General features: G+C 68.9%; 47 protein-coding genes, 2 pseudogenes and 1 riboswitch (2 of these 50 cut by a window edge). Of the genes and pseudogenes, 33 read left to right on the plus strand and 16 right to left on the minus strand.

The window, feature by feature from the left end:
• A protein-coding gene (locus SH922_RS30515) for a ferrochelatase (RefSeq protein ID WP_393061474.1) crosses the window boundary here: on the plus strand, positions 1 to 550 show its 3' end. It extends 578 nt beyond the left edge of the window; 550 of the gene's 1,128 nt are visible here — the last part of the coding sequence; its start codon lies beyond the left edge, outside the window; the stop codon is at positions 548 to 550.
• A 35-nt stretch (positions 551 to 585) separates the two neighbouring features.
• Positions 586 to 1,404, plus strand: coding sequence for an inositol monophosphatase family protein (locus SH922_RS30520; protein ID WP_393061476.1), 819 nt, complete (start codon positions 586 to 588; stop codon positions 1,402 to 1,404).
• A gap of 128 nt (positions 1,405 to 1,532) precedes the next feature.
• Here the strand turns inward: SH922_RS30520 and SH922_RS30525 are convergent, their stop codons facing one another.
• Positions 1,533 to 1,706 (minus strand): hypothetical protein, encoded by a 174-nt coding sequence (locus tag SH922_RS30525; protein WP_187285335.1) that lies wholly within the window; start codon positions 1,704 to 1,706, stop codon positions 1,533 to 1,535.
• Positions 1,707 to 2,122: 416 nt separating this feature from the next.
• On the opposite strand from SH922_RS30525, the gene SH922_RS30530 reads away from it, so the two are divergent.
• The 4 genes from SH922_RS30530 (at position 2,123) to SH922_RS30545 (ending at position 5,704) form a co-directional block, all read left to right on the plus strand.
• Positions 2,123 to 2,776, plus strand: a complete 654-nt coding sequence (locus SH922_RS30530; protein ID WP_024490544.1) for a response regulator transcription factor — start codon at positions 2,123 to 2,125, stop codon at positions 2,774 to 2,776.
• Positions 2,777 to 2,781: 5 nt separating this feature from the next.
• Complete coding sequence (locus SH922_RS30535) at positions 2,782 to 4,014, plus strand: sensor histidine kinase (RefSeq protein WP_393061479.1); 1,233 nt, start codon at positions 2,782 to 2,784, stop codon at positions 4,012 to 4,014.
• 405 nt (positions 4,015 to 4,419) lie between these two features.
• A complete protein-coding gene (locus tag SH922_RS30540; RefSeq protein WP_003965732.1) occupies positions 4,420 to 4,716 on the plus strand; it encodes a DUF4193 domain-containing protein in 297 nt (98 codons plus the stop codon).
• Positions 4,717 to 4,729: 13 nt separating this feature from the next.
• On the plus strand, positions 4,730 to 5,704 hold the full coding sequence (locus SH922_RS30545; RefSeq protein ID WP_393061481.1) for a hypothetical protein: 975 nt from the start codon (positions 4,730 to 4,732) through the stop codon (positions 5,702 to 5,704).
• Between the two features lie 88 nt (positions 5,705 to 5,792).
• Here the strand turns inward: SH922_RS30545 and SH922_RS30550 are convergent, their stop codons facing one another.
• Positions 5,793 to 6,251, minus strand: coding sequence for a DUF3093 domain-containing protein (locus SH922_RS30550; RefSeq protein WP_393061483.1), 459 nt, complete (start codon positions 6,249 to 6,251; stop codon positions 5,793 to 5,795).
• A gap of 58 nt (positions 6,252 to 6,309) precedes the next feature.
• Here SH922_RS30550 and SH922_RS30555 point away from each other — a divergent pair, with 58 nt between their 5' ends.
• The 12 genes from SH922_RS30555 to SH922_RS30610 all read left to right on the plus strand — a co-directional run bounded on the left by SH922_RS30555 (position 6,310) and on the right by SH922_RS30610 (position 19,310).
• Positions 6,310 to 6,894 carry a PaaI family thioesterase gene (locus tag SH922_RS30555; RefSeq protein ID WP_393061485.1) on the plus strand — a complete coding sequence of 195 codons (585 nt, stop codon included), beginning with the start codon at positions 6,310 to 6,312 and terminating at the stop codon, positions 6,892 to 6,894.
• Complete coding sequence (gene dut, locus SH922_RS30560) at positions 6,894 to 7,427, plus strand: dUTP diphosphatase (protein WP_393061487.1); 534 nt, start codon at positions 6,894 to 6,896, stop codon at positions 7,425 to 7,427. Before SH922_RS30555 ends, dut begins: the two co-directional genes overlap by 1 nt.
• A 1-nt stretch (position 7,428) precedes the next feature.
• Positions 7,429 to 8,193, plus strand: coding sequence for a DUF3710 domain-containing protein (locus tag SH922_RS30565; protein WP_393061489.1), 765 nt, complete (start codon positions 7,429 to 7,431; stop codon positions 8,191 to 8,193).
• 326 nt (positions 8,194 to 8,519) lie between these two features.
• Positions 8,520 to 8,609: a K(+)-transporting ATPase subunit F gene (gene kdpF, locus SH922_RS30570; protein ID WP_037777601.1), complete on the plus strand. Its 90-nt coding sequence runs from the start codon at positions 8,520 to 8,522 to the stop codon at positions 8,607 to 8,609.
• A gap of 7 nt (positions 8,610 to 8,616) precedes the next feature.
• Positions 8,617 to 10,281, plus strand: a complete 1,665-nt coding sequence (kdpA, locus tag SH922_RS30575; RefSeq protein ID WP_393061491.1) for a potassium-transporting ATPase subunit KdpA — start codon at positions 8,617 to 8,619, stop codon at positions 10,279 to 10,281.
• A gap of 26 nt (positions 10,282 to 10,307) precedes the next feature.
• The gene (kdpB, locus tag SH922_RS30580) at positions 10,308 to 12,404 is read left to right on the plus strand and encodes a potassium-transporting ATPase subunit KdpB (RefSeq protein WP_393063737.1); all 2,097 of its coding nucleotides are present in this window, start codon (positions 10,308 to 10,310) and stop codon (positions 12,402 to 12,404) included.
• A 6-nt stretch (positions 12,405 to 12,410) separates the two neighbouring features.
• Positions 12,411 to 13,088, plus strand: a complete 678-nt coding sequence (locus SH922_RS30585; RefSeq protein ID WP_393061493.1) for a potassium-transporting ATPase subunit C — start codon at positions 12,411 to 12,413, stop codon at positions 13,086 to 13,088.
• 156 nt (positions 13,089 to 13,244) lie between these two features.
• Positions 13,245 to 13,328, plus strand: a riboswitch (ZMP/ZTP riboswitch).
• A 31-nt stretch (positions 13,329 to 13,359) separates the two neighbouring features.
• Entirely contained in the window at positions 13,360 to 14,511 is a 1,152-nt protein-coding gene (locus SH922_RS30590; protein ID WP_393061495.1) for a phosphoribosylaminoimidazolecarboxamide formyltransferase, read from the plus strand.
• Positions 14,512 to 14,719: 208 nt separating this feature from the next.
• Complete coding sequence (locus SH922_RS30595) at positions 14,720 to 17,263, plus strand: ATP-binding protein (RefSeq protein WP_393061497.1); 2,544 nt, start codon at positions 14,720 to 14,722, stop codon at positions 17,261 to 17,263.
• A 94-nt stretch (positions 17,264 to 17,357) separates the two neighbouring features.
• Positions 17,358 to 18,050: a response regulator gene (locus tag SH922_RS30600; RefSeq protein WP_385280006.1), complete on the plus strand. Its 693-nt coding sequence runs from the start codon at positions 17,358 to 17,360 to the stop codon at positions 18,048 to 18,050.
• Positions 18,051 to 18,134: 84 nt separating this feature from the next.
• Complete coding sequence (locus SH922_RS30605) at positions 18,135 to 18,551, plus strand: OB-fold nucleic acid binding domain-containing protein (RefSeq protein WP_326657379.1); 417 nt, start codon at positions 18,135 to 18,137, stop codon at positions 18,549 to 18,551.
• A 3-nt stretch (positions 18,552 to 18,554) separates the two neighbouring features.
• Positions 18,555 to 19,310: a DUF3159 domain-containing protein gene (locus tag SH922_RS30610; RefSeq protein ID WP_393061499.1), complete on the plus strand. Its 756-nt coding sequence runs from the start codon at positions 18,555 to 18,557 to the stop codon at positions 19,308 to 19,310.
• Positions 19,311 to 19,390: 80 nt separating this feature from the next.
• Here SH922_RS30610 and SH922_RS30615 read toward each other — a convergent pair whose 3' ends face one another.
• Both SH922_RS30615 and SH922_RS30620 read right to left on the minus strand, forming a co-directional pair.
• Positions 19,391 to 20,068, minus strand: a complete 678-nt coding sequence (locus SH922_RS30615; RefSeq protein ID WP_148021383.1) for a TrkA family potassium uptake protein — start codon at positions 20,066 to 20,068, stop codon at positions 19,391 to 19,393.
• Positions 20,068 to 20,736, minus strand: coding sequence for a TrkA family potassium uptake protein (locus tag SH922_RS30620; RefSeq protein ID WP_350995919.1), 669 nt, complete (start codon positions 20,734 to 20,736; stop codon positions 20,068 to 20,070). The genes SH922_RS30615 and SH922_RS30620 overlap by 1 nt, the downstream gene beginning before the upstream one ends.
• Positions 20,737 to 21,110: 374 nt before the next feature.
• Here SH922_RS30620 and SH922_RS30625 point away from each other — a divergent pair, with 374 nt between their 5' ends.
• The 4 genes from SH922_RS30625 to SH922_RS30640 all read left to right on the plus strand — a co-directional run bounded on the left by SH922_RS30625 (position 21,111) and on the right by SH922_RS30640 (position 25,763).
• Entirely contained in the window at positions 21,111 to 23,159 is a 2,049-nt protein-coding gene (locus tag SH922_RS30625; RefSeq protein ID WP_393061502.1) for an APC family permease, read from the plus strand.
• 139 nt (positions 23,160 to 23,298) lie between these two features.
• Positions 23,299 to 24,762 (plus strand): class I SAM-dependent RNA methyltransferase, encoded by a 1,464-nt coding sequence (locus tag SH922_RS30630; RefSeq protein ID WP_393061504.1) that lies wholly within the window; start codon positions 23,299 to 23,301, stop codon positions 24,760 to 24,762.
• Between the two features lie 426 nt (positions 24,763 to 25,188).
• Positions 25,189 to 25,383, plus strand: a complete 195-nt coding sequence (locus tag SH922_RS30635; protein ID WP_393061506.1) for a hypothetical protein — start codon at positions 25,189 to 25,191, stop codon at positions 25,381 to 25,383.
• Positions 25,380 to 25,763 (plus strand): type II toxin-antitoxin system death-on-curing family toxin, encoded by a 384-nt coding sequence (locus SH922_RS30640; RefSeq protein WP_393061508.1) that lies wholly within the window; start codon positions 25,380 to 25,382, stop codon positions 25,761 to 25,763. Before SH922_RS30635 ends, SH922_RS30640 begins: the two co-directional genes overlap by 4 nt.
• A 91-nt stretch (positions 25,764 to 25,854) precedes the next feature.
• On the opposite strand, the gene SH922_RS30645 is transcribed toward SH922_RS30640, so the two are convergent.
• From SH922_RS30645 to SH922_RS30665, 5 genes and pseudogenes are all read right to left on the minus strand, one after another.
• Positions 25,855 to 27,039 (minus strand): MFS transporter, encoded by a 1,185-nt coding sequence (locus SH922_RS30645; RefSeq protein ID WP_393061510.1) that lies wholly within the window; start codon positions 27,037 to 27,039, stop codon positions 25,855 to 25,857.
• A gap of 207 nt (positions 27,040 to 27,246) precedes the next feature.
• Positions 27,247 to 29,874, minus strand: coding sequence for a DUF6493 family protein (locus SH922_RS30650; RefSeq protein WP_393061512.1), 2,628 nt, complete (start codon positions 29,872 to 29,874; stop codon positions 27,247 to 27,249).
• A 179-nt stretch (positions 29,875 to 30,053) separates the two neighbouring features.
• Positions 30,054 to 30,557: pseudogene (locus SH922_RS30655) on the minus strand (SWIM zinc finger family protein); the annotation flags it as partial.
• A gap of 130 nt (positions 30,558 to 30,687) precedes the next feature.
• Positions 30,688 to 31,686, minus strand: a complete 999-nt coding sequence (locus SH922_RS30660; protein WP_393061514.1) for a polysaccharide deacetylase family protein — start codon at positions 31,684 to 31,686, stop codon at positions 30,688 to 30,690.
• Between the two features lie 90 nt (positions 31,687 to 31,776).
• On the minus strand, positions 31,777 to 32,811 hold the full coding sequence (locus SH922_RS30665; protein WP_393061516.1) for a glycoside hydrolase family 11 protein: 1,035 nt from the start codon (positions 32,809 to 32,811) through the stop codon (positions 31,777 to 31,779).
• Positions 32,812 to 33,619: 808 nt separating this feature from the next.
• Between SH922_RS30665 and SH922_RS30670 the strand changes: the two genes are divergently transcribed.
• Complete coding sequence (locus tag SH922_RS30670; RefSeq protein WP_393061518.1) at positions 33,620 to 33,793, plus strand: hypothetical protein; 174 nt, start codon at positions 33,620 to 33,622, stop codon at positions 33,791 to 33,793.
• 1,230 nt (positions 33,794 to 35,023) lie between these two features.
• Complete coding sequence (locus SH922_RS30675; protein WP_393061520.1) at positions 35,024 to 35,359, plus strand: MerR family transcriptional regulator; 336 nt, start codon at positions 35,024 to 35,026, stop codon at positions 35,357 to 35,359.
• A gap of 47 nt (positions 35,360 to 35,406) precedes the next feature.
• Here the strand turns inward: SH922_RS30675 and SH922_RS30680 are convergent.
• Positions 35,407 to 35,618 (minus strand): annotated as a pseudogene (locus tag SH922_RS30680) (AraC family transcriptional regulator); the annotation flags it as partial.
• Between the two features lie 416 nt (positions 35,619 to 36,034).
• Positions 36,035 to 36,784: a transposase family protein gene (locus SH922_RS30685; RefSeq protein WP_393061522.1), complete on the minus strand. Its 750-nt coding sequence runs from the start codon at positions 36,782 to 36,784 to the stop codon at positions 36,035 to 36,037.
• Positions 36,785 to 37,334: 550 nt separating this feature from the next.
• On the opposite strand from SH922_RS30685, the gene SH922_RS30690 reads away from it, so the two are divergent.
• The 4 genes from SH922_RS30690 to SH922_RS30705 all read left to right on the plus strand — a co-directional run bounded on the left by SH922_RS30690 (position 37,335) and on the right by SH922_RS30705 (position 40,367).
• Positions 37,335 to 37,538: a cold-shock protein gene (locus tag SH922_RS30690; RefSeq protein WP_393061524.1), complete on the plus strand. Its 204-nt coding sequence runs from the start codon at positions 37,335 to 37,337 to the stop codon at positions 37,536 to 37,538.
• 270 nt (positions 37,539 to 37,808) lie between these two features.
• Positions 37,809 to 38,741 (plus strand): alpha/beta fold hydrolase, encoded by a 933-nt coding sequence (locus tag SH922_RS30695; protein WP_393061526.1) that lies wholly within the window; start codon positions 37,809 to 37,811, stop codon positions 38,739 to 38,741.
• The gene (locus SH922_RS30700) at positions 38,741 to 40,012 is read left to right on the plus strand and encodes a PP2C family protein-serine/threonine phosphatase (protein WP_393061528.1); all 1,272 of its coding nucleotides are present in this window, start codon (positions 38,741 to 38,743) and stop codon (positions 40,010 to 40,012) included. The genes SH922_RS30695 and SH922_RS30700 overlap by 1 nt, the downstream gene beginning before the upstream one ends.
• 1 nt (position 40,013) lies before the next feature.
• Positions 40,014 to 40,367, plus strand: coding sequence for an STAS domain-containing protein (locus SH922_RS30705; RefSeq protein ID WP_393061530.1), 354 nt, complete (start codon positions 40,014 to 40,016; stop codon positions 40,365 to 40,367).
• 297 nt (positions 40,368 to 40,664) lie between these two features.
• Here SH922_RS30705 and lepB read toward each other — a convergent pair whose 3' ends face one another.
• Both lepB and SH922_RS30715 read right to left on the minus strand, forming a co-directional pair.
• Positions 40,665 to 41,303 (minus strand): signal peptidase I, encoded by a 639-nt coding sequence (gene lepB / locus SH922_RS30710; protein ID WP_393061532.1) that lies wholly within the window; start codon positions 41,301 to 41,303, stop codon positions 40,665 to 40,667.
• Between the two features lie 168 nt (positions 41,304 to 41,471).
• Positions 41,472 to 41,996, minus strand: a complete 525-nt coding sequence (locus tag SH922_RS30715; RefSeq protein WP_393061534.1) for a hypothetical protein — start codon at positions 41,994 to 41,996, stop codon at positions 41,472 to 41,474.
• 530 nt (positions 41,997 to 42,526) lie between these two features.
• Between SH922_RS30715 and SH922_RS30720 the strand changes: the two genes are divergently transcribed.
• The 5 genes from SH922_RS30720 (at position 42,527) to SH922_RS30740 (ending at position 53,773) form a co-directional block, all read left to right on the plus strand.
• Positions 42,527 to 51,151 carry a DNRLRE domain-containing protein gene (locus tag SH922_RS30720; protein WP_393061536.1) on the plus strand — a complete coding sequence of 2,875 codons (8,625 nt, stop codon included), beginning with the start codon at positions 42,527 to 42,529 and terminating at the stop codon, positions 51,149 to 51,151.
• A gap of 72 nt (positions 51,152 to 51,223) precedes the next feature.
• A complete protein-coding gene (locus SH922_RS30725) occupies positions 51,224 to 51,742 on the plus strand; it encodes a hypothetical protein (protein WP_393061538.1) in 519 nt (172 codons plus the stop codon).
• 234 nt (positions 51,743 to 51,976) lie between these two features.
• Positions 51,977 to 52,378: a hypothetical protein gene (locus SH922_RS30730; RefSeq protein ID WP_393061540.1), complete on the plus strand. Its 402-nt coding sequence runs from the start codon at positions 51,977 to 51,979 to the stop codon at positions 52,376 to 52,378.
• 130 nt (positions 52,379 to 52,508) lie between these two features.
• Positions 52,509 to 53,093, plus strand: coding sequence for an RNA polymerase sigma factor (locus SH922_RS30735; RefSeq protein WP_393063738.1), 585 nt, complete (start codon positions 52,509 to 52,511; stop codon positions 53,091 to 53,093).
• A complete protein-coding gene (locus SH922_RS30740; protein WP_393061542.1) occupies positions 53,090 to 53,773 on the plus strand; it encodes a hypothetical protein in 684 nt (227 codons plus the stop codon). The genes SH922_RS30735 and SH922_RS30740 overlap by 4 nt, the downstream gene beginning before the upstream one ends.
• A 146-nt stretch (positions 53,774 to 53,919) precedes the next feature.
• Here the strand turns inward: SH922_RS30740 and SH922_RS30745 are convergent, their stop codons facing one another.
• The 3 genes from SH922_RS30745 to SH922_RS30755 form a co-directional block, all read right to left on the minus strand.
• The gene (locus SH922_RS30745) at positions 53,920 to 55,221 is read right to left on the minus strand and encodes a BNR-4 repeat-containing protein (RefSeq protein ID WP_393061544.1); all 1,302 of its coding nucleotides are present in this window, start codon (positions 55,219 to 55,221) and stop codon (positions 53,920 to 53,922) included.
• A 220-nt stretch (positions 55,222 to 55,441) separates the two neighbouring features.
• A complete protein-coding gene (locus SH922_RS30750; RefSeq protein ID WP_393061546.1) occupies positions 55,442 to 56,749 on the minus strand; it encodes an ABC transporter substrate-binding protein in 1,308 nt (435 codons plus the stop codon).
• 101 nt (positions 56,750 to 56,850) lie between these two features.
• Positions 56,851 to 57,671: the 3' portion of a carbohydrate ABC transporter permease gene (locus SH922_RS30755; protein WP_393061548.1), read on the minus strand. Its footprint extends 100 nt past the window's final position; 821 of the gene's 921 nt are visible here — the last part of the coding sequence; the start codon falls outside the window, past its right edge; the stop codon is at positions 56,851 to 56,853.

The raw sequence follows: 57,671 nt of genomic DNA on the forward strand, positions 1-57,671 counted from the left end.
CCCCACGTCGGCGGCGGACACCTCCGGACCGGTGGAGGCACACGGCGACGGCGGTGCGTACGTCGCCGAGCACCTCGACGTCGCCCGGCTGATCGTGGCCGCCGTGGCTGAACGGACCGGCGTCGAGTACCCCTGGAAGCTCGTCTACCAGTCGCGCAGCGGCGCCCCGCACATCCCGTGGCTGGAACCCGACATCTGTGACCACCTGGAGTCGCTGCACGGTGACGGTGTCCCCGCCGTGGTGATGGCACCCATCGGGTTCGTCTCGGATCACATGGAGGTCCTCTACGACCTCGACACCGAGGCCACTGCGAAGGCGGCCGAGCTCGGACTCACGGTGCGCCGGTCCGCGACGGTGGGTGCCGACCCGCGCTTCGCCGCGGCGGTGCGCGACCTCGTGCTGGAGCGCGCCGCCACGGAGCAGGGCCTCGGCCGGGAGCGGTGCGCGCTCGGATCGCTCGGGGCGAGCCACGACCTCTGCCCGGTGGGCTGCTGCCCGGCCCGGGCGCTCAAGCCTGCCGCCGCGGGCGCCGACAGCCCCTACGCCTGACCCGCCCCGCACCTCCTCACCCCCTTGGGAGCGCCGTGACCGACCCCCTGCTGTCCGAACTGCTCGAACTCGCCCTGGACGTCGCCGGCCGCGCCGGCGCGCTGCTGCGCGACGGCCGCCCCGCCGACCTGGGCGTGGCCGCGACCAAGTCCAGCCCGGTGGACGTCGTCACCGAGATGGACATCGCCGCCGAGAAGCTGATCACCGGTTTCCTGGCCGAGCGCCGCCCGCACGACGGCTTCCTCGGCGAGGAGGGCGCCAGCTCCGAGGGCAGCAGCGGTATCCGCTGGGTGATCGATCCGCTCGACGGCACCGTGAACTATCTCTACGGCCTGCCCACGTGGGCCGTCTCCGTCGCCGCGGAGCGCGACGGTGAGCGGATCGTGGGCGTGGTGGAGGTCCCGATGCGCGGGGAGACCTACCACGCGGTCCTCGGCGGCGGTGCGCACGCAAAGGGCGGAGCGTACGGGGACGGCGCCCGGCTGCGCTGCCGGCCGGCCCCGCCGCTCGACCAGGCGCTCGTGTCGACCGGCTTCAACTACGTCGCCGACGTCCGCGCGCACCAGGCGGAGGTGGCGCGCATCCTGATCCCGAGGCTGCGGGACATCCGGCGCGGCGGTTCCGCGGCGATCGATCTCTGCGACGTCGCCGCCGGTCGCCTCGACGGCTACTACGAGCGCGGCCTTCACCCGTGGGACCTCGCCGCGGGCGACCTCATCGCCCGGGAGGCGGGCGCGCTCACCGGCGGCCGCCCCGGGCCGCCCGCCGACGGCGGGCTGACGGTGGCGGCTGCGCCGGGGGTCTTCGAACCCCTCCAGGCCCTGCTCGAGGAACTGGGAGCCTGGCACGACTGACCAGGGGCCGCCCCAGGTCCCGAGGCCTGCGAGAGCCGCTGAGCGGGCCGTGGGCTTCCCACCGGAGACCGGAACCGAGAAGGCCCCGCGGATGCCTGTGCGGCACCGCGGGGCCTTCTCGTGACGGCTCAGACGCTCGTGGCGCCGATGTGAACACCGTGCTCGGCAGCGAGGCGGTGCAGGTCGTCCAGCTCGCCCTGCTCGACGTCCGCAAGGAAGTCGTCGCCCGTCTCGCGGGCCTTCGTGAGGTCGGACTCGGTGGTCTGGATGCGTTGCAGCAGACCTGCGGTGAAAGCGTCCATGAAGCGCCCCCTCATCGTGGGTCGGTGGCACGGGGGTGTGCCCGGGTTTCCCTCCGCCGAAGCGGTAGGGCGGGTGATCACGCACTCTCCGGGGGACGGAGGGGCCTGTGGCACGCCACATACAAGACGTGATCGCGGGTGTGAATTCGTCCTCCCCTGCCCAACCCTCAGAGAAACCTCAACTGGCCCGGGAATCCTCCGAATTCCCGGAAGCCGCAGGTCGGGCCGCGCCGTCTTACCGCCGGTTTATACGTGTTACGGGCAGGATGGAGCCGCACAGGCCGTGCCGAGGCGTGGTCCGGATCACGACCACGCGTCTGTCCGGACGCTCCGCCGGTCTGTCTCGAACGTTGTGAAGTTCTGCCGTGAAGCTCTGTTGTGAAGCACTTTTGTGAAGTTCTAAGGAAGGAAGCGCCGTGCGCGTACTCGTCGTGGAGGACGAGCAGCTGCTCGCCGATGCGGTGGCCACCGGACTGCGCCGTGAGGCCATGGCCGTCGATGTCGTCTACGACGGTGCAGCGGCCCTGGAGCGCATCGAGGTCAACGACTACGACGTCGTGGTCCTCGACCGGGACCTCCCCCTGGTGCACGGCGACGACGTCTGCCGCCGGATCGTCGAGCTGGGCATGCCGACCCGGGTGCTCATGCTCACCGCGTCCGGGGACGTCAGCGACCGCGTGGAGGGCCTGGAGCTCGGCGCGGACGACTATCTGCCCAAGCCCTTCGCGTTCAGCGAGCTGACCGCGCGGGTCCGGGCCCTCGGCCGCCGCACGACGGTCGCTCTGCCGCCGGTCCTGGAGCGCGCGGGGATCAAGCTCGACCCCAACCGCCGCGAGGTCTTCCGGGGCGAGCAGGAGGTCCAGCTGGCACCCAAGGAGTTCGCGGTGCTGGAGGTCCTGATGCGGAGCGAGGGCGCCGTGGTCTCGGCCGAGCAGCTCCTGGAGAAGGCCTGGGACGAGAACACCGACCCGTTCACCAATGTCGTCCGGGTGACCGTCATGACGCTGCGGCGCAAGCTCGGCGAGCCGCCGGTGATCGTCACGGTGCCCGGCTCCGGTTACCGGATCTGACGCCGGTGCCCACCGTCCCGCCGCCCGCGGCGGCGCCCCCCAAGCCCACCTGGGAGCCCAAGCAGCAGGAGCCCCCGTACCCCTGGCTGCGCCCGACCATCCGGATACGGCTCACCCTGCTGTACGGCGGCATGTTCCTGATCGCGGGCATCCTGCTGCTGTCGATCATCTACATGCTGGCCGCCCAGGCCCTGCACGTGGGCAGCGAGCTGCCGTTCACGATCGTCAACGGGCAGGTGACCAGCAAGGTCTGCAACCTGCCCGAGAAGGCGTCCCCGGACGACTTCAACGCCGCGGTGAACACCTGCGTCAACCATCAGCGCCAGGAGGCGCTCGACACCCTCCTCAACCGGTCGCTGCTGGCCCTCGTGGGCCTGAGCGTCATCGCTTTCGCCTTCGGCTACGCCATGGCGGGGCGGGTGCTCTCGCCGCTGGGCCGGATCACCCGCATCGCCCGCAGAGTGGCCGGAACCGACCTGTCCCGCCGCATCGAACTGGACGGGCCGGACGACGAGCTCAAGGAGCTCGCCGACACCTTCGACGACATGCTGGACCGGCTGGAGCGGGCCTTCACCGCGCAGCAGCGGTTCGTCGGGAACGCGTCGCACGAGCTGCGCACCCCCCTGGCGATCAACCGCACGCTGCTGGAGGTCCACCTCTCCGATCCCCAGGCACCCCCGGAGCTCCAGCAGCTCGGCAAGACGCTGCTGGCCACCAACGAACGCAGTGAGCAGCTCGTGGAGGGCCTGCTGCTGCTCGCCCGCAGCGACAACCAGATCGTCGAGCGCAAGCCCGTCGACCTGGCGGAGGTGGCATCCCGCGCGCTGGACCAGGCCCGGGGCGAGGCCGAGGCCAAGGGCGTGGAGATGCGCAGCGAGCTGGCCCCGGCGGTCGTCCAGGGCAACGGTGTCCTGCTGGAGCGGATCGCGCTGAACCTCGTACAGAACGCGGTGCGCTACAACGTCCCGGCGGACGGCTGGGTCGAGGTCAGCACCGAGCTGCTGCCGGGGCAGGCTCTGATGGTCGTCGCGAACACCGGGCCCGTGGTGCCGGCGTACGAGATCGACAACCTCTTCGAGCCCTTCAGGCGGCTGCGTACGGAGCGAACGGGCAGCGACAAGGGGGTGGGGCTCGGCCTGTCGATCGCACGCTCCGTCGCGCGCGCTCACGGCGGCCGTATCATCGCGGAGCCCCGCGAAGGCGGTGGTCTTGTGATGCGCGTCTCACTGCCCGTCTGAGAAGCTGGGCGTGGCGAAATGTGCGCGGATTATTTTTGTTCGCTTTGAGCGGAATTTTCGGGACTCGATCCTGGAGAGGCCGTGTGTGATCGATCACAAGAGCGAATTTCCGCCCGTCCACGCTCCGTGATCAGGGATCCCTCCGGAAAACCGGCAAAAGTCGGGTTTTCGGGGGCCGATATCACGGGAAGTACACGGGGTGGCGCTGGCAAACAGTGCCGCCGGGACCGTGTACGGTCCCCATCGCCACCCAAGCCGATCACTCTCGAGCGGTCCTTTTGGGTGTCGATTGAGTAACAGACCTTGATGTGAGGCAAAATCTCCGCCTCGGGTCGGGCACAAGTCCGGCCTCTCACGCGTTACGTGCGCTGAGACACCGCAGACACCCAGAGGGGGAGAGCGACAATGGCAACGGATTACGACACCCCACGCAAGACCGACGACGACGTCGATCAGGACAGCCTTGAAGAGCTCAAGGCTCGCCGGAGCGACAAGACGGCATCCGCCGTCGACGTCGACGAATTCGACGCGGCCGAAGGACTGGAGCTGCCCGGCGCAGACCTGTCCAACGAAGAACTGGCCGTAAGGGTCCTGCCCAAGCAGGCCGACGAGTTCACCTGCATGAGCTGCTTCCTCGTGCACCACCGCAGTCAGCTGGCCCGCGAGAAGAACGGCCAGCCGATCTGCCGCGACTGCGACTGAGGTCCTGTCGGCCGTGGCAGGGGACACACCGTTCCGGAAGCGGCGCACCCGGCGCAAGGAAGGGCCGGAGGCGCAACAGGGCGGTACAGGCCCGGCAGAGGGCGTAGCAGCGCCTGCCGAGCGGTCCGCCCTGCCACCCACGCCGGGCGAACAGGACGACGAGCGAGGCCGCTCGGCCTCGCTCGAAGCAGTCGAAGCAGCTGTGGCCGCCATCGAGGCGGCTGCGGAAGTCGACGCGGCCGACAGGGCCGGAGAAGTCGACAGGACGGAGCCCGTGACCGGGGCAGGCCGTCTGAAGTCAGTGAAACGGGCCGTACGCAAGGGCGGGGAGAGCGCCAAGGCGGCGATCGGTCATATCGCCGACCTGATCATCGATATCGCTCCCCGCGTCCCTGTGCGCGACCTCGCCACTCTGCGCAAGCAGTTCCCGGGCCTGGGGCCCGAGGAGATCGCCGACCGGCTCATCGCCGGCGCGAGCAGGGCCACCGCAACCGTCGGCGCCGGAATCGGCGCGGCGGCCATGATGCCCGTCCCGCCGGCCATGCTCGCCGAGCTGGCCGCGGAGATCACCGGTGTGGCCGCGATCGAGATGAAGCTCGTCGCCGAACTGCACGAGGTCTACGGACAGCGCCCGCCGGGCGGCATCGGACGGCGCTCCAACGCCTACCTCACGTCCTGGACGGAGGAGCGCGGTATCGACGTCACCCACCCCACGACGGTCAATGCGGCGCTCGGCGGCCAGATGAAGCGTGAGCTGCGCCAGCAGATCATGAAGCGCACCGTGCGCGACCTGCCCAACCTCATCCCGTTCATGATCGGCGCCGCCGTCGGCGCGATGATGAACCGGCGCGACACCAAAAAACTTGCCGAACGGGTCAGGAAGGACCTCCGTAAGCGACAGGTCCCCTGGGACCGGCTGACGGAGCTGCCGCCGCTGGAAAGCCCGTACGCGGCCCTGCCCGAGGATCCGAAGGACTCGGACGGCTGAGGGCCTCCGCAGGCCGCACGAGACCTTCAGAAGCCCCGTACGAACACGTCGGCCCCCGGTCCCGGACCAGGCCGGCCACGGCCCCGGATCAGGCCGGATTCGACGTCTTCAGGGCCGCCGCCAGCGCCTGCGGCTCGCGCGTCGACAGATAGACGTACGGAGTCGGGTCCTGCGGATCCGTGACCTCCACGCGCACCGCCGTAGGGATGTAGCTGCGCAGCAGCATGAAGGCCCGGGTGTCCGCCTTGTACGAGCGCCAGGCGCGCGCCTCGTCGGCGTCCAGCACCTCGGCCTCACCGAGCGCCGACACGGGGATCCGCGCGTCGCCGGCGACGAGCGCACCTGCCACCACCCGGATCCGGGCGGAGCCGTACGAACTGACCGCCACCGCCGACAGTGCGGTGCCGCCCGCCAGCCCGGCGAGCAGGGGCAGGGTGCCCAGCGGCAGGAGCATCAGCGCACAGGCGATGCCGACCAGGACGGCGATCAGCCACCACGAACGGGGCGCGGTGAGACGTTCGTCGAAGGGCAGGGTGGAAGGCTGCATGAACCCAAGCTTGGCACGGCGCGACCTGCGGGTACCCGCGCGGGTAAGGTCTGCGCCTGTGAGTGGAACATCTGCGGCTCTGAAGCCCCCGGCCGACGCGGTGAAACCGGTCCGGCATCCCGACGCCCCGGCACCCGGCGAGCTGCTCGGCGCGCACTACGAACACTGTTTCGGCTGCGGCGACGGACAGCCGCACGGGCTGCACCTCCAGGCACGGGCCGGCGAGGGCGTCGGCGTCACCGCCGAGTTCACGGTGCAGGCCGCCCACCAGGGCGCCCCGGGCCTCGCTCACGGCGGAGTGCTGGCCACCGCGCTGGACGAGACACTCGGCTCGCTGAACTGGCTGCTGCGCGTGATCGCGGTGACCGGACGGCTGGAGACCGACTTCGTCCGCCCCGTACCGGTGGACACCGTGCTGTTCCTGGACGCCGAGATCACCGCCGTGCACGGCCGGAAGATCTACTCCCGGGCGACCGGCCGGATCGGCGGCCCGGACGGGCCCGTGGCGGTCCGGGCCGAGGCCCTGTTCATCGAGGTCAAGATCGATCACTTCATCGACAACGGCCGCCCTGCCGAGATCCAGGCTGCGATGGCCGACCCCGACCAGGTCAAGCGGGCCCGAGCCTTCGAGGTGAACCCCTGATGCGCCGTCCCGTGGACGTCCTGATCCGCCGGGTCGACCCGGACGTGCCTATTCCGGCGTACGGGCACCCGGGCGACGCCGGAGCCGATCTGGTCACCACCGAGGCCGCCGAGCTGGCGCCGGGGGAGCGGGCGGTACTGCCGACCGGGGTTTCGATCGCCCTGCCGGACGGGTACGCCGCGTTCGTGCACCCCCGATCCGGCCTCGCCGCACGCTGTGGAGTCGCCCTGGTGAATGCTCCGGGGACGGTGGATGCCGGGTACCGTGGAGAGATCAAGGTGATCGTCATCAATCTCGACCCGCGCGAGTCCGTGCGGTTCGAGCGGTTCGACCGGATTGCCCAACTGGTCGTGCAGCAGGTCGAGAAGGTGCGCTTCCACGAAGTGTCGGAGCTTCCCGGTTCGGCGCGGGCCGAAGGGGGCTTCGGGTCCACCGGCGGTCATGCCGCCGTTGATGTTGATGGCGTCCGGGGCGGGGTTCCCCAGGGCGGGAACAGCTACGCTTCGGTCGAATCCGACCGGGAAGGAAAGTGACGTGTTCGGACGTCGCAAGAACAGTGGTTCCGCCGATGACACGGCGGACGAAGCGCGCGAGGCCGAGCAGGTCGTCGACGAGCGCGATGACGCCGAGAGCGGATCGCGCCGGACGAACCTTCCGCCGGCGCCGCGGCCCGACGGGCCGTGGGACATCGACGAGGTCTCCCAGCCCGGCGAGGGCCGGGTCGACCTGGGCGGCATCTTCGTGCCCGGTGTCGAGGGCATGGAGCTGCGCGTAGAGGTCGCCGGTGACGCGATCGTCGCCGCCACGGTCGTGCTGCGCGACAGCGCGATCCAGCTGCAGGCCTTCGCCGCCCCCAAGAAGGAGGGCATCTGGGGCGAGGTCCGCGAGGAGATCGCCTCCGGCATCACCCAGCAGGGCGGCATCATCGACGAGGTCGAGGGCCCGCTGGGCTGGGAACTGCGCGCGCAGGTCCCCGTACAGCTTCCCGACGGGGCGAACGGCGTGCAGATGGTGCGCTTCGTCGGTGTCGACGGTCCGCGCTGGTTCCTGCGCGGAGTGATCTCCGGCCAGGGCGCCGTGCAGCCGGAGGCCGCCGGTCTCCTGGAGACGGTCTTCCGGGACACCGTGGTCGTCCGCGGTGACGGGCCGATGGCCCCGCGCGACCCGATCGTCCTCAAGCTCCCGAACGACGCCCAGATGGTTCCCGAGGGCGTTCAGCAGGAGGAGCAGGAGGGCTCGAAGTTCTCCGGTGGCATGGCAGGCCTCCAGCGCGGCCCCGAGATCACCGAGGTGCGCTGACCCGCACTCCGTAAGCACCGGCCGGTGGCCCGTACCCCCTTCGCGGGGGTGCGGGCCACCGGCTTCTGCGTGTCCGGGGGCGGAGCGGGGCGCGGCAGCCCGTATGGGGCGCGTATCGGGCACGTACAGGCGCCGTCAAGGCCGGGCCCATCCCCGTAAGGAAGGCATCAACGCAGGTCACAGAGGCGCCGGCGGGAGGTTTGCTCAAGAGGTCCGAGAAATCCGCACCTCATCCAGGAGCACCCGATGGCCGATATGGCCTTCGTCGTCACCACGATCGCGGTCTTCGCGCTGGTGGCACTGATTGCCAAGGGGGTGGCGAAGCTGTGACTGCCGAAAACGTCGTCGGCCTCGTCGTGGCCGTAGCCCTGCTGGGCTACCTCGTCCTCGCCCTTCTGTACCCGGAGAGGTTCTGAGCCCGATATGAGCCCCGTCCTCGCAGGTGTGCTCCAGGTACTCGCGCTCGTGGTGGCGCTGGGTCTGGCGTACCGCCCGCTCGGTGATTACATGGCCCGTGTCTACACCTCGCCCCGCCACCTGCGGGCCGAGAAGTGGATATACAGGGCCATCGGCGCCGACCCCGACACGCAGATGCGCTGGCCCGCCTATCTGCGCGGTGTTCTCGCCTTCTCCGCCGTGAGCGTCCTCTTCCTGTACCTGCTGCAGCGGCTCCAGGGCACGCTGCCCGGTTCGCTCGGCTTCTCCTCGATCGACCCCGATCAGGCGTTCAACACGGCGGCCTCGTTCGTCGCGAACACCAACTGGCAGTCGTACTACGGCGAGCAGGCCATGGGCCACGTCGTGCAGACCGGCGGCCTCGCGGTGCAGAACTTCGTCTCGGCCGCTGTCGGCATTGCCGTCGCGGTGGCGCTCGTCCGGGGATTCGCCGCCACGCGCAGCGGTGAACTCGGCAACTTCTGGTCCGACCTGGTGCGCGGCACCGTGCGGATCCTGCTGCCGATCGCGGTGGTCGGCGCGCTCGTGCTGGTTGCCTGCGGAGCGATCCAGAACTTCTCCGGCATCCACGAGGTCGGGCAGTTCACGGGCGGCTCGCAGCAGTGGAACGGCGGCGCGGTCGCCTCGCAGGAGGCCATCAAGGAGCTGGGTACGAACGGTGGCGGTTACTTCAACGCCAACTCGGCCCACCCCTTCGAGAACCCCAACGGGCTCTCCAACCTCTTCGAGATCTTCCTGATCCTCGTCATCCCGTTCGCCCTGACGCGCACATTCGGCCGCATGGTCGGTTCGCTCAAGCAGGGGTACGCGATCCTCGCCACCATGGGCGTCATCTGGCTCGGTTTCACCGCGCTGATGATGTGGACCGAGTTCAGCCACCACGGGCCCGCGTTCGAGATCGCCGGCGGGGCGATGGAGGGCAAGGAGAACCGTTTCGGCGTCAGCGGTTCGTCCATCTTCGCGGTGGCCACCACCCTCACCTCCACCGGTGCGGTCAACTCGTTCCACTCCTCGTACACCGGCCTCGGCGGCGGCATCACGATGCTGGGCATGCAACTCGGCGAGATCGCGCCCGGCGGCACGGGCTCCGGTCTCTACGGAATGCTGATCATGGCCGTCATCGCGGTGTTCATCGCCGGTCTGATGGTCGGCCGTACGCCGGAGTACCTGGGCAAGAAGATCGGCACCCGCGAGATCAAGCTCGCCGCCTGCTACATCCTGGTCACACCGGCCCTGGTGCTCTGCTTCACCGCCGTGGCGATGGCCCTGCCCACCCCGGGCAACTCGATGACCAACTCGGGCGCGCACGGCTTCTCGGAGATCCTCTACGCCTATACCTCCGGCGCCAACAACAACGGTTCGGCGTTCGCCGGGCTCAACGCGGACACCCAGTGGTTCAACACCACGATCGGACTCGCGATGCTGCTGGGCCGGTTCCTGCCCATGGTGTTCGTCCTGGCCCTGGCCGGCTCGCTCGCCGAGCAGAAGCCCGTACCGGCGACCGTCGGCACCCTCGGCACCCACAAACCCCTGTTCAGCGGAATGCTGGTCGCCACCATCATGATCATCGCCGGTCTGACCTACTTCCCGGCCCTCGCCCTGGGGCCGCTGGCCGAGGGGCTGGCGTCATGACCATCCGTACGAAGCAAGAGGACGCGATGTCCACAGTCACGCCGGCCCGAGCATCCCGTCAGGACACTCCGGCCGGGTCCGTTCCGGAAGGGCGCGTCGGCGCCGGGCTGTTCGATCCCAGGATGCTGATCGCCTCCTTCCCCGACGCGATACGCAAACTCGACCCACGGGTGATGGTCAAGTCGCCGGTGATGTTCGTCGTGCTGGTCGGTTCGGTGCTCACCACCGTGCTCGCGGTGCTGGATCCGACCGACTGGTTCGGCTGGGCGATCGCCGGCTGGCTGTGGCTGACGACGATCTTCGCCAATCTGGCGGAGGCGGTCGCCGAGGGCCGCGGAAAGGCCCAGGCCGACACCCTGCGCCGGGCCAAGACCGACACCGTCGCCCGCCGGATCATCGGCAGCAACGAGGAGCGGGTCCCCGGTACCGAACTGCGCATCGGCGACCTGGTCGTCTGCGAGGCCGGCGACATCATTCCGGGCGACGGAGATGTCGTCGAGGGCGTCGCCAGCGTCGACGAGTCCGCGATCACCGGCGAATCGGCCCCGGTCATCCGGGAGTCCGGCGGTGACCGCAGCGCCGTCACCGGTGGTACGAAGGTGCTCTCCGACCGGATCGTCGTCAAGATCACCACCAAGCCGGGCGAGACGTTCATCGACCGGATGATCGCCCTGGTCGAGGGCGCCGCCCGGCAGAAGACGCCCAACGAGATCGCCCTGAACATCCTCCTGGCGTCCCTCACCGTCGTCTTCCTGCTGGCCGTGGTCACGCTGCAGCCGTTCGCGATCTACGCGGGCAGCGAGCAGTCCATGATCGTGCTGGCCGCGCTGCTGGTCTGTCTGATCCCGACCACCATCGGCGCGCTGCTCTCCGCGATCGGCATCGCCGGCATGGACCGGCTCGTGCAGCGCAACGTCCTCGCCATGTCCGGGCGCGCTGTCGAGGCGGCGGGCGACGTCTCGACGCTGCTGCTCGACAAGACCGGCACCATCACCCTCGGCAACCGCCAGGCCGCGGCCCTGCTCCCCGTGGTGGGCGTGACGGAGGCCGAACTGGCGGACGCCGCCCAGCTCTCCTCGCTGGCCGACGAGACGCCCGAGGGGCGGTCGATCGTCGTCCTGGCGAAGGAGAAGTACGGTCTGCGCGAACGTCACCAGGGCGAGCTCGCCCACGCCGAGTGGGTGGCGTTCACCGCCCAGACCCGGATGTCGGGTGTGGACGTCGACGGACGCAAGGTCCGCAAGGGCGCGAGCGGATCGGTCGTCGCCTGGGTGAAGGAGCGGGGCGGCAGCGTGTCCGCGGACGCGCAGGCGCTCACCGACCGCATCGCGGCGGCCGGCGGCACCCCGCTGCTGGTGGCCTGCCAGGACGTGGACGGGGCCCGGGTGCTGGGCGTCGTCCACCTCAAGGACGTGGTCAAGGAGGGCATGCGGGAGCGGTTCGACGAGCTGCGCCGGATGGGCATCCGTACGGTCATGATCACCGGCGACAACCCGCTGACCGCGAAGGCCATCGCCGAGGAGGCGGGCGTCGACGACTTCCTCGCCGAGGCCACCCCCGAGGACAAGATGGCCCTCATCAAGCGGGAGCAGGCGGGCGGCAAACTCGTCGCGATGACCGGTGACGGCACCAACGACGCCCCGGCGCTCGCCCAGGCCGATGTCGGCGTGGCCATGAACACCGGAACCTCGGCCGCCAAGGAGGCCGGGAACATGGTGGACCTGGACTCCAACCCGACCAAGCTGATCGAGATCGTGGAGATCGGCAAACAGCTGCTGATCACCCGCGGCGCACTGACGACGTTCTCCATCGCCAACGACGTCGCGAAGTACTTCGCGATCATTCCCGCGATGTTCGCCGTGGTCTACCCGGGCCTGGACAAGCTCAACGTCATGGACCTGTCCTCACCGCGGTCCGCGATCCTGTCCGCCGTGATCTTCAACGCGCTGATCATCGTCGCGCTCGTGCCGCTCGCCCTCAAGGGCGTCCGCTACCGGCCCAGCGGCGCCGACTCGATGCTCCGGCGCAACCTCGGCGTCTACGGACTCGGCGGCCTGATCGCCCCGTTCATCGGCATCAAGATCATCGACCTGATCATCTCCCTCATCCCCGGAATCGGCTGACCTGCCATGAACAACTCCGTAGGAAACTCCGCCCGACTGCTCTGGGCAGGACTGCGCGCCCTGCTCGTCCTCACCCTGGTCTGCGGCGTCATCTACCCGCTCGCCGTCACCGGCGTCGCCCAGGGACTCATGCCCGGACGCGCCAACGGCTCCGAGATCACGGCGAACGGCAAGGTCGTCGGCTCCGAACTCATCGGCCAGCGCTACGACCTCCCCCTCAAGAAAGGCCAGGAGACCGCGGCCCCCGACCTCAAGTGGTTCCAGCCCCGCCCCTCCAACGGCCTCGGCACCAACAGCGTCAACACCCAGTACTCCCTGATCCTCTCCGGCGCGACCAACCGCTCCGGCGACAACGAGGAACTCATCGACTGGGTCACCGCCGCCAAGGCCGCCGTCGTCAAGGACAACTCCGTCCCCGGCCACCCCGTCCACCCCTCCCAGGTCCCCGCCGACGCCGTCACCTCCTCCGGCTCCGGCCTCGACCCCGACATCTCCCCGGCCTACGCCGACCTCCAGGTCAACCGCGTCGCCGCCCGCAACCACCTCGACACCGCCCAGGTCGCCAAGCTCGTCGGCCGGCACACCGACGGCCGCATCCTCGGCTTCGCCGGCGAACCACGTGTCAACGTCCTCCAGCTCAACATCGCGCTGAAGCAGCTCGTGAACGAGGCCGCACCGCACTGAACGCCCCGCATGCCCGGGTCCGGCCACGGCGGCCGGACCCGGGCATGGCCGGCCCCCGGCTGCTCGGCCGCGCCGGCCGGGTGCCGGAGCCCGGCCACGGGCACATCACCGAGCACTGGCAGGGGAGTTGGCGGCGCCGCGCCAGGTTCCCTAGGATCACACCGTCGTGACTGGCGAGGGTGGATCACCACCGGGGAGCGACCCTCCGCGGAGGAGCCGCCGACCGCCTGGGCGCTCCGTCGGCCCGTCCGACCAGGAGTGCCCAGTGCGCATGCGTTACGGAATGAACCCCCAGCAGACCGCCGCCGAAGCGGCTCCCGTGCACCCGGGGCGCCCACCACTGAGGGTGCTCAACGGCGTCCCGTCCTACATCAACTGGCTGGACGCCCTGAACGCCTGGCAGCTCGTCCGCGAGGCGGCAGCCGTGCTCGGCGTGCCGGCCGCGACCTCGTTCAAGCACGTCTCGCCCGCCGGGGCGGCACTGGCCGGTCCGGTGGACGAGGCCGTCGCCCGCATGCACGGCGTCGATCCCGCCACTGTCGGACCGCTGACCAGCGCCTATCTGCGGGCCCGGGACGGCGACCCCAAGTCGTCGTACGGGGACTTCGCCGCCGTCTCGCACGAGATCGACGCCGAACTGGCCAAGCTGCTCGGCCGGGTCGTCTGCGACGGGATCGTCGCGCCCGGGTACGCGCCGGGCGTGGCCGACGCGCTGAGCCGGAAGAAGAACGGCACCTTCCTCGTCATGGAGGCCGACCCGGGCTTCACCGCCCCCGCCGCCGAGTCCCGTGAGGTCTTCGGCCTCCGGCTGTCCCAGGAGCGCGATCCCGTGCCCGTCTCGGACGAAGTGCTCGCGGATGTCGTGTCCGGCGAGGTGCCGGCCGCCTCCCGCCGGGACCTGCTGCTCGGGCTCGTGGTGCTGCGCCGTACCCAGTCCAACGCGGTGTGCTACCTCAAGGACGGCATGGCCCTCGGTATCGGTGCGGGTCAGCAGTCCCGCGTGGACTGCACCCGGCTGGCCGGAGCCAAGACGGACACCTGGTGGCTGCGCAGGCACCCGCTGGTGCGTGACCTCGCCTTCCGTACGGGCATCCGCCGTCAGGAGCGGATCAACTGGCAGATCCGGCTCGTCGAGGGTGACCTGACCGCCGACGAGCGGGACCGCTGCCGGGACGCACTCGGCAGCGAACCGCCCGAGCTGGACGCGGCGCTGCGCACCGAATGGCTCGGCCGGCTGACGGGGGTCTCCTTCGTGTCGGACGGCTCGCTGCCCTTCCGGGACAACGTCGACCATGCCCAGCGCCACGGCGTGACGTGCATCGCGGAGCCCGGCGGTTCGATCCGGTCCGACGAGGTCGCAGAGGCCTGCCGCGCCCACGGGATCGCCCTGGCACGCACCGGCCTGCGGCTCTTCCATCACTGACGGCGTCCCCGCCCGACCCGGCCGGAGCGCCCCCGGCCGGGGCGGGCGGGCGCCTCCGATGGAGGCATCAGAGTTGCGTCAATACGGACCGCACCCACACCCCCCGCCCGATATGCCGGAAATTCACGGGGTAGTTTCGACAGTGGCTGCCGCATGGGCCGCCACCGGTTTCCGTGAACAGAACCGGTTTCAGGAAGACAATGGGGCCATGGCGCGCGGCAAACTTCGGATCTATCTCGGTGCGGCACCCGGCGTCGGCAAGACGTACGCGATGCTCTCCGAGGCGCACCGCCGTGTGGAGCGGGGCACCGACTGCGTCGTCGGCTTCGTCGAGCACCACGACCGCCCGCGCACCGAGGTCATGCTGCACGGCCTGGAACAGATCCGGCGCCGCGAGATCGAGTACCGCTCCGCCGCCTTCACCGAGATGGACGTGGACGCCGTACTGGAGCGGGCCCCGGCCGTCGCCCTGGTGGACGAACTGGCGCACACCAATGTGCCGGGCTCCCGCAACGCCAAGCGCTGGCAGGACGTCGAGGAACTCCTCCAGGCCGGCATCGACGTGGTCTCCACGGTCAACATCCAGCACCTGGAGTCCCTCGGCGACGTCGTCGAGTCCATAACCGGGGTACGCCAGCGCGAGACCGTGCCCGACGAGGTGGTCCGCCGCGCCGACCAGCTCGAACTGGTCGACATGTCGCCCCAGGCCCTGCGCCGGCGGATGGCCCACGGCAACATCTACAAGCCGGACCGGATCGACGCCTCGCTCTCCAACTACTTCCGCCCCGGCAACCTCACCGCCCTGCGCGAGCTGGCCCTGCTCTGGGTCGCCGACCGGGTCGACGAATACCTCCAGCAGTACCGCGGCGAGCACAACATCCGCACCACCTGGCAGGCCCGCGAACGCATCGTCGTCGGACTCACCGGCGGTCCCGAGGGACGCACCCTCATCCGCCGTGCCTCCCGCATGGCGGCCAAGGGATCCGGCAGCGAGATCCTCGCCGTCTACATCGCCCGCAGCGACGGACTGACGTCGGCCTCGCCCAAGGAGCTGACCGTCCAGCGCACGCTCGTCGAGGACCTCGGCGGCACGTTCCACCACGTCATCGGCGACGACATACCCTCCGCACTCCTGGAATTCGCCCGGGGCGTCAACGCCACGCAGATCGTCCTCGGCTCCAGCCGCCGCAAGGCCTGGCAGTACGTCTACGGACCCGGCGTCGGCGCCACCGTCGCCCGCGAGTCCGGCACCGACCTCGACGTCCACATCGTCACCCACGACGAGGTCGCCAAGGGCCGCGGCCTCCCCATCGCCCGCGGCGCCCGGCTGGGCCGGGCCCGCATCATCTGGGGCTGGCTCGTCGGCGTGGGCGGCCCGGTCCTCCTCTCGCTGCTTCTCAAGGGCATGGAGAACGGCCCGGGGCTCGCCAACGACGTCCTGCTCTTCCTCTTCATGACCGTCGCCGCCGCCCTGCTCGGTGGACTGCGGCCCGCCCTCGCGTCGGCCGCCGCGGGATCGCTGCTGCTGAACTACTGGTTCACCCCGCCCACCCACACCCTGACCGTGCAGGACCCCGAGAACTTCGTCGCCATCGTGATCTTCTTCGCGGTGGCCGTCGCGGTGGCCTCGGTCGTCGACCTCGCGGCCCGCCGCACCCACCAGGCCGCCAGGCTGCGCGCCGAGTCCGAGATCCTCTCCTTCCTGGCCGGCAGTGTGCTGCGCGGCGAGACCACCCTGGCCGCGCTGCTGGACCGGGTCCGCGAGACCTTCGGCATGGAGTCCGTCGCCCTGCTGGAGCGGCAGAGCGACGTCGACCCGTGGACGTGCGCGGGCAGCGTCGGCCCGGCGCCGGTCGCCCGGCCCGAGGACGCTGATGTGGACATGCCCGTCGGCGACCACATGGCCCTCGCCCTCTCCGGCCGGGTGCTGCCCGCCGAGGACCGCCGTGTGCTCGGTGCCTTCGCCGCCCAGGCCGCCGTCGTACTGGACCGCCAGCGCCTGGTCGGTGAGGCCGAGACCGCCCGCCGGCTCGCCGAGGGGAACCGGATCAGGACCGCGCTGCTGGCCGCCGTCAGCCACGACCTGCGGACCCCCCTCGCAGCCATCAAGGCCGCGGTCAGCTCGCTGCGCTCCGACGACGTCGCCTGGTCCGACGACGACGAGGCGGAACTCCTCGAAGGCATCGAGAACGGCGCCGACCGCCTCGACCACCTCGTAGGCAACCTCCTCGACATGTCCCGGCTGCAGACCGGCACCGTCACCCCGCTGATCCGCGAGATCGACCTCGACGAGGTCGTGCCCATGGCCCTGGGCGGCGTCCCGGAGGACAGCGTCGAACTGGACATCCCCGAGACGCTGCCGATGGTCGCCGTCGACCCCGGGCTGCTGGAGCGGGCCGTCGCCAACATCGTCGAGAACGCCGTCAAGTACAGCCCCGACCGCGAGCGCGTCACCGTGGCCGCCAGCGCGCTCGGCGCCCGGGTCGAACTACGGGTCGCCGACCGTGGCCGCGGCGTCCCCGACGAGGCCAAGGAACGCATCTTCGAGCCCTTCCAGCGCTACGGTGACGCCCCGCGCGGCGCCGGAGTGGGACTGGGGCTCGCCGTGGCCCGCGGCTTCGTGGAGTCCATGGGCGGCACGCTGGACGCCGAGGACACCCCGGGCGGAGGCCTCACCATGGTCCTGACCCTGAAGGCGGCCTCGGGATACGTTCCCGCCACTCCCGACCTGCCCGCGCGGGTCACCTCATGATCCGCACGATCCGCCGAGAGCTCAGCGGCCCACGTACAGCACAGACGCACAGACCTACGCACAGACCTACGCACGGCAGAGAGGCAGGACCGCGATGACCCGGGTGCTTGTGGTCGACGACGAGCCGCAGATCGTACGCGCCCTCGTGATCAACCTGAAGGCGCGCAAGTACGAGGTGGACGCGGCGCCCGACGGGGCCACCGCGCTCCAGCTGGCCGCCGCACGCCACCCCGACGTCGTCGTCCTGGACCTGGGGCTCCCCGACATGGACGGCGTCGAGGTGATCAGGGGCCTGCGAGGCTGGACCCGGGTGCCGATCCTGGTGCTCTCGGCCCGGCACACCTCGGACGAGAAGGTCGAGGCCCTGGACGCAGGCGCCGACGACTACGTCACCAAGCCGTTCGGCATGGACGAACTGCTGGCCCGGCTGCGCGCCTCGGTGCGCCGCGCCGAGCCCGTCGGCCAGGACGGCGGCGACGCGGTCGTGCTCGTGGAGACCGAGGGCTTCACCGTCGACCTGGCCGCCAAGAAGGTCCACCGCGAGGGACGCGACGTACGGCTCACCCCCACCGAGTGGCACCTGCTGGAGGTCCTGGTCCGCAACAGCGGTCGCCTCGTCAGCCAGAAACAGCTGCTCCAGGAGGTCTGGGGGCCCTCGTACGGCACCGAGACCAACTACCTGCGGGTCTACATGGCCCAGCTGAGGCGCAAGCTGGAGGCCGACCCCTCGCATCCCCGGCACTTCGTCACCGAACCGGGGATGGGCTACCGCTTCGAGCGCGCCTGAGGGCCGGCGGCAGGTCCCCGCGTCCCCCGTTCGAGTGAGACGGCGGCCACCTCCAGGACCCCGGGAGACCGGTACCCTTCGGGTATGAGTGCTGTTCCTCGATTCGAGAAGTCCCAGAAGGCCGAGCGGCCCTCCGGGCGCTTCCGGCGGATGCTCGACCGGCTTTCCAGCTCCCAGGAAGACCTGGAGTGCGAGGAGCTGGAGGAGGACTCGCAGGCATCGGGGTGCACCCGAATCTCCGAGTGCACCGACCGCCAGATCGTGAAGGTCACTGGTACCTTGCGGACGGTCACCCTGCGACCGCGCGCCGGAGTGCCCGCCCTCGAGGCGGAGCTCTTCGACGGCACCGCGCCGCTCGACGTGGTCTGGCTCGGCCGCCGCTCCATCGTGGGCATCGAGCCGGGCCGCAAGCTCATCGCCTCGGGCCGCATCGCCATGAGCCACGGGCGCCGGGTGCTGTTCAACCCCAAATACGAACTCCGACCGCTCGGCAAGGAGTAGCCGGTGACGTCTCTCGACAAGCCGACGTCCGATACGGACCGCACCACCGACCAGCAGGAGGCCGACGCGAAGGCGGTCACCGAGGCCGCGCTCTTCGAGGCCTTCGGCGGCATCCGGGGCATGGTGGAGACGGTCCTGCCCGGACTGCTCTTCGTCACGATCTTCACCATCGACAAGAACCTCACGAACTCGGCCATCGCGGCCGTCGCGGTGTCGCTGGTGCTCGTGGCCGTCCGGCTGATCCGCAAGGACACCGTCAAGCACGCCTTCAGCGGTGTCTTCGGTGTGGCCTTCGGTGTCGTCTTCGCGAAGATGACCGGCAACGCCAAGGACTTCTACCTCCCGGGCATGATCTACACGCTCGGACTGGCCCTCGCCTACCTGGTCACCACCGTCGCCGGCATTCCGCTGATCGGTCTCATCCTGGGCCCGGTGTTCAAGGAGAACCTCTCCTGGCGCACCCGGAACCCCGGCCGGAAGAAGGCCTACGCCAAGGCCAGCTACGCCTGGGGACTGATCCTGCTCGCCAAGTGCGCGATCCTCTTCCCGCTGTACTGGTGGGCCGACACCACCCAGTTCGGCTGGGTCCTGATCGCCCTGAAGATCCCGCCGTTCCTGCTGGCCGTCTACCTCACGTGGGTCTTCCTCGCCAAGGCGCCGCCGCCCATCGACGTCTTCGCCGAGATGGAGGCCGAGGAGCAGGCCGAGAAGGCCCGTAAGGCGGCCGCCGCCGAAGCGGCCCGCGGCCAGGAGTTCTGAGCACCCCAAGATCTGAGGCACGCGAGAGGGGCCCGTCACCGCCGACAGCGGTGACGGGCCCCTCTCGCGTTATGCCGCTCTCAGCTCTCCGGGTCGCCCTGGCGCACCGACAGCAGGTCCTCCAGCTGCTCCTCACGCGCCTGGGCAGCCACGAACAGCAACTCGTCCCCGGCCTCCAGGGTCTCCTCGGTGCTCGGCGTCAGTACGCGCTGCCCGCGGATGATCGTGACCAGGGAGGTGTCCTCCGGCCAGGCGACCTCCCCGACCTGGGTGCCGGCCAGCGCCGACTCCGGCGGCAGCGTCAGCTCGACCAGGTTCGCGTCGCCGTGGCTGAAGCGCAGCAGCCGGACCAGATCGCCGACACTCACCGCCTCCTCGACCAGGGCCGACATCAGACGCGGCGTGGAGACCGCCACGTCGACGCCCCAGGACTCGTTGAACAGCCACTCGTTCTTCGGGTTGTTCACCCGGGCGACGACGCGCGGCACGCCGTACTCGGTCTTCGCGAGGAGTGAGACGACCAGGTTCACCTTGTCGTCACCGGTCGCCGCGATCACGACGTTGCAGCGCTGCAGCGCGGCTTCGTCCAGCGAGGTGATCTCGCAGGCGTCCGCCAGCAGCCACTCGGCCATCGGGACCCGCTCCACCGAGATGGCGGTCGGCGCCTTGTCGACGAGCAGCACCTCGTGCCCGTTCTCCAGCAGCTCGGCCGCGATGGAACGGCCCACCGCACCGGCCCCGGCAATAGCGACACGCATCAGTGACCGCCCTCCTCGGGGCCCTCGGCGAAGGCCGCCTCGACCTTCGCGATCTCGTCCGTACGCATCATCACGTGGACGAGGTCGCCCTCCTGCAGCACCGTCTGCGACGACGGCAGTATGGCTTCGCCCAACCGGGTGAGGAAGGCCACGCGCACGCCCGTCTCCTCCTGCAGGGTGCTGATCTTGTGGCCGATCCAGGACGGCGTGGTGTGCACCTCGGCGAGCTGCACACCGCCGCTCGGATCCCGCCACAGCGGCTCGGCGCCCGAAGGCAGCAGCCTGCGCAGCATCTGGTCCGCGGTCCAGCGCACGGTGGCGACCGTGGGGATGCCGAGGCGCTGGTACACCTCGGCACGCCGGGGGTCGTAGATCCTGGCCGCGACGTTCTCGATGCCGAACATCTCGCGTGCCACGCGGGCCGCGATGATGTTCGAGTTGTCGCCGCTGCTCACCGCGGCGAACGCGCCGGCCTCTTCGATACCCGCCTCACGCAGGGTGTCCTGGTCGAAACCGACCCCCGTGACGCGACGGCCGCCGAAGCCGGATCCGAGGCGCCGGAACGCCGTGGGGTCCTGGTCGATGACGGCGACCGTGTGCCCCTGCTGCTCCAGGTTCTGCGCGAGAGCGGCCCCCACTCGCCCGCAGCCCATGATGACGATGTGCACCTTGCGCCTACCTCGCAGTCCTGATCGTCCGGCTGACCTGCGAAAACACCCTGCTCACACTCATTCCTCGGCTGGCCGGGCAAACAATGGGGCAACGGTTCGTCCCGTTGCCCAGGATGAGCTTAAGCGGCGCCGGGTGCGTTGCCTCATTCGAGTGTGCTCATCTCGGGGGCACTGTGGCAAAGGCGACGTCCCCCGAACTGTTCGACAGGTGCCCGAAGAGTGTTCGGAGAGCGTTCGACGGGCTTTCGGGCGGCCGCGGTGCAAGGATTCCGTTAAGGATTCCGTGGCTTTTCCCTCCGAGTGCAGGAGATTACGGGGCCACGGGGGTGGTGCGTGGGCTGCTCCCATACGGAACCCTTACGATCCTCAGCGTGTCCAAACTGACCGACGTGCCCAAACGGATCCTGATCGGGCGGGCCCTGCGCAGCGACAAACTGGGGGAGACGCTCCTCCCCAAGCGCATCGCCCTTCCCGTCTTCGCATCCGACCCGCTGTCCTCGGTGGCGTACGCACCCGGAGAAGTCCTCCTGGTGCTGTCCATCGCGGGCGTGTCGGCGTACCACTTCAGCCCGTGGATCGCGGTCGCCGTCGTGGTCCTGATGTTCACGGTCGTCGCCTCGTACCGCCAGAACGTGCACGCGTATCCGAGCGGCGGCGGCGACTACGAGGTCGCCACCACCAACCTCGGCCCGAAGGCCGGACTGACCGTGGCCAGCGCGCTGCTGGTCGACTACGTCCTGACCGTCGCCGTGTCGATCGCTTCCGGGGTGGAGAACCTCGGCTCCGCGGTCCCGTTCGTCGTCGAGCACAAGACGGCGTGCGCCGTCGCCGCCATCGTGCTGCTGACCCTGATGAACCTGCGGGGCGTCAAGGAGTCCGGCAAGCTCTTCGCGATCCCCACGTACCTCTTCGTGGCCGGCGTCTTCATCATGATCATCTGGGGTGCCTTCCGCGGACTGGTCCTCGGCGAGACCATGCACGCCCCGACCTCGGGCTACACGATCAAGCCGGAGCACGAGGGCCTCGCGGGCTTCGCGCTGGTCTTCCTGCTCCTGCGGGCGTTCTCCTCCGGCTGTGCGGCCCTCACCGGTGTCGAGGCCATCAGCAACGGGGTCCCCGCCTTCCGCAAGCCCAAGAGCAAGAACGCCGCCACCACCCTCGCGGCGATGGGCCTGCTCGCCGTCACCATGTTCTGCGGCATCATCGGGCTGGCCATGGCCACCGACGTGAAGATGGCCGAGAACCCGGCGAAGGACCTGATCAACAACGGGTCCCCGGTCGGTTCGAGCTTCGTCCAGGACCCGGTGATCTCCCAGGTCGCGGCCGCGGTCTTCGGCGACGGAACGTTCTTCTTCGTGATCCTCGCCGCGGCCACCGCGCTCGTCCTCTTCCTGGCCGCCAACACCGCGTACAACGGCTTCCCGCTCCTCGGCTCGATCCTGGCCCAGGACCGCTATCTGCCCCGCCAGCTGCACACCCGCGGTGACCGGCTCGCCTTCTCCAACGGCATCGTGCTCCTGGCCGGCGCCGCGATCCTGCTGGTCGTCATCTACGGGGCCGACTCGACCCGGCTGATCCAGCTCTACATCGTCGGCGTGTTCGTCTCCTTCACGCTCAGCCAGACCGGCATGGTCCGGCACTGGAACCGGCACCTGCGCGCCGAGAAGGACCCGGCCAAGCGCCGCCACATGATCCGCTCCCGCGCGATCAACACCTTCGGCGCCTTCTTCACCGGCCTGGTGCTCGTCGTCGTCCTCGCCACCAAGTTCACCCACGGCGCCTGGGTCGCGCTGCTCGGCATGGTGATCTTCTACGGCACGATGACCGCGATCCGTAAGCACTACGACCGGGTCGCCGCGGAGATCGCCGCCGACGAGACCCCGTCGGACGAGACCGTCCGGCCCTCCCGCGTCCACTCGATCGTCCTGGTCTCCAAGCTCCACCGCCCCACCCTTCGCGCGCTCGCCTACGCGAAGCTGATTCGTTCGGACCATCTGGAGGCGCTCTCCATCAGCGTCGACCCGGCCGAGACGAAGGCGCTGAAGGAGGACTGGGAGCGGCGCGGCATCAACGTCCCTCTCAAGATCCTCGACTCGCCGTACCGCGAGGTGACCCGCCCGGTCATCGAGTACGTCAAGGGACTGCGCCGGGAGAGCCCGCGCGACGTCGTGAGCGTCTACATCCCGGAGTACGTCGTCGGCCACTGGTACGAGCACCTGCTCCACAACCAGAGCGCCCTCAGGCTCAAGGGCCGGCTGCTCTTCACCCCGGGGGTGATGGTCACCTCCGTCCCGTACCAGCTGGAGTCCTCCGAGGCGGCCAAGAAGCGGGCACGCAAGCGCGCGGACTGGAGCGCCCCTGGTTCGGTGCGGCGCGGCCCCGTGGAGCGCAAGCCCAAGGAGCCGACGCACAAGGGCTGACGCGCGGTAGCTGTTCCTGCGGTATCCGTTCCTGGTAAGCGGCCGGACGACACCCACGTAGACTCGTAGGTTGTTGTCCGGCCGCTTTTCCTTTGCGCTCGTTCCCCTGTTTCCCTTTGATCTCTGGAGCCACCCCCTCATGCAGAACGAATCCACTTCGCCGCAGACCGGGGAATCGCAGGCCGAGGAGACGAGGACCGGGGAGACCCAGGCCGAGGAGACTCAGGCCGAGGAGACTCAGGCCGAGGAGACTCAGGCCGAGGCGACCCAGGCCGGGGAATCGCAGGCCGGGGAATCGCTCGTGGGGCAGGAGTACGAGGTCGAGGTCGGCCCGGTCGCCCACGGCGGCCACTGCATCGCCCGCACTTCCGAGGGCCAGGTCCTGTTCGTACGCCACACGCTGCCGGGCGAGAAGGTCGTCGCCAAGGTCACCGACGGCGCCACCGACTCCCGCTTCCTGCGCGCCGACGCGGTACGGATCATCGAGGCGTCCAAGGACCGCGTGAAGGCCCCGTGCCCGTTCGCGGGCCCCGGCAAGTGCGGAGGCTGCGACTGGCAGCACGCCAAGCCGGGCGCCCAGCGCCGGCTCAAGGGCGAAGTGATCGCCGAGCAGCTCCAGCGCCTCGCGAGCCTCACCCCCGAGGAGGCGGGCTGGGACGGCACCGTCGTGCCGGCCGAGGGTGACAAGCTCCCGCCGGGCGAGGTGCCCGCCTGGCGCACCCGCGTCCAGTACGCCATCGACGAGGACGGCCGCGTCGGTCTGCGCAAGCACCGCTCGCACGACATCGAGATCATCGACCAGTGCATGATCGCCGCGCCGGGCGTCACCGAGCTGGGCATCGAGAAGCAGGACTGGCCCCAGATGGCCACGGTGGAGGCCATCGCCGCCACCGGCTCCAACGACCGCCAGGTCATCCTGACCCCGCGCGAGGGCGGACGCCTCCCGCTGGTCGAGCTCGACAAGCCGGTCTCGGTCCTGCGCGTCGACGAACGCGACGGCGGAGTGCACCGCGTCCACGGCCGCGGCTTCGTCCGCGAGCGCGCCGACGACCGCACCTACCGGGTGGGCTCCGGCGGCTTCTGGCAGGTCCACCCGCAGGCCGCGGACACCCTCGTCCGCGCTGTCATGCAGGGCCTGCTGCCCCGCAAGAACGACACGGCGCTCGACCTCTACTGCGGTGTCGGCCTGTTCGCCGGCGCCATCGGCCAGCGCATCGGCGAGAAGGGCGCGGTGCTCGGCATCGAGTCCGGCAAGCGCGCCGTCGAGGACGCCCGGCACAACCTCAAGGACCTGGAGCGGGTCCGCATCGAGCACGGCAAGGTCGACCAGATCCTGCCCCGCACGGGCATCACCGAGTGCGACCTGATCGTCCTGGACCCGCCGCGGGCGGGAGCGGGCAAGCAGGTCGTCAAGCGCCTCTCGGCCCTCGGCGCCCGCCGCATCGCGTACGTGGCGTGCGACCCGGCGGCGCTGGCGCGGGACCTGGCGTACTTCAGGGAGGGCGGCTACAAGGTGCGGACGCTGCGGGCGTTCGACCTGTTTCCGATGACTCATCATGTCGAGTGCGTGGCGATCCTGGAGCCCATCGCAAAGGGTGCCTGACCTGCGGCTTCGTGGTCCGGATGGATTGCTCGACCTGTTTCCCCGTGTAGCGGGTCGAGCGGACGGATCGATCCTCGCAAGCTTCCTGACCTGCGAATGGATGAGGGAGACGCTTGCATCGGCGATGCCTTCAGGGTGTCGTTCGGAGGTTCTTGACGCTCGGATGACGCTCGAAGCGGAAGCCTCAACCTCCAGGACCTCTTCGGCTGTGGCCGTGCGCACCAGACCATCGGCACGGAGGGAAGGGCTCCGGTACGGGTGTCCCGCTGCACCTTTCCAGCGGCGGCGCGAGCTGCCATCCCGGCCCCGGGCCCGTTGGAGCCGAGAGCGCGGCCCGTCCAAGCCACAGAACGTGGCGCCGTAGTCCGAGGTCTTGAGTGGCTGGTACCACCTCGCACCCAGATACCAGTCAGGCATCATCGCTGTATGGCGATGACACTCCGACTCCCCAATGACCTTGATGCGAAGCTCACCGAGCGTGCTCGTCGGGAGCACCGCAGCAAGCAGGAGCTTGCCATTGAGGCCATTCGCGACGCCCAGGATCGGGCCGAGCTGAAGGTCGATGACGTCCTGGCCGAGCTCATGGACAGCGATGCGGAGATCCTGGACTACCTGAAGTGACCGAAGTGCGCTACATCCAGATCGACGAGATCCTGGCCATCGCTCGCACGGTCAACGGTACCGAGCACAGCGTGCGTGACATGGGACTTTTGGTGTCAGCGATCGAGCGGCCCCGGACCAACGTGTTCGGGGCCGAGCTGTATCCCACGCTGCACGAGAAGGCGGCGGCGCTGCTGCACTCCGTTGCCCGCAATCACGCGCTCATCGAGCGCAACAAGCGCACCGCCTGGCTCGCCATGCGCGTCTTCCTGCGGTTCAACGGCGTCAGTGCCAGCACCGTCCCGCCGTCCGTCTCCATTGCCGGCCCGTTCGTCGAGGAAGTCGCGCAGGACGACGTCGATGTACCGGTCAGGAGTGCGTCGCGATCTTGGGGCCGGTGAAGAAGGACGACTACCTGCGGGTTCAGTTGCTGTGCGCAAGGTTCGGCGGAGGTGCGGGCAACGCCCTGCCTTCCCCGGTTCGGTGGAGCGATCAAGGCTTCCCGCTCGAGTATCTGCCGAATGCCCGCATGGCGAGGGCGCCCGCCAGCGGCCCGGGTGCCAGGAGGAGGAAGGCGTGACGCCAGCCGACGGCCTCGGCCAGCAGAGGGGTGAGCTGGATGGTGATGACCGTCAGGGCGAAGCCGATTGCGGTCTGGGCGGTGAGGGCCGTTCCGATGTAGCGGTGGTCGGCGACCTCGCTCAGTGATGTCGAGAACACGCCCGAGTCCGCGATCACGGCCGCACCCCACAGCGTGCAGAAGGCGAACAGAAGCAGCGAGGAGGAGTGGAAGAAGAAGGGGGAGACCAGGCAGCACAGGCCACTGAGAAGAAGAGCTGCCATGGCGGCGGGTGGGCGGCCGAAGCGGTCCGCGCCCCAGCCGCCGAGCAGGCAGCCGGCGGCTCCGCCGAGCCCCATGGTGAGGAACACGGTGATCTCCACCGAACCCGGAAGGCTCTTTGCGGCAGGCGTCGCCAGCAGGAAGGACGGGATCCACGTCCACAGCGCGTAGAGCTCCCACATGTGCCCGAAGTAGCCGAGGTTGGCCAGCCGCGGCCCGCGCTCGGTGAACATGGTCAGCGCATACCTGGGATTACGGGCAGGAGCGGACGTCGCCGCGTAGGGGCCTGGCCGGACAAAGAGCAGAGCGATGACGGAACCCGCGAACCCTGCCGCTGCGGCGGCGAGCAGCACGTCGCGCCAGCGCAGTGATCCCACCCCGGCGATCAGATGAGGAAGCGCGGAGCCAAGGGTGAGGGCGGCGATGAGGACGCCCATGGTCCTGCCCCGTCCGGCAGTGCCGGACCAGGAGACCATCAGCTTCATTCCGGTGGGGTAGACCCCGGCCAGGAACATTCCCGTCATGAAACGCAGCGGGATGGCGACGGCCAACCGGTCGGCGGCGAGGGCCAGCACCACGGTGCAGACGGCGGCTGCCGCAGCACTGGCGGCGAGCAGACGCTGCGGCGGGATGCGGTCGGCCAGATTCAGGGCAGCCGAGGCCACGGCCCCGACGACGAAACCGATCTGTACCGAGGCCGTCAGCCATACCGCGCCCCCGGCAGTGAGTCCCCAGTCGGTCCGGAGGCTGGGAACCACCGCCGACATGGAGAACCACACGGCGAGGCCGAGCACTTGCACCGCAGCGATCGCACCGCGTTGCACAACGATGTTCACGAATACCTCTCTTGGGCCGAGCTCTCGTTCCCCCGGCCGCGCACGCGGTGGCCGAAGGCCGACCCTAATGGCCCCGGCCGCGTGCGAACCCGAGCGCAGCCGGCCGCCCGGCAACGCGATGCCCCCTCCAGGCACCTGTGGCGTCGCGTACTGGACGAAGCCTGCGCTGCGCCGCGAGGGCACCTTCCGCGATGGGGGCGTTCAGCTTCAGGCAGTCGAATTCTTCTCATTTCGGCGGAGGGTGTCGCGCAGCCGCGCTGCTTGGGTCACCAGGCGGGACTTTCCGCCGCGGCTCGCTGTCGCAGCGAGCCCGGCCGGTTCCGCCGAATCGGCTCCGCACTGCTCCACGCACTCGGCAGCCGTCGCCAGGAGATCTCCGGCGCCGCGCGGATCGACCGTGCCCGTGAGGGGTGCCGGCAGCACGGCTGCCAGCACAGCCCAGGTCGTCGCATAGGCGCCCGTCGCCGCAGCGGTGCGCAGCGAGTCGGCGAGCCGGCTGGGCTTGACCGTGCCCAGGCCGATCAGCTCGGCCAGGTCGCCGCCGAGGCGAAGGGCGTTCAGATCGCCCCGAGCGGCCAGGGTGAGAAGCGCGTCCACGGCCCGCAGCCGGTCCTCGGGGTACCGGGCACCGAGTCCGGTGGCGACGGCGAGGTGCAGGGCCGGGCCGGCAGGTCCACCGGCCGCGGCCAGCAGAGGGAGCGTGGTGGCCCCCTCGCGCGCTTCGTGGACGGCGCCGGCCGTGACGAGCGGCAGCCACCAGGCGGCCAGGGTTTCGCGGTCCTCGGGCAGGACCGCGATCAGTGAAGTGTCCTCGCCGCCGTCCCAGCAGCGGTCCGCTGCCTGGCGGGCGCCCGCCAATTCGCGAAACGCGTCCGGGAAACCGTGCAGTACAGCCGTGCGTTCGCCGGTGTCCATCACGAGCCGCGCGGGGGTCTCACCACCGTAGGCGTACCGCTCGGCTCCAGCCGTACGCCGGGTGACGGGCGCCGGCTGCCCGGCGGCGCCGAGCCAGGAGGCCAACCGGTCACCTGCGGGCGTACCGAGGGCCGCAGCCAGGGGCAGGACGGCGGCGTCGCGCTGGACCCGGAGCAGAGCCTGGGCGAAGTCCGCCGGGGCCGGGTCCTCGCCCAGGCGGTCGTACTCGATCAGCCGCGCGATCAGCACGCGGGGGTCCAGGGCGCCGGATTCCATGGTGGGCGTGGCGAGCAGGAACGGCAGCGGCCGGGAAGTGATGCGCAGCGCGGCCTCTTTCACGCGCGCGTGGGTGACGGCGCGCAGTGCGGTGTGGGAGCAGTCGGAGCGCCACGAGACAAGGGCCGGCGGCGGTTCGGCGATCGGCGGCATGTCCAGCACGGCAGCGGCGACGTGTTCCAGGCCGGGCAGCTCATGGGTGTAGTGATGGGATTGCGCAGGATCGAGCCACCAGCGGCCTGCGAGAGCGGGCCGCAGCGCCTCGGCGAGGGCCGCACGGTCCCGGTGGGCGTGCCGGACCAGTCCGTCCAGGGCGCGTTCGAACTCCTCGACGGTGGAGGTGCGGGCGTAGACGATTGCCGCGACGAGCTCGACGGCCTCTGCGACCGTCTCCGGAGCCGGGGCGAGCGGGACCGGGACCGGGGGCGGCGGCAGGATCTCCCGGTAGGGGCAGGTCTCCTCGTCGGGAGCGGCGTCCGGCCCGAAGAGCTCCACCGCTCGGGCCCGGTGGGTCGGGCTCAACAGCCGCGCACGGCGGGCGAGTTCGGCGCGCAGCGCGGGATCGTCGGGGAGGTGCGCGGCAGCCAGCTTCAGCGCCCGCTCCTGGATGGCGGTGTCCGCGTGTCCGAAGGCCTCGGCGAGCTCCGGCAGTATGTCGGGGGCGGCGGAAGGGCGGCGGGCGAGTTCCTTGCCGATCAGTACGAGTTGCGCGCGGACCAGTTTCTTCTCGGGGCGGAAGAGGACGGCGCCTGACATCTCGGCGAGCATGCGGGGGGTCAGGAGGCCCGCTGTCGCGAGCCGGGCGAGGGTTTGCTGGGCGCTCCCGGCCACGGCGGAGGGGGCGTCGGCGGCCAGCGTGATCCAGTCGGCGGCCCGCTCCCGCTCTTCCTCGCCGGTCGGGCGAAGAGCCTCCAGGATCGCCTGATACGGACGCAGTTGAGCGGCCTTGCCGCCCCGCAACAGTCTGGCGACGGACCCGTCCAACAGCGCGGCGCGCTGCACGTGTCCCTCGGCGGCCAGGGTGGCCAGCGCGGTCGGCCAGTGGTGGGCGTGCCCCGGCTCCAGGTTCCGGGCGAAGGAACGGACCGGTTCGGCGGTCGCGAAGAGGCGCGGGACGAGCGTGGCGACGTGCGGGTCCTTGCGTAGGGCGACCACGAGCGGGGAACGGGCTGACACCATGGCCGCCGACCAGCCCTCGACGCAGCCGTCGGTGGTGGGCATCGGGCAGCCTGCGAGCCGCACCAGTTCGCTGATCAGCGGGTAGTCCGCCTCGGCGGTGGCGGACCGGGCGGCCAGCCGGTGGGCGAGGTCGCCCAGCCACTTCGGGTCCCGGCCGGCCAGTACGTCGAGCAGCGTCGCGGCCGGCGGCAGCGGCATCCAGCGGCGCAGATCGGCGGCTCCGATCCAGGCGGCCGCCGCTGCGGCGCCGGAGTTGCAGCCGGCTCCGGCAATCACCAGGGCCGGGTTCATCAGGTTCCGGTCCTGCCAGCGCTCCGAGCGGGAGGAACGCAGAGTGCGGCGCATCTCCTTCAGGCCGGTGAGCAGGACCCGGCGCTGCGCGGGGTCCAGTGGTTTGAGGAGTCCCGGCAGTTCGGCGGTGCGGCCCGCCCGTACGGCTTCGAGGACGTCGTCGATGGCGTTCAACGTGTGGCTCCGGAGTTGGTGGTGGTCGCGCTGGTGGAGGTGCCGGCTGCTCTCAAGGTCATCCGGGTGGCGAGCGCGTGCTTGCAGGGGCCGCGGCGGCCCCGGTAGTCCGCCCGTCACTGGCAGGTGCAGCTCAATGCGCTGCCGGACTCGCGCACCTGGTAGCGGCGTTCACCGGAGACCTTCTTCTCGACGACCGGCCCGTCGAGGGTGGTCACCGCCATCTCGTCGGGGCCGATCCTCAGGTGCGGTGGATCGTCTCCGCTCAGCCGGGACAAGGCCTCGCGCAGCGGGTTGTTGACATCGACGTTGGTGGTGCCGTGGCCGGTGTCGGCGCCGCGCAGCCCGTCGGGGAGCACATCAAGCCGGGCGTACACGCCGCAGCACCCGGAGAAGGACTCGAAACGGAGCCGGTCGCCGTTGCCCGTCACCACCGGACCGGGCGATGCGCGCAGGGTGCGCCGGTGGTAACGGCCGCGGCCGCGGCCACGTCCGCGACGGCGAGAAGTGCTCGCGCGGCCACCTGAGGTGCGCTCAGGAACCCGGCGAAGAGCTGCGGGTGGGCATCGGCCCCGGCCGGGGTGAGTCCTCCCGCCGTCTCCGGACCGAGAGCCTGCCCCGTCCCGGCGACCGGTCAGCGAGGAGGCGCGCGCATAGGCGAAGGTGTGTGCACTTCTTGTCATGTCTGAGACGCTAGACGGAGCCACTGACAACGTTGACCGACGGGAGCCACTGCCCACAGACATGGCGAGCGGCCGCCTGAACCGGTGACGTTCAGCCGTGGAAGGCACTCGGTCATGGTGTGGCAGGTGGTCAGCCTGTGCTGCACGACACCGTCGGCCAGGTCCAGGATCCGTTGGTCTGAATCGTCACCCCCCAGGTGTTTCCGCTGCCGTTGGGCTTCGCGGTCAGGACCTGGGCGCTGGGGTAGGTGGTGCTGACGTTCCAGGTGGAGAGGATCTTCTCGGGGGCTGGGACGTTCATGGTGACGGTCCAGTTGCTGGAGCCGGTGACGGAGACGTTGAGGTTGTAGCGGTCGCTCCACTGCTGCCCGGCGGAGAGCGTCGCGGTGCAGCCGTCGGTGCCCCCGCCTCCACCGGTCCCGCCTCCGCCGGCGCTGCCGTCGGGCGCGACGGCCCGTCCGGTCTGCGGAGAGATCATGCCTGAGCAGAGGCCGCGGGATGCGAGCGACTGAGCGATACGCGGGATCGCGGCGAGGGTGTTGGCCGGCCACTCGTGCATCAGGATGACCTGACCGTTGGTGAGTCGTCCCACGGCCTGCACGATCGCGTCGCTACTGGCACCGTTCCAGTCCTGCGAGTCGACGTCCCAGATCACCTCCGTCAGTCCGTACTTGGCCTCGACGGCCTTGAGGGTGGAGTTGGTCTCGCCGTACGGCGGCCGGAACAGCTTCGGCGTGCCTCCGCCCGCGTTGGCGATGGCCTGCTGGGTCCGGGAGACCTCCGAGTCGATCTCGGCCTGGCTCTTCTGGATGAGATGCGGGTGCGTGTAGCTGTGGTTGCCGACCCACATGCCGGCATTGATCTCGGCCTGCACCTGGCTCGGGGAGGAGGCGGCGTACTGGCCCTCGTTGAACATGGTGGCCCGCAGGCCGTTCTGCTTGAGAGCGTTGAGCAGGCCGGGGGTGTGGTCGTTGGACGGGCCGTCGTCGAAGGTGAGGCCCACGTAGCCGTTGCAGGTGACGGCCTGTGCGGGAGCGGCGGCCGTGGCGGTCAGGCTCAGGGAGGCCGTCGCGACGAGAGCGAGTCCGGTGGCCAGGGCGGCCGGGCGACGGCGGGGAAGGAGATGCATGGGGGTTCTCCTGGTGGCGGAGGTCCGGCCACGCCGAGGAGCGTGGCCGGACGCGTTGTGAAGGTGAGGGTCACTGCGGACCCGGTGGGATCAACCGGCGCTGCAGGTGACCGTGGGCCAGGTCCAGGAGCCGTTGGTCTGGATGGTCGCTCCCCAGTTGTTGCCGCTGCCGTTGGACTTGGCCACGAGGGTCTGGCTGTCCGGGTAGCTGGTGCTCACGTTCCAGGTGGACAGCACCTTCTCGGGCGAGGGGACCTTCATGGTGACGGTCCAGTTGCTGGAGCCGGAGACGGAGACGTTCAGGTTGTAGCGATCGCTCCACTTGTCTCCTGCGGAGAGCGTCGCGGTGCAGCCGCCGGAGCCGCCGCCGGAGCCGCCGCCGGTACCGCCGCCCGTTCCGCCTCCGCCCGTGCCGCCGCCGGAGCTGCCTTCACTGACGGTGATGTTGGAGCTGCCGCTGCTCTGGTAGCCCTCGGTCGCCATGATCATGTAGTTGAAGGAACCCATGCTCATGCCGTGGCTTGACCAGGCGTCGAAGTGGTTGCCCGTGGTGATGGTGCCCCCCGTCCGCTTCGACTGGCGGACGCTCCAGTACTGCTTGAAGGTCTTGGTGCCCTCGATCGAGGGCTGGTTGACCCGGGTCGTCTCATAGATGTCGTAGGTGCCTCCGTCGCTGGTGACCGTGCCTTTGAAGGTGCCGGTGGGGCGATACGTGCCGAAGTTCTCGACGACGTAGTACTCGACCAGCGGGTTGGTGGTCCAGCCGTAGAGCGCGAGGTAGGCGTTGCCCGACGGGTTGAAACTGCCGGAGTAGTTAACGGACTTGCGTCCGCCGGTGCTCCACCCCTTGCCGCCGACGAAGTTGCCGACGTTGCTCCACTGGTAGCCGTAGTTGCCGCCCGAGCCCAGCGTCATCGACACCGAGCCGCCGCCATCGCTCCAGTGCGAGTAGTAGTAACCATTGTTGGTGCCGGTCTGGTTCGAGTTGATGACGGTGTCGGCGCTGGCGGCGTTGGGCAGCAGCAGCACGGCGACCGCGGCCAGGGCGATCGCCCAGGAGCTTCTCAGCAGGGTCATGAAGCGGCCGGGTCTGCGTCTGCGAGGTGATGGCACGGGTGCGCTCATGTCGGTGTCCTCCAAGGGCTGTGACGTACGAGTGATGCCGGCCGGGTCCCTGCCGTCTCCCCTCAACACAGGGGCCCTGCCGCATGGTTGGGGCTCACGCGGCAGTCGGCGGTGGTTGTCCGGCCCGATCACGGAGTCTTGGTCTGTCCCCGACAACTGTCAATAGTTTCGGCAAGTATTGCGAAACCTTCGGTTCTGCTGAAAGGACATCCTTGATGTTGTCTCCACAGGTCAAGGCGCAGGTCGAGCACATAGAAACTGATGTCGGTCGATCGCGACGGGATGAGTGATCCATTCTGAATCATGGATTGCTCCGAAACTTTCGGGATTGCTCGAATCTCGTGCCGCCCCCAGCGACGCCCGCCGATCCGGCGAATAACTCGCGCGTTGGTGCCATCGCCGGCCCAAGGCCGTGGCGGCGCCGCCGGCCGTTGTCTGCGGGCAGGCATGGCGCAGGCGGGCGAGGGATGCAGCGGTAACTGTCCGCCCGGGGTGGAGTGGACGCTCGCAGGTGCGCGCGGGCATGTGCACGACGGTCCGGTCCTGGCGCCCGCGGACGAGGGGCCGTGTCCGCCCTGCCTAGGCCGGCAGTCATTCCCACCCGCCGGCAGTCACGAGCTTCCTCAGTGGGAACGTAGCTCGAGGGCCACCAAACACTTCTGCCGGGAACACAATGAAGTGTGTGGGCGTCGCTGCGGCGAGTTGCCGGAGAGCACGGCCGTCGGAGGAGGCGTGACATCGCGATGCCCGATGTTTCCGCTTCGGGCCAGGGCCGGGCGGATGAGCGAGTGCCTACGAAGGGACCGATATGAGTGTCGGGGAGAAGGCAAAGGCCAAGACCGAGCAGGTTGTTGGGAAAGCCGTCAGGAAGGTGGCCCACGCGGTGGGCAACGAGACCGCCGCAGCCAAGGGAACCGCACTGGAGGCCCGGGGTAAGGCCCGGGGCATCAAGGAGAGGTCGAAGGACAGCTTCAGGCGCTGAACACGCCACGTCGTGGCCGGAGCGGTGTGAGCTTCGAGCGGGTTCGTGCGCCAGGCGGTCCGCAGCGGGGCTTGGCGCTGCAACGGCTTGCGCCCAGCGCACGTCGCTCCGGCCCGCTCCGGCCCGCGCGTGCGGCGGCGTCCTCTGCCCGTTTCGCCGCCCGGCCAAGGGCCGGCCCGAGCGGGGTGCCGAAGGAGCCCTCGAGTCATCGCCAGACCTGAAGGGACCCCACTGTCTCCCTCCATACGGACAGGACGTCGGGAGAGGCGCCGGCGGTGCGCCGTCAGGTCCAGGGTGCAGGTAAGGCCGCCGTGGCGCAGGGCGTCGGTGACGAGCGCCGGGACGATCGGCATCACAGTGTCGGCAGCTGCGCTGCGATCGCGAGCCGTGCAAGACGCTCTTCGTGTCACCAGGGGTTACGGGGCAGCCCTTGGACCGCCGCGTGCCCCGTCAACGGCGGAGGTCGACTATCTCTCTGCCTAGTGCATGGAAATCTGTGACGGCGAGAGTAGACATTGGGTGGTGTGATGGTTATGGTTTCTCTCGTAGCCGAGATCGAGCAAGGCCCGGCAGACATGAACTGCCAGGCAGCAGTACACGCAGTTGCAGTGCGCAGGACGGTGCGGTGGTGGAGTTCTGAAGCCAGGGTTGTTGCAGGACGGCGACGGGACTGACGACCGGACCGGGCGGCCCGCAGGATCAGGGGCTGCCGTGAGCAGGACCGCGATTCACGCGGGAGCAGTCCAGTAAGTGCAGTCGCAGTTCCAGCAGTGCGGTTTGTCAGTGGTTCCTCGGTAAAGGCGTCGGCTGCGGGCGCGCGTGCCGGGAGGTTCGGCAGTGGGGTTCCAAGCCAGAGCAGATGCAGGACGGGCGACGGGGCTGGCTGCCGAAGAGTGGCTGTGTTCGAGGCCGCCAGCGGTTCGCAGTACCAGCAGTACGCAGGTCCCGATCAAGCAAGTAGTTCATCCAGAGGGAAAGAACGGAGGAGCCCAGCGCCATCAGGATCGCCCGGGCGGAATCACTGGGCCCGGGTACCGCAGGACATCGATAGTGAGGTGGTCTCCGGTCAAGCAACCGCGATCCCCGCGTCCCCGACAGCGTTCACGTCGGGTCTGCGGAAACAGAGGGCCGGCGCAGTATCAGGGCCGGCAGATGGTGTAGAAGTTCCTTCGGGGCCCTGGTGCCAGTACGGCACCAGGGCCCCTCCACGCGTTCCGCAGAGAGGTGCAAATGACAGTAAATGATTCGTTCGGTCGTCTCGATGACGACGACTACCCCGCCTACACGATGGGCCGGGCCGCCGAGATGCTCGGCACCACCCAGGGATTCCTCCGTGCCATCGGAGAGGCCCGCCTGATCACCCCGCTGCGCTCCGCGGGCGGCCACCGCCGCTACTCCCGCTACCAGCTGCGTATCGCCGCCCGCGCCCGGGAACTCGTCGACCAGGGCACTCCCATCGAGGCCGCCTGCCGCATCGTCATCCTCGAAGACCAGCTCGAAGAAGCACAGCGCATCAACGCCGAATACCGCCGGGCCGCCGGACCGTCGGTTCCGCCCGTGTCCTGAGACAGTGAGCCTTTTCAACGTGGGCACGATCGAGTGACGCCGGGGTCACGACGGCTCATGTACGCCCGCGCCGCCAGCCTCTCCACGTCGAACTGCTCGTGGAGGTGCTCCAGCGCCCAGGCGACGACCTCGGTGAGCGGGTCGGCGCCGATCTCCTCCGGTAAAGACCTGTCGAGGTAGCGCCCTCCTGGCCGCCCGAGCGGCGCGGCGGGACCACCAGTCGGCGGGCCAGGGCCCCTGCCGCCTCGTTGCCGCGGTCGCACGATGTGGAGAGAATCGTCTCAGGCACCCGGCATGTCAGCCAAGTTGACAACGCCCACTGAACCGCTCCGGATCGATGGAGGCCCGGGTGAGGCTTTCGCACTGACAGCGGTGGGTACATCCGCAAGTATGGACGCTGGCGCATGGATATCGCTGATAGCTACGGGGATCGTCCTGCTCATCGGGGCGGGGCTCATCTGCTACGAGCATTGGGGATCCGGCGCGAACCAGAGCCGGGAGTATGACCTCGGTCCGGACAACACCAGCGGCGGAGGCGGAGGCGGCTGACGCCCACGGTTCGGCCAAACCGCCTCAGCCCGAACCTGCCGCCGATCAGGACCGCGCTGCAGCAGAGCATCGAACAACGGCCTGGATCTCGTCGGACTCCCCTCGCGATAGATCGATGCCTTGGGTTCAGCGTTGCCGCTCCAGGGTGAGGACGGCTGCAGCGATTGACGACATTCGATTCGGGCTGCACCGGGCCTTGCGGAAGATCCGCCACGACTTCAGCCGTGCGACACCACGCTCGACCGGAGCCCGTGCCGCGGACAGTACGCGGTTGACGGTCTGTTGGGTGGGCGTGGGGCCACGGCCCGGTGGGCGTCCGAGGGGCGTCGTCACCCACGGTCCGGCTCCCATGTAGGCGCGGTCGGCCAGGACTGGAACGCCCTGACGCTCGCAGATCCGGATGATCCGGTGAGTGCGGGCCGCGGTCAGGTCGTGTGTGCGGCCGGGCAGTGCAGGCGAGATCCACAGCAGCCGCCCAACCGGGTCGGTCACCACCTGCACGTTCACCCCGTGCCGGTGGTGCTTGTGGGAGTAGTCGGCCCGGCTGTCGCCGACCCGGTCGCACTCCGCCAGAGTGCCATCGAGCAGAACGTGATCAGGGTCGGCCTCGCGCAGAGTGCGCAGCAGGCCGGGCGCGTGGTCGACCAGCATGTCGACAACGGCTGCCACGTAGGCGTGCGCGGTGCCGACGGAGATGCCGAACCCGGCAGCGAGCTGGGCGAGAGTGTCGTGCCGCCGCAGGTACACCAGGCCGACCAGGGCACGCTGGTGCGGCGGGAGCTTGCAGCGGCGGTCACCCTCACGGGTGACGATGAGCATGGTGACCCACTCGACCAGGGCATGAGGCAGGTCGAGTGCGGCTGAATACGGAACCAACGCGGCTCCTGTGCTTGTGGGTTGAGACTTCGAACACCTCCCCCAACGGCACGGGAGCCTCGTGCGTTGCGCACACCGCCAGCATCACCCGATCAGTGGCGACTCCGAAACAGCTCAGTGCGCCCGGGTTCCGGCGGCCCCCGCGCACACATGTGTGTCGGTGTGACTTGGCGGACGTTCTGTCCTCTGCGCCGGCTGTCATGGTGCGGAAGTCCCCCCATGTCTTGGGCGTGCGTGTTTCGCTTCCCGAAACGTTGCGCTCCGGGTGGATTAATAGTTGCGGCCGCGAGGTGAGGGTTTAACGTGCCGTGCCGGGAGCGTTTTTACCGCAACGATCAGAATGTAATTGCGTAACTTACACCGGACGCTATGGCATGCTACTGTCCATCTCAGTTGCAGTCATGGTTCCCAAACTTCAAGCGCCTCCAACGGTACTCCAGCCGTTGGGAGCGTTTTTGTATTTCCGGTCATTCCGGGAGGGGCGTCATCGCGGCGACCCGGTATCCGTGTACTGCGGGTCCCGGCTTACTGCCTCCGAAGGAGATATGACATGACGTCCGGCACCGTGAAGTGGTTCAACGCGGCAAAGGGTTTCGGCTTCATCGAGCAGGATGGTGGCGGTGCCGACGTGTTCGCCCACTTCTCGAACATCGCCGCCGAGGGCTTCCGTGAATTGCTCGAAGGACAGAAGGTCACCTTCGACATCGTGCCGAGCCAGAAGGGGCCTACGGCCGAGAACATCGTTCCTGTCTGACGCCACCGCTGCGCATGCCCCTCGTTGTGGACTCGCGCGTGGAATGCCATCGCCCACGGGTGTCATCTCGGGGGTGCCGGACCCCGAAGCTGGGCCTGCTGAAGTCCCCGATTTTGCGTCCGCAGGGCGCCGGCCTTTTCCGTCACCTGCATTCGCAGCGGATTACTGCATGTCAGACATTCTTTCGCATCCCATTCGGCTCGTTATTCTCCCCACGCGGCCTTGCGCGGCGGGAATTCTTTGATACGCGCACTGTGAAGGAAGGTTTGAATGAACCCTGAACCTACGGACGACCACTCTTCCCGCAGCCGGACCAACGGCCCCGCGTCCGGCTCCGGCGCCGGTCTGGGCCGGGGCAGCCGCGGCTCGTCGGCCCCGAGTGACGGGAAGCTGGTGGGCGGGGATATCCGTCGCAGGAACAACATCACCGTCACCGGCCGTGTCGACGGGCCGGTGCTCCTGCTGGCGCACGGGTTCGGCTGTGATCAGAACATGTGGCGCCTGGTGGTTCCCCTGCTTGCGGGGGACTTCCGGTTGGTGCTCTTCGACTACGTGGGCTCCGGCCGCTCGGACCCTTCGGCCTGGAGTGAGCAGCGCTACAGCTCACTGGAGGGCTACGCCTCGGACGTGCTGGATGTCTGCGAGGAGCTGGACCTGCGGGATGTGATCTTCGTGGGACATTCGGTCAGTGCCATGGTCGGGGTTCTCGCAGCGGCCAAGGCGCCCCAGCGGTTCTCCCGCCTGGTGATGGTGGCTCCGTCGCCCCGCTACATCGATGAGGACGGGTACCGGGGCGGGTTCAGCGCGGACGACATCGGTGAGCTGCTGGAGTCGTTGGAGTCGAACTACCTGGGCTGGTCGGCGGCGATGGCTCCCGTGATCATGGGTAACGCGGACCGGCCTGAACTCGGCCAGGAGCTGACTACCTCGTTCTGCGCGACCGACCCGGACATGGCTCGGGTCTTCGCCCGCACGACGTTCCTGTCCGACAGCCGCGAAGACCTCAAGACGGTCGCGGTGCCGACGCTGGTGCTGGAATGCAAGCAGGACGTGATCGCCCCCCGCGAGGTCGGTGCCTACGTCAACGATGCGATCCCGGGCAGTCGCCTGGTCACGCTCGAGGCGACGGGGCACTGCCCGCAACTGAGCGCACCGCGGGCCACCGCGGTGGCGATCACGGACTTCATAGGAGTGGCCCGCTGATGCGGCGCAGCGATCAGTGTCCGGAAAGGGAGCAAGGCAGCGAAGCGACGAACGCGGCTTTCACTTCCCTGCTGGAGGACAGCGCGGAGGAGCTGTACGAGCAGGCTCCCTGCGGCTATCTGTCAACGCTGATGGACGGCACCATCGCGAAGATCAACACCACACTTCTGGAGTGGCTTGGTCTTTCGCGGCGGCAGGTGGTGGGCCGGATGAGGTTCGCCGATCTGCTCACCGTGGGCGGCAAGCTCTACCACGAGACGCACTTCGCCCCGCTGTTGCAAATGAGCGGCGAGGTCAGCGGCATTGCCCTGGACATCAAAGCCACTGACGGTCAGCGAATGCCGGTGCTCGTCACCTCGAAGGTGAAGACCGGCGACGACGGCGGACCGATGCTCGTGCGCACCACGATCTTCGATGCCCGCGACCGCCGCGCCTACGAGACCGAGCTGCTGCGCGGACGTCAGGCGGCTGAAGAAGCGCGCCGGCAGGCCGAGGCCGACCGGGAAAGACTCCAGGAAGCCCTCGCCGTGCTGCAGCAGAGCCTGCTGCCCGCCGAACTGCCCACGGTTCCGGGCCTGGAAGCCGGCTCCTACTATCACACCGCCTCTCCGGAACTCCTCGGCGGAGACTTCTACGACCTGTTTCCCCTCGACGCGGACCGATGGGCGTTCTTCCTCGGCGACGTGTGCGGCAAAGGCCCTCAGGCTGCAGCGGTCACCTCACTGACCCGCTACACGCTTCGGGCGGCGGCCCTGCACGATCCGGACCCCGTCACGGTTCTGACCACCCTGAACACCGTGCTGCACGAGCGGTACACCAGCGGCGACACCCGCTACTGCACCGCGATATTCGGCGTCCTGCACCCGGGCAGCGACCACGTCAGTGTGCACTTGGCCTCCGGCGGCCACCCCTCCGCACTGATCCAACGCGCCGACGGCACCGCGCATTACCTGCCCACCCCCGGTGGCATGCTGATCGGCGTCCTGCCCCAGGCACAGTTCACACCTGCCCGGACCCGGCTGTTGCCCGGCGACACCCTGCTGCTCTACACCGACGGCCTGACCGAAGCCCGCACCGGGCCCAAGCGCGAGCTCTACGGCGACGAGGCCCTGCGCACCTTCACGGCCGAACAGTCCGCCACCGGGCCCCAGGCCCTCATCACCGCTCTGACCGGGCTCCTCGCCGGCTTCGGCGACGGACTCGACGACGACACCGCGCTGCTCGCCCTCGGCGTGCCCGCCCCGCTTCCCCACCCACGAGTAAAGACCTGAGATGAGCCAGCTGACGATCGCCGTCCACCACGCAGGCACCGGTCCCGTACTGGAGATCACCGGTGACCTCGACCATGCGACGGCACCCGAACTCCGTCAGGCCGTGGACCGCCTCACCCTGGCCAGTGGCCAACTGCTGGTCGTGGATCTGACCGGCCTGCAATTCGTCGACTCCAGCGGCATCACCGCTTTGCTGGTGGCACGCAACCTGGCTACGGAACAGGGCGGCGACATGGCCCTGGCCGCTGTCCCAGCCAACACCGCCCGGATCCTGCGTATCGTCGGCCTGGACCGGGTCTTCACTCTTTATCCTGACACCTCGACCGCCACGGACCCCGGCTCCGCAGTCCGCTGATCACCAGGACCGCGCCGCCAATGACTGGATCGCGGCCGCGAAAATGGAGTACCCCGTACTGTCGTTCTCGAGGCAGTCCGTGGGACGCCACTGCGCGAGGACACTTCCGGACACACGGCTCCGGAGGTCCGATCCGCCTGTCGACTGATCCGGGCGCACGACCCGCCACCACCGCAGCCGGGAAGTAGCCACCGCCCGGTGCTGCCGTGCACCTGTCGCTTCCGTCTGCCCCCGGCGTGCGGGGTTGCCGTAGAGCCGGCCGAGCCGAAGTCGAACAGCGTGCCCTCGTAGACACGGTCACCGGGGAAGCCGGGACCGGGTCCGCCGGCCGACCAGTACACAGATGCCGCCGCCGACGGCGCAGAGTACGCCGAGCACCACGGTCAGCCCGAGCACCATGGGTACGGTACCGCTCGCGAGTGCGCGGCCCTGGACCGCGGCGATGGGTACGGTGCCCGAGCTTTCGCTCAGGAAGTACCGGGAGTCGTTGGAGTTCCCCCGGTTGTCACCCAGGAGGAACATGCGGCCGGGTGGCACCGTCACATCGAGGTCGGGGGTGCTCGGCCCGAAATCCGCCCGCTTCACATACGGCTCACTGAGCGTTCGGCCGTTGACGCTCAGGGAACCGTCCGCGAAGACGACACGATCGCCACCGAGCCCGATGACGCGCTGCAGTACGGCCAGGCCGGTGTACCTGGTCGGCATCTGGTAGAGCACGACATCGCCCCGCCGGACCGCTGCGCCGTCGATCTTCCTTATGGGCACCCGGTCACCTTCGTCGTAGGTGGGTTCCATCGCCCGACGGGCGGTTGCCGTGGTGTACGACGTCTGCACGGCCACGAGCGCCCCCGCCGTCGCGACGAGCCCGAGGACCATCAGGATCACTCCCGCGATCAGCACCCCTCTGCCGGCAGGTCCGCGTCGCTTCTTCTGCATCGTCTCTCCGTCGCCTTCCGAGCACATCGATGGGTCAGGCCCCTGAGCGGGGCGGCGAATTCCAGGGGCCGCCGGCGTCAGCCGATGGTCATGGTCATCACGGTGCCGCCGTGCCGGAGAGGGCGGGGAGTACGAGCGCGGTCGCAGCGAGGGCGCCGCGGGTGAGGTTCACGGGGTCTCGCCGTTCTCGGAAGTGGAGTCGGAGGCGTTCCGCGCGGGGGGCAGCGGGGCGCTGCAGGTCGCCCGTCCGTACGGGCCGGTCGCCGTGGAACCCTGGACGTGCCTGCCGCGGACGGCTACGGCACAGCCGGCGTCGCCGCCCTTGTCGTCGAGCGCGATGCGCACGGTGGGCTCGGTGCCGAGCGCGACCTCGACGTTCTTGCGCCAGGGCAGTTCGGAGCCGGACACGGTGAGGGTCTTGGGCTGCTTGCCCTGCGCGATGAAGTCGATCGTCACCGTGCCCGAACCGCGGACCTCGTAGGTGACGGCGGCGGTCGGCACCGGTTTCGCCTCCGGCTCGTCGGAGGTGGTGAGGACGCCGTAGGCGACCACGCCCGCTGCCAGCAGAAGGGCGACCGCCGAGCCGATGAGGATGCGGCGGCCGGTGGTGCCGGAGCGCTCGGGGCGCTTCTCGGCCGGTTCCGCTCCGGAAGCGGCATCGGCGGTACCGGAGCTCAGGGTGTCGGTGTTCATGGGGCTGGGACGTCTCCGATACGAGAGGCGACCAGGGCAGCAATGGCCCGACCGGTCGAAGGGGGAACAACGCATTCGCGAGGCCGGACCACCGATCGGAGTTCCGGGCATCTGGCCATGCGAGGTCCCTTCAGGAATGAATGTCAGTCAAATCCGGCTGGTTATACCCCACATCGCGCATCGCATGAAACCCTGCGGACAATTCGCCCAAAAAATGTGTCACTGCCATGTGGTGAACTGTGTGACTTCGAGTGACGTGCGGTGAAGAGTCCCAATCTTCCGCTCTGTTGACGCCCCGTCATCGGCGTGTATAGAACGCGCTTGATTCCTTGAGAGCGCTCCGGTCCCCGAATCCGATCGCACCTTTGGCATGCCCAAAAGCAGGCCGGGGTGCCCGGAAGCGGATATCGGTGGCGAAAATGCGGCGCCCATGGCGCGAAGAAGAAGGCGGACCGTACGTGAGAACGCGACACCGAAGACTGCTTGCCGGTCTCGTCGTATCGGCCGTGGTGGGGACCCTGCTCCCGTCCATGGCTTTTGTGACGCCGGCGGCAGCGGCGGATTCGAGCGGCGACAAGGGCGGGAAGGCGGCCGTCCTCGACACCGGCAAGGGACGGATCGCCGGCGAGGAGGAACCCGAGCCGGCCAATGCCCTGGAGATATCCAGCCGCGAGAAACTGCCCAAGGGGGCGAAGGATCCCGAGCCGAAGCGGGTTGAGGAGCTGAAGAACCGGCGCACACCGAGTGCCCGGTTCTTCGAGCTCTCGGACGGGCGCGTCGAAGCCGAACTGACCGCGGTCCCCACCGCGTACGAGGACAAGCGGAACAAGACCTGGAAGCCGATCGACGTCTCCGTGCGGGAGACCTCGAAGAAGGGCTTCGACTACGCCAACACCGCCAACCTCGGCCGGACCTACTTCGGTTCCGAGCCGGGTGAGCTGGTGCGGATCGAAGGCGGGGGCGGCGAGTCCGTCACCCTCGGCCTGGACACCGGGGCAACTCTCGGCGGCAAGGACCTGAGGCCCGTGGCCAAGGGCGCCAAGGTCACCTATCCGGACGCAGTCGAGGGCGCCGACCTCGAGTACGTGGTCGAGCCGGGACAGGTCAAGGAGAACATCGTCCTGGCCGAACGCCCGGACAGTGCAGTGAAGTTCACCTTCACGCTGGACGCGGGCGGCCTGACGCCCAAGTCCCGCAAGGACGGCTCCATCGCCCTGTACGGCGAGGCCCCCCGGACGCCGGTGATGGTCATCCCCGCTCCGTACATGACGGACGCGGCGAAGGATTCGACGTCACCGACCGGCGGCACCTACAGCACCGAGGTCACCCAGAAGCTGGCCAGGGACGGTGACCACTGGAAGATCACCGTCGCACCGGACACCGAGTGGCTGGCCGCCAAGGACCGTCAGTACCCGGTGGTGATCGACCCCACGATCACGATCACCCCGGACGCGACCGGTTCGAAGGACACCATGGTCCTGTCGGACCAGCCGTCCACCAACTTCAACACCACCTGGAAGCTGTCGGCCGGCAAGACCGACACCGGTATCTCCCGCTCCCTGGTGGAGTTCCCGCTGTCGGAGATCCCGGCAGGGGTGAAGGTCGACTCGGCCCGTCTGGGCATGTACTTCGACCAGGCCCACACCACCAACGCCAACGATGTCACCATCGGCGCCTACCGGGCCACAGGCAGCTGGACCGAGGCCGGCGCCACCTGGTCCAACACCAGCGCCCTGGTCGGGGAGCTGTCCGGCACCACCGTGCAGATCGACGACGGTGACGCGGGAACGGCCGCGGTGGGCGAGTGGCCGAGGGTCACCACCACCAGCTCGGCGAACATCGGCAGCGACTACACCTCCAACAAGAACGCGGCCACCGGCGAGACCTACACCTATCAGCCGCGCATCGCCGAGACCGCGTCCTACCGCGTCGAGGCGCACTATTCGCCGCTGGCCGACAACACCACCGCCGCCCCGTACAAGGTCCTCCACGACGGGCTCACCCACAGCTACACAGTCGACCAGACGGCCGGGACCGCTTCGGCCTGGAAGGCCCTGACCAGCACCCAGCTGGACTTCAACAAGGGCAACGCCGACCGGATCGTCCTCGGTAACACGGGTGACTCCACCAAGCGGACCATGGCCGACGCCGTGCGCCTGGTGAACCCCGCCTCGATCGTCAAGAACGCCGGCGAGTACAACCAGTGGCACAACTTCCCGGTCACCGACACCGTTCAGAAGTGGGTCTCGGGCACCGCCGCCAACTACGGGTTCGTGCTCAAGGCCACCGACGAGTCGGCCACCGCGCCGACCGGCGGCCCGCGCTACGAGGCCGCCGACGGCTCCACGTACGGCGGCGAGACGGCGACCATCCCGCGGTTGACCGTCACGTACGGCAAGGTCGGCACTTCGCTGAACTCGCCGGAGGTCGTGCACTCCACCGGCCCCGAGCTGAGCTGGACCGCGTACAAGAACGACACCGGGGACACCGAGCTCGATGTCGCCGAGTACCAGGTGCACCGGTCGACCCAGCAGGCGTTCACGCCGTCGTCCGCCACCCTGGTGGCGCCGGTCGCCAAGACCGCGACCGCCTACACCGACACGACCGCCACCCCGTCCCCGAACGGGGCCGGAACGCCGGAGATCGGCCGGTCGTACTACTACCAGATCGTGGTCAAGACGGCCGACGGTCAGCTGCTCGGCTCGCCCACGCGGACCGTCGGCATCCCCAAACCGGGCCGCACCATGCGCCTGCTGCAGGGCACCGACGACGTCACCGACACCACACTCTCCTCCCAGCAGCCCACCACCGGCCAGGACACCATCCAGTCCTTCGGCGTCGGGCAGAAGTGGCTGAGCACCGGCGACAACTCCGGCACCTACGGCACCACCCGTGCCGCGCTGAAGTTCAACACCACGGCCATCCCCACCACGGCGACCGTCCTCGAAGGCCGGATGTACCTGTGGGGTGCGGAGACCACCAACACCACGAGCGGCGCCGTCTACGAACTCCACGGCCTGAACAAGACCTTCGACGAGACCGCCGCCACATGGAACCAGTCGGGCCCCTCGGCCCCCTGGACCGCTCCCGGCGGCGACTTCTCGGCCACGGTCTCGGACACCGTGCCGCAGTTCACCGACGAGGTAGGCCGCCACTGGTGGGACGCCACCACGCTCACCAAGAGCTGGGTGAACACACCGGCCAACAACAAGGGCGCCCTGGTCAAACTGGCGGGTGACACCGATGCCACCCAGCAGGAACGCACCCTGTGGCTGGCCTCCGAGGCCGCTGACTGGCAGCTCGGCCCGCTGCTGCGCGTCATCTACGTCGACTCCACGACCGAGGACACGTACTACGCGCCGACCACCCCGGCCCGGATGACCCCGAACTCCACGTACACCGTGGACTTCACCGTCACCAACACCACGAGCGCCGCCTGGGCGAGCGGTGAGCGCCGGATCTCCTACACCTGGAAGCTGCCCGACGGCACCGACGTCACTACCGGCGGCAACCAGGCGGCCACCGCCATCCCGGCCCTGATCCCCGGCGAGTCCGCCACCGTCAAGGCCACGGTCAAGACACCGATCAACTCGGACAGCGGCAACAAGCGAACCGAGTACGTCCTCGGCTGGGACGTGCAGAAGGTCGCCGACAGCTCCTGGCTCTCGGTCACCAGCCCCTCGATCGTCCCGCTGAAGCAGAACGTGGCGGTCGAGGACCCGACCTCCAACTCGCTGGGCATGGAGAAGTTCTACGCCTACGCGGGCAAGAACACGGGCGCCGGCTCGACGGTGATGAACAACCTCGCGTCGGGCAACAGCGTGTGGTCGTACAACGCGTTCAGCAACCCCGGCCGGGGCCTGAGCACGTTCTTCCGCATGGCCTACAACTCCCTCGACACATCCGACACGGTTTCCGGACCCGGCTGGTCGATGCAGGCCGCCGGCCCTGTCCGGCTCGGTGCGCCGCTGGACTTCCACCCCAACCCCAACCCGACCGAGGTCCGGCTGCCCGACGGTGACGGCACGACCCATGTGTTCCGCTGGGACGCCACAAACAGCGTGTGGAAGGCGCCGGCCGGCGTCCACTACAGACTGTCGGCCAAGACGGGCCTGGACTGCACCCCGGCGAAGGACCCGATCCCGGACGCCTGGACGATGACCCGCCCGGACGGGACCCGGTTCCTGTTCGGCTGCGACGGCTATCTCACCTCGACGATCGACAAGAACGGCAACACACAGCTGTTCACGTACGAGGAGCGGAAGTCCAACAACAAGCCGACCAAGTTCCTCAGGTACATCACCGACCCGGCGGGCCGGCAGTCGCTGAACGTCGAGTACTGGGACAAGGGCCAGAGCGGCTACCGGTACATCAACGACTCGGGTGTGCTGACCTCGGACACCGGCAGCCTCAACAACTCGAAGATCTACGATCACATCCGCTCGGTCACGGACATCTCCGGCCGGAGGGTCGAGTTCTACTACACGGTCCAGGGTCTGCTCGGGCAGTTAACCGACGGTGTGGGCAGCTCGCAGCCGAAGGACTTCAGGTTCACGTACGACGCCACCCAGGGCAACAAGAACGTCAAGCTGGTCAGGATCACCGACCCGCGCGGCAACGGCACCTCCCTGGCGTACTACGCACCGCAGTCCGGTGACGACCCGAAGTACCACTGGTGGATGAAGACGGTCACGGACCGGCTGAACGGCGGGACGGGCTACACCTACGCGGTCGACACGTCGAACGCGAAGTTCACCCGGACCGAGGTCACGGACGCGGAGTCCCACACGGCAACGCACGTGACGGACGACTTCGGCCGTCCCGTGCAGACCTTGAACGCCAAGTCGCAGACGACAAAGCTCAGTTGGGATGCGGACAACAACGTCACGTATCTGGAGGAGGACAACGGCGCCAAGACCGCCTACTGCTACGACCAGAAGACGGGCTTCCCTCTCTGGCAGCGCGACGCGGAGAACAACAAGGCAGGCGTGCCGCCCGCGGCCGACTGCGCTCCGGGAACGTACCCGGCGAACTCGCAGCAGTACAGCTACCTGACCCGTCTGGACGGTTTCTCCGCAGACCTGCAGACGAAGACCTCTCCCGAGGGGAACAAGTGGCAGTTCGGCTATGACGCGTTCGGCAATCTGAAGTCGGTCACCGACCCCGAGGGCGTCGCGACCGCCACGGCCGGCGACTACACCACCCAGTACGAGTACGACGTCCACGGTCAGCTGACCAAGGTGACCGACGCCAAGGGCAACCCGACGACCAACAGCGGCTTCGGCCCGACGGGCTACCCGGCGACGATCACCGACGCGCTGGGCAACCCGACGTCCTACGTGTACGACGAGCGTGGGCAGGTCGAGGAAGTCACCGACGCGCTCGGCAAGAAGGTCACCCAGACCTACGACACCTTCGGGCGTCCCAAGGTCGCGACGGTGCCCAAGGAGGCCGGGGTGGTGATCACCACGCCGGAGCCGGAGTACGACGCCAACGACAACACCACCAAGTCGACCTCGCCCGACGGCGCGGTGTCCACGGCGGTGTACGACGCGGCGGACCAGATCACCTCGGCCACCGCACCGAAGGACACCTCCACGTCGGGTGAGCGGAAGTCGGCCTACACCTACGACAAGGTCGGCAACCTCAGGACGACGACCGAGCCGAAGGGTTCGCTGACCACGTCCGACGCGACGGACTACGTCACGACCAACGCGTACGACGAGGTCTACCAGCTGCTCTCCGCGTCCAACGCGGACGGCGACACGATCTCCTACACGTACGACAACGTCGGCAACCTCACCAAGGTGGTGGACCCGAAGAAGAATGCCACCGCCGATCCCGACGACTACATGACCAGGACCGCCTACGACCTGAACCACCGGGTCACCACGGTCACGGACGCGGCGGGCAAGTCCACGTCGCGGACGTACAACAAGGACTCCCTGGTCGTCGAGAGCAAGGACGCCGAGAACAACTCCACGTTCTTCGACTACGACAGGCGCGGCAAGCAGAAGGAGATCCGCGCCCCCTACTCCGGGACCACGATCCGCACCACCCGGTTCGAGTACGACCAGGTCGGCAACACCACCAAGGTCATCACGCCGCGGGGTACCGCGACGACGGGCACCGCGGACGACTTCGCGCAGCGCACCGAGTACGACGCGCTGAACCGTCCGGTCAAGCAGTTCCAGCCGTACGACCCGGCGGACAGCCGCTACAACAAGGCGGACGTCTACACCCAGACGGCGTACGACGCCGTGGGCCGGGTGGCGAAGACCTCGTTGCCGCCCTCCGCGGGTGAGACGGTCCGCAACGACACCACCTACGAGTACTTCGACAACGGCTGGACGAAGAAGTCCACCGATCCGTGGGACATCACCACGACCTACGACTACACCGACACGGGCCGGCAGAAGGCCCGCACACTGACCTCGGCAGGCGGCTCCTCGGACCGCACCATGGCGTGGTCGTACTACCCCGACGGCAAGCTCAGGTCGAAGTCCGACGACGGCGTGCCGGTCGGCAAGTCGGTCGTACTGGTCGACAACTCCGACACCCAGCACACCTCCTCCACCGGAACGTGGGCGACGGGAGACCTCACCGGCCAGCAGGGCTACGACCACCGCACGCACGCCGCGGGCACCGGCACGGACGCCTTCTCCTGGACGCTGACCATTCCCGAGGACGGCACGTACACGGCGTACGTGAAGTACCCGAAGGTGACCGGCGCCGCCACCACCGCCAAGTACACCCTCACGCACGGCACGACGACCGAGCCTTCGGCGACGAAGGACCAGACGGCGAACACCGGCACCTGGGTGAGCCTGGGCAGCTACACCCTCGAGCAGGGCGAGGACAGCAAGCTCGAGCTGGCCCAGAACAGCGCCGGCGCGGTCGTCGCGGACGCGGTCAAGCTGGTGGGCGACACAGGCGGTGAGACCGACAGCGAGAAGCACACCTTCGCCTACGCCTACGACGTCAACGGCAATCTCACCTCGATCGACGACACCTCGTCCGGCGCGAAGATCGACGCCTACACGGTGGCGTACACGGGCCTGAACCAGGTCGCGAAGGTGACCGAGGCACTGGCCGGCGCGGAGAACAAGGTCACGTCGTACACCTACGACGCCAACGGCCAGACGGACACGGTCACCCACCCCGACCAGTTCTCCAAGTACACCTACGACCTGCGCGAGCAGGTCAAGACGGTGTCGGTCGGCAGGACGGCGGCCGACACCTCACCGAAGGTGAGCTCCTACACCTACACCGACCGCGGCCAGAAGCTCCAGGAGACCAAGGCCAACAAGAACACGGTCGACTCCACCTACTACCTGAACGGCTCCCTGAAGTCGACGACGGAGAAGAAGGGCTCCGGGACCCTCGTCTCCTCGCACACCTACGCCTACGACGCCAACGGCAACAAGGCGCAGGACGTGGCGAAGAAGATGAACGCCGACAACCACGCGGCGTACCTCGACTCCACCACGGACTACACCTACGACCCGGCCGACCGGCTCGCCAAGTCGGTCAAGACAGGCACGGGCGCGGGGACCGAGACCTATGTCCACGACAACAACGCCAACGTCATCAGCCAGTCGGTCAAGGGCGTTTCCACGACGTTCGACTACGACCGCAACCGGTTGCTGACCGCCACCGTGGCAGGCTCGACCGCCGACTACAACTACGACCCGTTCGGCCGCCAGGAGTCGGTCACCGCGGGCGGAAAGGTCGTCGAGCGCAGCGTCTACGACGGCTTCGACCACATCGTGGAGTCCCAGAAGACGGACGACACGGGCACGCTGAAGTCGACGAAGTTCACGTTCGACCCGCTGGACCGCACCGCGTCGAAGACAGCGGACGGCAAGACGACCGACTTCAACTACCTCGGCATGTCCAGCGAGGTGCTGGGTGAGGAAGTCGCCGGCGAGCTCACCAAGTCCTACCAGTACAGCCCGTGGGGCGAGCGTCTCTCCCAGGTCAAGCACAACACCGACGGGACCAGCGAGGACGGCTTCTACGGCTACAACTCGCACACGGACGTCGAGACGCTGACCGACAAGGACGGCGACACCAAGTCGACCTACGGGTACACCGCCTACGGCTCCGACGACAAGGACGAGTTCACCGGCATTGACAAGCCGGAAGCGGCTGATCCGTCCAAGGAGGCGTACAACCCCTACCGGTTCAACGCCAAGCGCTGGGACGCGCAGACCGGCACCTATGACATGGGGTTCCGGGACTACAACCCGGGTCTCAACCGGTTCACCAGCCGGGACATGTACAACGGGGCCCTTTCGGACATGGGACTCGGGTCGGACCCCTTCACGGGGAACCGGTACGCCTTCACCGGTGGCAACCCTGTCAGCAATGTCGAACTGGACGGTCACATCTTCGGGTGCGACGTCTGTGACGACGTCATCGATGAAGTCGGAGACCTCGTCTCAGGCGGGACCAAGAAGGCCAAGGGCGGATGGCTGACCGCCGTGGACACGTTCCTCACGGGCATCGGCTGGTACAACGAGACGGCGCCCAACGGGTACGAAACGGAGCCCGGCGCCGCGCCGGACTACGGCAAGGGTCTGCTCGTCAGGCCGGGCGACGAGAAGGAATGGACCGGCGCCGACACCAGGTTCCCGTTCCAGCAGCAGGACTGCAACGACAACCGTCAGAGCATGCTCTACTACATGCCGCTCGACGGTGCGGGACGTGCTCAGGGGGCGATCGGCTGCCTGAACTGGCACGACACCAACAACGTGGACAAGGGGACCGGCGAGATCTACGGGGATGACGGGATCTTCGGCAGCGGAACGGTCTGGCCGACCGATGACCCCCTTTACATCCCCAAGGCGATGCAGAAGGGCGGTCCGCTCTATCGGAAGGGACTGGAGCGGGGCCACCTGATCGCCAGCCGGTTCGGAGGCTCCGGTACGGACATCCGGAACCTGGCGCCGATCCACGGTGACGTGAACCGGGGTGCGATGGCGAGGGTGGAGGACGCGGTGGCGGAGCAGATCAACAGCGGCAACACCGTCTTCTATCAGGTCATGGTGCACTACCCCAGTGCCACCGATCCGATGCCGGACCGGTTCGACATAACCTGGAACAGTTCGAGCGGTGCCAGCGGTTCGGTGCCGGTCTACAACACCCCATAGAGTGATACCGGGGGGCGTGTCGTATTTCCGGCACGCCCCCCGGTCCAAGCCTTCGATCGGAATGTGAAGAGAATGTGGATCGAGCGAATCGCTGAGGCCACGCACTGGGAGCCGCTTCGGCTCGATATTCCCTGGAACAGCGTTGAGGAAGATCTCGGTACGGCACTTCCCGAGGATTACAAGAAGCTTGCCGAGACGTTCGGCAAGGGGGAATTCTCGGAATTCCTGCGTATTTTCACCGTCGATGCCACGAGGCAGTTCGACCTGGCCAGGATCTGGAAGAAGTTTCTCGACGGCGGCCCGGAGGACGGGCCCGATCCCGCCTTCAAGCCCTACCGGATGTACCGGCCCGGTCAGCGCGGTCTCATTCCCTGGGCGTTCGGTGAGATGAAGTGCAGCTACTTCTGGCTGGCGTCCGCCGAGGAGGATCCGGCGAACTGGCCCATCGTCACGCAGGGCGACCCGTATCCCTGGCAAGAAGTGAGCATGTCCACCAGTGAGTTCGTCTACCGCGTACTGACGGATCCGGAGTTCGAGCCGTTCTCGATCGCGAGGCTGATGCCGGAGCCCGACTTCTACCCGATGGATTGAGCCGGCTCCGGCCCCGCCGCGATCGCGAAGGGACCGGGCATTGACGCCCGAGACCCGCAGAGGGTTGTACCCGCGGTGGCAATCCGCTCTGTGACGTTTGCCTCCCCCGTGGCACGTGATGTTCCGGAGCTCGCATCCGCTTGCTCAGTAGGGGCCGTGACCGCAGCCCGCAGGCTCGGGGAGGGGACGGAACACATGGGTGGAGACCCTGAAAGGGCGCCGACCGCAGCTCAGATGACCCACTACGTGGCGGGATTCGTGAAGCGCATCAACGCACGGAACCGGTTGCCACTCGACTACTCGGTCGCCAGCCTGCGGGTCGTCGACTTCGTCGTCGACGGACTGCGCAAGGGCGGGGCGGACCAGGGGAGTGTCAGAGGGACTCTGTTCGGGCTCGGGGCGTACGCGGGCGAGGTGATGGTGCGTCGAGCGGGGGGCGCCTGGACCGACTTCGACGTCTCGCAGCGGGAGCTGTTCGGGCAGCCGGTCGGCATCCGGATGCCCGACGGACGGGTGTGGAACCCGCTGGGCAAGGTGGTCAACCGCTTCGACGCCGGGGCCGAGGAATCGGTCCGGGGGCTCTACCTGCAGCTGCACGGCCGCGCCCGCCGACCGTCGTTGGACTCGGCTGCCTGAGCCCGTCCAGGCGTCTCGGGCTGCGGGCTGTGACGTTCCTGTGGGATCCGACGCAGTACACCCGGGGGACCGCCGGATCGAAGAGGAATGTGTGACCAAAGTTGGTGAACGTCGTGCGCGGGCGTACGACATGGAGCTCGGGGCGGCAGTCGAACGCGCTCAGGGCGGGGACGAGGCCGCTTTCGCGGCTGCGTACCGGACAGTGCAGCCGGAGCTCCTCGGCTATCTCCGCGGGTTCGTCGGCGGCGACGCCGAAGACGTCGCGTCCGAAGCCTGGTTGGAGATCGCCAGGGACCTGGGGCGGTTCCGTGGTGACGGAGCAGGATTTCGGGGCTGGGCCTTCACGATCGCGCGGCACCGGGCGTTGGACCACCTGCGGCGGCTGAAGAGCCGCCCACGCGGGACGCTCGCCGAGCAGGACCTGCTGGAGCTCCCTGCGCCGCAGGACACGGCGGGCCAGGCGCTGGAGACGGTGTCCACGGAGCAGGCCATCGCGATGATCGCCGAACTGCCCCAGGAGCAGGCCGAGGCCGTGCTTCTGCGCGTGGTCGTGGGACTCGACGGACCCACCGCCGCCCGCGTGCTCGGCAAGCGGCCCGGAGCGGTGCGGACTGCCGCCCATCGCGGTCTGAAGCGGCTGGCACAGCACTTGGCTGCCGCGAATTCCGGCCCCGTGACGAACGAGCGACGCCGAGCGGCGAAGGACGCGACATGACTGACGAACCCAAGGGCCCGGCCGCTCCCCGGTCGCCCGAGCTCGACGCACTGCTGGATGCAGCTGCCCGCCCGGTCGGTCTCGACCCGGTCGCGGCGGAGCGTGCGCTCGTGGCGTTCCGTACTGCGCGGGACGAGGGGGTGCACGGTGCCGCACCTACCCGTCGTCGGGACGACTGGCGGCCCAAGGCGCGGCGACGGGGCCCGCGCTCCCTCCGGACGGCCGTCGCGGCGCTGGCTGCGAGCCTCACGGTCGGAGGCGTGGCGATGGCCGTCGGAGGGGTTCCGGTGCCCTTCGGTACGGCGGACGACGAGCCCCGTGTCGCGACGAGCAGCGGTGCGCCCGAGCGTGGGGAGCGCGACCGGGCGAAGGACCAGGAGACGCCTCGCCCCGCCACGACAACGCCCCCTCGCCCGCACACCCCGCCGGAAGAACGCGCCCCCCGCGCCCGCAAGGAACAGCCGGAGACCGCCAGGAACATGGAAGCTCTGTGCCGCGCCTACGACCCGTCGAAGGATCGCGGCACATCGATGAATTCGAAAGCCTGGCAACGGCTGGTGGAGGCTGCGGGCGACCAGGGTGTGCCGGCATGGTGCGCGCGCCTTCTGGAACAGGAGAAGGACAGCCGGGCGAACGGCGGGGCGGGCACGGCGAAGCCGCACGGAAAGCCCAGCTCCTGAGTACGGGGCCCGGGTGGAGCGACCGCCACGAGCCGCTGGGCTGCCTCCAGCTCGCCGTTTCGTCGGGCCGGCCCAACGGCCAATCGGTCACCGGTACGTAACGCGCACCGCAGTCCCGCTGCCCGGAGCACCGACGGCTCAGATCCTCAACGAAGGCCGTAGTGGAGCGAGTTGTGCGCGGTGTCCGGCAGGTACAGCACATCGTTCCCGTCCGAGTCCCGCCGCACCGCGAGCCGGTCCGCGCTCACGCCCGGTGCGGCGGACTGCGAGGTCCACGTGCCGCCCGAACCAGTCGCGGCGAAGACGCGGTCGGTGCCGGAGCCGGTCACGTAGTACACCCGCCCGCCTTCCGTTCCGTCCCAGGTGATGCCGAGGGCGGCCGTGGTCTGGCCGTCGGCGTACACGGTCTGGCGGGCCCAGCCGCCGCCGCTCGGATACGCGTAGTACACGCGGAAGTTGCCTGCGCTGTCGGCCGAACGGTAGCGGTAGGCGACCTTCGGGGCGGAGCCGTCGAGGGTGAGCTTGGCGCTCTGTACCGCCGGCCCCGTGTAGGCGTTGTCGATGCTCCACTCCTCACCGGCCGTGAGTTCCTGGATCACGTCGGACGTGGCCGGTGTCACCGGGGTGGTGACGGCCGCGCCCGTGCTGTCCGCGAAGGCGCCGGTCGACGGGTCGTAGCGCAGGTAGGAGAGCTGGTGCCGGAACGCGGTCGCCGGGGCCTTGGCCCACTCGTACAGGAGGTGCACGCGCCCGGCGGCGTCCACCGTCAGGTCGTCGGGGTACACGGAACGGTTCAGCGCGCCGGCGAAGGTGGCGACCACGCTCCACTGTGCGGCGGCATTGTCCCAGCGGTACAGCCGGCCGGGGCGCTGGTCGGAGCCGGCGCCGACGCGGGCGGCCAGGTACAGATCGCCGTTGGGCGCTGTGGTCACTACCGGGTAAGTGATGGCCTCGCCCTGGTCGGGCAGTTCGGAGGCGTGGTCCGTGACGTCCCCGCCGGGGGCCTCGGTGCGGAAGTAGCGCCAGGGGTTGGCGTGCATGGAAGTGAACACATGCAGGCGGCCGCTGCCGTCGCGCGCGACGGACGGCTGGTTGTGACCGTTGTCGTCGGGGAACTCGGCCTGCTGCCCGCTCCCGGCGAGCAGCGGCAGACGGCTCCACACGCCGTCCGGGTCGCGCCGCGCGATGGCCGGGCGGTGCGTGGCAGCCGTCGCGCCGGGCTCGTTGAAGGCGAAGTACGTGTACTGGCCGCGGCCCTTGTAGGTGGCGGCAGGCGTCCACCAGGCGGCCTGGTTCGACGAGTCCATCGCGTACGGGACCTTCTCGATCACCGTCGCCGTGGCCGCTGCGCGGTCCGTGCTGTCGGCCCGGGCGACCGGGCCGGGCGTGAGCAGAGCGGCCAGGGCCGCTGCCGAGGCGGCGTACGCGCGTGCCGTGGGACGTCGCAAGGTGAACTCCTTCGCGGGCGTGGTGGTGGGGGTACGGATCGGCCTGTGGGTCGGTCCGCTCCTCCGCTGCGCACCGGAATTTACAACAAATCCCATATCGTAAATAGAGATTGCACAATGAGGATCCTGGATACGTGTGACGGAAACTGTGTGCGGCATGGCGAAGGGCCCGGTGAAGGCCGTTCCGCCTTCACTGGGCCCTTCGCCGCCGTGTGCCGTCTCAGCGCTTGATGAGCGCGGCGACCTCCTCGCCGGCCTTCTTCATCGCGTCCTTCGGCTTCGACTTGCCGACCAGGACGGCCTGGACCTGCTTGGCCACGGCCTCCTCGATCTGCGCGTTCTGCGCGAACTGCCAGAACGGGCTGCCGGTCGCCGTCTTGGTGATCTTCTCGGTCCACTCGGTGGTGAAGGTGTCCTCGGCGACCTTCGGGTCGGCCAGGCCCGCCGTGGTGGACGGCGGCAGGGCCCGTGACGCGAAGTACTCGGTGGTGGTGGCGAGGTCGGAGGTGGTGTGCAGCGCGAACTGCGTGGCCGCGTCCTGCCCCTTGCCGTTGACGATCGCGATCACGCCGCCCCACAGCAGAGCCTGCGGTGTGTCACCGGAGCGCAGCACCGGGCGCTGCATCGGCTGCATCGCGTCAGCCAGCGTCTTGTCCTTGGACTGGGCCGCGGTCACGCCCTTGCCGATGACGGCGTCGTCGTAGAAGGCGGCCTTCCCCTGGCCGAACAGGGCGCGCGCGTCGAAGCGGTCCACGTCGGCGGCGATCAGCTTCGCGTCGTGCAGCTTCTTGTACCAGGTGACCGCGTCGACGGACGCGTCGTCGCCGATGGTCACCTTCTCACCGTCCATGAGCGTGCAGCCGAAGGTCTGCATCCACGGGAAGATGTCCTTGAGCTGCGCGACCTTGGTGGCCGCGGCGTACGGCACGACACCGCCGCCGAGCCCCTTGAGCGCCCGCAGCGCGTCCTCGAACTCCTCGATGGTGGTGGGGTGCTTCTTGATGCCGGCCTTCTCCAGGAGCTTGGAGTTGGCGATCACACCGATCGACCCGGTGTTCCACGGCAGGCCGTACTGCTTGCCGTCGTACACACCGCTCTTCAGCGCCACGTCGGTGTAGCCGCCCTTGGGGGCCACGGAGCCGAGGTCGGCGAGCTTGCCCATCTGCGCCACCGCGGCGAGCCAGGCGATGTCGAGGTGCACCGCGCCGGTCGTCTCCCCGCCGCCGAGCTTGAGGGTGAGCTGGCTCAGGTACTCGTTGTACGGGTACGAGACCGCGCGGACCTTGGACTTCTCGGCCTTCTCCCACGCGGCGATGATCTTCTCGATCGAGGGTCTGGCGGCCTCCTCGTTGAGCGACCAGGAGGTGAAGTCGAAGTCCTTGGACTTCGTGTCGCCACCGTTGGAGGAGCTGCCGGAGCCGGACGGGGACGGCGCGCAGGCGCCCAGCGCGCCGACGCCGGCCACACCGAGGGCGCCTATGCCGAACATGCGCAGCGCGCCGCGACGGCTGATGCCAGAGGTGGTCATGGTGTCTCCATGGGGAGTGTACGGACGGGGAAGTGCGGGGGGAGGGTGCGGGCGGGGAACCGCGGACCCGGCTCAGGACCGGGCCGGAGGGTCCCGCGGGCTCAGCTCTTCACCGAGCCGGCGGTCATGCCGCCGACGAGGTAGCGCTGCAGGAACATGAAGGCGACGACGACCGGGACGGACACCACGAGCGAGGCGGCCATCAGCTCGGGCCAGGCGGCCTGGAACTCACCGATGTAGGTGGAGACGAGGCCGGGCGGCAGGGTCTGCTTCTCCTTGTCGGCCAGCGTCACCGCGAAGATGAAGTCGTTCCAGCCGCGGACGAAGGCGAACAGCCCGGCGGCGACCATCCCGGGCGCGGCCAGCGGGGCCACGATGGAGTGCAGCGTCCGCCACCGGGACGCACCGTCGATGGACGCGGCCTCCAGCAGGGCGTCCGGGATGGTGTCGAAGATGCCCTTCAGCATCCAGACGCACAGCGGCATCGTGAACGTGGTGAAGGACAGCACGAGGGCGGTGTACGTGTTCAGCAGGCCGAAGCTGGAGAACACGGCGTACAGCGTCACCAGCAGGAGCGCCTGGGGGAACATCTGGGACGCCAGCACCATGTGCATCAGCGAGCGCCGGCCGCGGTAGCGGAACTTGGAGAACGAGTACCCCATGTACGTGGCGACGACCACGCTCAGGACCGCGGTGATCGAGGCCACGATGAGCGAGTTGATCAGGTACTTGATGAGCTGGTCGTTCTCGGCGAGCGCCGTGAAGTTGCTGAAGGTGATCTCGGTGGGGATCAGCTTCGGCGGGAACTGGAAGGCCTGCTCGGGGCTGCTCAGGGCGGTGGCCAGCAGCCAGTAGACCGGCAGGAGGCCGAAGGCGCCGATCACCAGGACGGCGGTCCAGGCGACGATCCGCGAGCGCAGCA

The sequence above is a fragment of the Streptomyces sp. LN549 genome (genome assembly GCF_043203805.1).
Classification (GTDB): domain Bacteria; phylum Actinomycetota; class Actinomycetes; order Streptomycetales; family Streptomycetaceae; genus Streptomyces.

What these genes read in the sequence shown, in the direction of transcription:
- SH922_RS30525 (WP_187285335.1), bottom strand. Translation starts at nt 1,706, where the DNA reads ATGGACGCTTTCACCGCAGGTCTGCTGCAACGCATCCAGACCACCGAG.
- SH922_RS30540 (WP_003965732.1), top strand. Translation starts at nt 4,420, where the DNA reads ATGGCAACGGATTACGACACCCCACGCAAGACCGACGACGACGTCGAT.
- SH922_RS30550 (WP_393061483.1), bottom strand. Translation starts at nt 6,251, where the DNA reads ATGCAGCCTTCCACCCTGCCCTTCGACGAACGTCTCACCGCGCCCCGT.
- dut (WP_393061487.1), top strand. Translation starts at nt 6,894, where the DNA reads ATGCGCCGTCCCGTGGACGTCCTGATCCGCCGGGTCGACCCGGACGTG.
- kdpA (WP_393061491.1), top strand. Translation starts at nt 8,617, where the DNA reads ATGAGCCCCGTCCTCGCAGGTGTGCTCCAGGTACTCGCGCTCGTGGTG.
- kdpB (WP_393063737.1), top strand. Translation starts at nt 10,308, where the DNA reads ATGTCCACAGTCACGCCGGCCCGAGCATCCCGTCAGGACACTCCGGCC.
- SH922_RS30585 (WP_393061493.1), top strand. Translation starts at nt 12,411, where the DNA reads ATGAACAACTCCGTAGGAAACTCCGCCCGACTGCTCTGGGCAGGACTG.
- SH922_RS30590 (WP_393061495.1), top strand. Translation starts at nt 13,360, where the DNA reads ATGCGTTACGGAATGAACCCCCAGCAGACCGCCGCCGAAGCGGCTCCC.
- SH922_RS30595 (WP_393061497.1), top strand. Translation starts at nt 14,720, where the DNA reads ATGGCGCGCGGCAAACTTCGGATCTATCTCGGTGCGGCACCCGGCGTC.
- SH922_RS30600 (WP_385280006.1), top strand. Translation starts at nt 17,358, where the DNA reads ATGACCCGGGTGCTTGTGGTCGACGACGAGCCGCAGATCGTACGCGCC.
- SH922_RS30605 (WP_326657379.1), top strand. Translation starts at nt 18,135, where the DNA reads ATGAGTGCTGTTCCTCGATTCGAGAAGTCCCAGAAGGCCGAGCGGCCC.
- SH922_RS30615 (WP_148021383.1), bottom strand. Translation starts at nt 20,068, where the DNA reads ATGCGTGTCGCTATTGCCGGGGCCGGTGCGGTGGGCCGTTCCATCGCG.
- SH922_RS30630 (WP_393061504.1), top strand. Translation starts at nt 23,299, where the DNA reads ATGCAGAACGAATCCACTTCGCCGCAGACCGGGGAATCGCAGGCCGAG.
- SH922_RS30635 (WP_393061506.1), top strand. Translation starts at nt 25,189, where the DNA reads ATGGCGATGACACTCCGACTCCCCAATGACCTTGATGCGAAGCTCACC.
- SH922_RS30660 (WP_393061514.1), bottom strand. Translation starts at nt 31,686, where the DNA reads ATGCATCTCCTTCCCCGCCGTCGCCCGGCCGCCCTGGCCACCGGACTC.
- SH922_RS30665 (WP_393061516.1), bottom strand. Translation starts at nt 32,811, where the DNA reads ATGAGCGCACCCGTGCCATCACCTCGCAGACGCAGACCCGGCCGCTTC.
- SH922_RS30670 (WP_393061518.1), top strand. Translation starts at nt 33,620, where the DNA reads ATGAGTGTCGGGGAGAAGGCAAAGGCCAAGACCGAGCAGGTTGTTGGG.
- SH922_RS30675 (WP_393061520.1), top strand. Translation starts at nt 35,024, where the DNA reads ATGACAGTAAATGATTCGTTCGGTCGTCTCGATGACGACGACTACCCC.
- SH922_RS30690 (WP_393061524.1), top strand. Translation starts at nt 37,335, where the DNA reads ATGACGTCCGGCACCGTGAAGTGGTTCAACGCGGCAAAGGGTTTCGGC.
- SH922_RS30695 (WP_393061526.1), top strand. Translation starts at nt 37,809, where the DNA reads ATGAACCCTGAACCTACGGACGACCACTCTTCCCGCAGCCGGACCAAC.
- SH922_RS30700 (WP_393061528.1), top strand. Translation starts at nt 38,741, where the DNA reads ATGCGGCGCAGCGATCAGTGTCCGGAAAGGGAGCAAGGCAGCGAAGCG.
- SH922_RS30705 (WP_393061530.1), top strand. Translation starts at nt 40,014, where the DNA reads ATGAGCCAGCTGACGATCGCCGTCCACCACGCAGGCACCGGTCCCGTA.
- lepB (WP_393061532.1), bottom strand. Translation starts at nt 41,303, where the DNA reads ATGCAGAAGAAGCGACGCGGACCTGCCGGCAGAGGGGTGCTGATCGCG.
- SH922_RS30715 (WP_393061534.1), bottom strand. Translation starts at nt 41,996, where the DNA reads ATGAACACCGACACCCTGAGCTCCGGTACCGCCGATGCCGCTTCCGGA.
- SH922_RS30720 (WP_393061536.1), top strand. Translation starts at nt 42,527, where the DNA reads ATGGCTTTTGTGACGCCGGCGGCAGCGGCGGATTCGAGCGGCGACAAG.
- SH922_RS30725 (WP_393061538.1), top strand. Translation starts at nt 51,224, where the DNA reads ATGTGGATCGAGCGAATCGCTGAGGCCACGCACTGGGAGCCGCTTCGG.
- SH922_RS30730 (WP_393061540.1), top strand. Translation starts at nt 51,977, where the DNA reads ATGACCCACTACGTGGCGGGATTCGTGAAGCGCATCAACGCACGGAAC.
- SH922_RS30735 (WP_393063738.1), top strand. Translation starts at nt 52,509, where the DNA reads ATGGAGCTCGGGGCGGCAGTCGAACGCGCTCAGGGCGGGGACGAGGCC.
- SH922_RS30740 (WP_393061542.1), top strand. Translation starts at nt 53,090, where the DNA reads ATGACTGACGAACCCAAGGGCCCGGCCGCTCCCCGGTCGCCCGAGCTC.
- SH922_RS30750 (WP_393061546.1), bottom strand. Translation starts at nt 56,749, where the DNA reads ATGACCACCTCTGGCATCAGCCGTCGCGGCGCGCTGCGCATGTTCGGC.